Raw genomic sequence first — 57,025 nt, 5'->3', positions numbered from 1 at the left:
TGCGCCAGGTCGGACAGATAAATGAAGGTCCAGCCTTGCGGCGACTTGAGCTTGATTTGCGTCATGACGCTGGAGCTGGTCTTTGGCGGCGCATCGGCACGTTCCTGTTCGCGCACGCTGATCACGCGCGCGCCATTGCCCAGCTGGCGGTCGGAAACAAAGGGGATCGGTTCGAGCTGCTTCGAGTAATACTGGCGCGTGCGGTTGAGTTCCTCGACGATGGACGGCGACAGGGGCGCCAGGGTGCGGTATTTCCAGTCCGGCATGGAACTGAGGAAGATCACGCCGTGCTCGTCGGCCAGCATGACCTTGTCCGCGCCCTGCACCCAGCGTTTTTCCAGGTTTTCCAGGTTCACCTTGACCGTTGCCAGGCCCAGCATGCGACCATTCTGGTAGATGCCGTGGGCAAAGAAGTAGCCCGGTTCCAGCCGCGTCGTGCCGACGCCATAGAAGCGGCCCGGCGTGCCGCGCAGCGCATCCTGGGCATATGGGCGGAACGAAATGTTGTCGCCGATAAAACTGTCGGGCTGCTGCCAGTTGCTGGCGGCCCGCGTGTTGCCGTCCAGGTTGCTGATGAAGATGGTCGACGATTTCGCCTGGGCATTCATCTGCTCCAGGTAATGGTTGACCGTGTCGACCAGCACCGGGTCTTCCGGGTGCTGCAGCAGGCGGATGACGTCGCGGTTCAGTTCCAGTGTCTTGGGCAGGAAATCGTATTTTTCCAGCGCGTTTTCCAGGCTGCTGACATACACCTCGAGGCGCTGCGCGCCGCTGGCCTGCAGCTTGCCGATGGCGATGCGTTCGGTCCAGAAATACACGAGCCACACGGTGGCCAGGCAGGCGGCCAGCACCACGCCCCAGGCCAGCGCCTCGCGGCCCGACCGTTGCGACAGGCGCTGGCGCCAGGAAAGAGGTGGTTTGCTGCTGCTATTCATAATCAGGTGATGCTTGCAAGAGCCCACAGTATCGCATTTTAATATTGCGCAAAAAGAAAAAGCCGCCGGATATCTACCCGGCGGCCTGTGCATCTATTTCACGGACATCTCGACGTCCGGCAAAATCCTAGCGAACGGCAGCGATTTGCGGCCGAGAAGCGCAACCGTACGCTGGTACGGTGGGCATCGCCGGCCGCAAAGCGCGCCGCGCAGCAGATTTTAGAACGTGTGGCGCATGCCCAGGTTGAAACCGCTGTTGCCGGTGCCATTGTCCGTGGCGTTGCCGACAACGAAGGTGGCGCCATTCTTGTTGCTGATGTGGCCGTAACCCGTGTACAGGTCGCTGCGCTTGGACAGGGCGTAGAACGCGCCGATGGCCCACTGCTGGGCATCACGGTTCAGGTTGCTCTTGTCGTTGTGGCGGATGTACGAGGCAACCAGCTTGGTGGCGCCGAACGGGGCGCTGAAGCCCAGCAGGATGTCATTGCTCTTGCTGTCGTCGAGGGCGCGGTTGTCCGCGTAGCCGAAGTTGCCTTGCACTACGCCGAAGTCGTAGCGCGTGGCCAGCAGGGTATTGCGGGTCTGCTGGGTCGCCAGCGCATTTTCCTTGCGGTGGTGCGTCAGGGTCACGTTCAGCGGGCCGTCGATGTAGTGCACGGCGCCGCCCATGCTGCGGTTTTTCGAGTTATCGCCGGCCACTTCGCCGAAACCGTAGGCCAGGTCGGCCGACAGGTGGCTATACGTTGGCGTGGTGTATTGCACCATGTTGTCGACGCGGATATTCGTCGCCATCAGGTTCGATGCCGTGCCGGCCAGGCCGATGACGAACGGGTCGGCCACGTCGCGCAGGGCCAGGTAGTACGGCGAGTACTGGCGGCCCAGGGTGATGGCGCCGGCGCTGCCGGACAGGCCGACATATGCCTGGCGGCCGAACAGCAAGCCGCCCTGGCCCGAGGTGCCCGTGTCGATATTGAAACCGCTCTCCAGCACGAAATTGGCGTACATGCCGCCGCCCAGGTCTTCCTTGCCCTTGAAGCCGATGCGCGAGCCGGAAGCGACGCCGGAAGCGACCCGGTTGAGGCGGTCGCCCGCCGCATCCTTGTCGAATACCAGGCCGGCGTCGGCCACGCCGTAGATGGTGACGCTCGATTGGGCCAGCGCGCCGCCGGAAGCTGCGCCGAGGGCCAGCAGGGTAAACAGGACTTTTTTCATGAGAATCTCTCTAGTAAGGGGGATAACTACTGATCGCACTACCTGACTGCTTGTTAATCAACAATGAAAACAAATAAATGGCCCGCTTGTGGCGGGCCATGGTGCCTTAGGCTTTGCTAGCGTGGTCCGCTTCGCCCCAGTGGCTTTCCGTGTTCTGGTTGGCCGCGTTGGCGGCCGCCGCTTCTTCTTCGGTGGCCAGGCCACCTTCCCACTTGGCGACGACGGCCGTGGCGACGGCATTGCCGACCGCGTTGGTGGCCGAACGGCCCATGTCGAGGAACTGGTCGACACCCATCAGCAGCAGCAGGCCCGCTTCCGGAATATTGAACTGGTTCAGGGTGGCGGCGATCACCACCAGCGAGGCGCGCGGCACGCCGGCCATGCCTTTCGAGGTCAGCATCAGCAACAGCAGCATGGTGATCTGCGTGCCGATCGACAGGTCGATACCGTAGGCTTGCGCGATGAACAGCACGGCAAAGGTGCAGTACATCATCGAGCCGTCCAGGTTGAAGGAGTAGCCCATCGGCAGCACGAAGCTGGAAATCTTGCGGTCCACGCCGAACTGGTCAAGCGCCGTCAGCAGTTTTGGATAGGCCGCTTCCGAGCTGGCCGTCGAGAATGCCAGCAGGAATGGTTCGCGGATCAGGCTGACAAGCTTGAAGATGCGCGGACCGATGACGACGAAGCCGGCGCCGATCAGCAGTGCCCACAGGCACAGCAGGCCCACGTAGAAACCGCCCATGAACTTGGCAAACGTGACCAGCACGCCCAGGCCGTGGGTGGTGATGACGGAAGCCATGGCGGCAAACACGGCCAGCGGCGCCAGGTTCATGATGGTGCCGGTGATGCGCAGCATGACTTGCGCCAGTTGATCGACCACGGCCGTCAGGGTCTTGCCCGACTCGCCCAGGCCGGCCAGGGCGCCGCCAAAGAAGATGGAGAACACCAGCACTTGCAGGATTTCATTGTTGGCCATGGCCTCGATCGGCGATTTCGGCACCAGATGCGTGAAGAAATCCTTCAAGGTGAAGGCCGCCGTCTTCAGGTTGGTCGACGCATGCACGTCCGGCAATGGCAAGCCCAGGTTGGTACCCAGCTGCATCAGGTTCGACAGCACCATGCCCAGCGCCAGCGAGACCAGCGAGGCGAGCACGAACCAGCACATGGCTTTCAGGCCGATGCGCCCCGCCGTCTTGCCGTCGCCCATGTGGGCGATGCCGACCGTCAAGGTGGAGAACACCAGCAGCGCGATGATCATCTTGATCAGGCGCAGGAAGACGTCGGTGACGATGGAGATATTGCTCGCAATTTGCGCGCTGACTGCGGTATCCGGGAAGGCGGTGTTGCATCCATAACCGACGGCGATGCCGAGAATCATGGCAATCAGGATGTACAGGGTTAATGGCCGTTTCTTTTTCATTTTGACTCCTCCAAATGAAGCGCCGCTGTGAGCGGATTATTGATTGCTAGCAACTCAAGCTTGGAGTCAATATTTCTCAAAAACAAGCCCTTGCGTGCTGGCGATTATTTGCAGCAAAACCTGTACATAGCAAAGGATATGCCTGAAATGGTTTTTCAACAGACACTTTCTTAAGTTATTGATTTAAGAGACTTATTTAATTTCAAAAATGTTGTTGGATTGCCGCGCTGCGCGAAATATTGGACGGGGAAGGCGATCGCTGTATGACTTTTCATACGCTAGTCATGGCAGGCGCAGGCGCGTGAAAAAGGCAAGATTATCAGGACAATAAAAAAGCCCCTCCGAAGAGGGGCCCGATGTGGCGCAATGCGCGTACTTTTGATGTTAGAACTTGATATTTGCCGTCAGGCTGAACGAACGGGGCTGGCTAGGCGTGTAGCGGAAGCCGGACTTGTTGATGGCCGCCACATAGGTCTTGTCGGCCAGGTTGTAGGCGTTCAGCTGCAGGTCGAGGTTCTTGTTGACCGGATACGTTGCCATGGCGTCGAAGACCCAGTAGGCATCGACGCGGGCCGGGGTGCCGACGGCGCCGTCGGTGCCGCGCAGCATTTCGCCGACGTAGCGGGCGCCGCCGCCGATCTTCAGGCCGAACGGCAGCGTGTACGAGGTCCAGCTGGTGAACGCCTGTTTTGGCGTGTAGCTGAGGTTGTTGACGCCGCTGGCCGTGACGACCTTGCCCGATTCGACCTTGGTATTCATGCGGGTATAGCCGGCGCTGACCAGCCAGTTAGGCATGATCTCGCCCACCACGCCCAGTTCCAGGCCTTCCACGCGCTTCTTGCCGGTCTGGTAGTAGATGGTCGGGACAACCGGGTCTTGCTCCACTTCATTCTTGACGGTGGTCTGGTAGACGGCGGCCGAGAACGACAGTTTTTGTTTCAGGAAGTCCCACTTGGTGCCGATTTCCTTGGTCAGGGTTTCCTGCGGGTCGTAGTTCGGGTTTTGCGCGCTGCTGGCACCCGTGCTCAGGGCGAAGTTCACGCCCGGTGGCGCTTTCGAGGTGGCCAGCAAGGCATACACGCTGCTGTCCGGCGTCGGCTTGTACATGGCCGAGATCTTGCCGTTGGCCAAGGTGTCGCTCAAGGTCAGGTGGGTAGGAATCGGCGTGCCGACCGGCAGTTTTTGCACCTGGCCCTGGGCCACGGCCGTTTGCAGGGTGACGGCGTCATACGTGGTGTTGAAATGGTCGAAGCGCACGCCGCCATTGAACAGCCACTTGTCGCCGAACTTGACGGTATCGAAGACGTACAGGCTTTGCGTGTTGACTTCGCCTTCCGTGAAGGCGCCGCTGCGCACGGGGTTGTAGCCGGTGACGGGGTCGCGCGGGTTCGGGTTGTACAGGTTGGCAGGTGGCAAGGTGCCCAGGGTGGCTGGCACGTAGCTGTAGTTGGTCTGCTTTTCGCTGGTGAACTCGGCGCCGGCCACCAGGGAGTGCTTTAGCACGCCCGTGTCGAATTGCGCGCTGACCACGGTCTGGTTGGTCAGGATCGTGTTTTCCTGGTCCTTCACGGTGCGCAGCGAGCGCGCCAGGGTCCAGGTCGAAGGATCGCGTCTCACTCCGTCCGTTTCCGTATTCAGGTTGGCGGTGTTGCCCATGAAGGCTGTCAGCAGGTAGTCCTGCTTGGTCTTGCCGTAGCGCGTGGTATTCTGGATTTGTACATTCGGCGAGAAATCATGGTCGATGCGCAAGGTGCCCATGTCGGCCTTGACCTTGTTGTAGTCCGAAGTGGAGCCGTAGAAATTCTTCGGATCGACCTTGGCGGCGCTGTTCAAATAGCTGCGGATGATCGGTTTTTCCTTGGTGGCGACGTCCGGCGTCGAGTAGCCAGGCAAGCCGATGGTCGGCACGCCGCCGTCCGGCACGTTGTCCTGGTCCACGTGCAGGTAGCTGGCCGTGATGCGCGTCGGCTTGCCGATGCCGAAGGTGACGGTGGGGGCGAAGGCCCAGCGCTTGTTCTTGACTTCATCGCGCGCCGGATCGCCGCTATCCTGCGTCATCAGGTTCAGGCGCAGCGCCGTGCCGGAATCGCTGTCGAGGACGCGGTTCCAGTCGGCCGTGGCGCGCTTCTGCTTGCCGCTGCCGGCCGTCAGCAGGGAATTGAATTTGTTTTCCATGGTCGCCGTCTTGCTGACCAGATTGATCGAACCGGTGGGCGAACCGCGGCCGCTGTCCGTGCCCGCCGGGCCCTTCAGTACATCGATCTGTTCGATGTTGAAGACGTCGCGCGAGATGGAACCGACGTCGCGCACGCCATCGACATAGATGCTGCCGGACGAATCGAAACCGCGCATGTAGACGGCGTCGCCCGTATTGGTGTTGCCGTTTTCACCGAGAAAGAAGGTGCCGACGCCGGGCGTGTTGCGCAGCGCTTCCGTCAAGGTCAGCGCGCCTTGCTGTTCGATCAATTCCTTCTTGATCACGACGATGGTTTGCGGCGTGTTGACCAGTTCTTCCGTGTACTTCGGCGACGAGGCTTTTTCGGCCTTGAAATCATTTTCCTTGGAACCCACGACCTTGACTTCGTTCAGGGTTTGCTGCGACGCGGCGGCGCTCTGGCCTGCCGGGTCCGCCGCCTGGGCGGCGACGGGCAGCAGCATGACGGCCAGGGCGGCGCCGAGGTGCTGGTTGAAACGGGTGGGGGCGTGTTTGCGGCTCTTGATTGCCATCTTGCTCTTTCGATAGGGTCGTGGGTTGGCTCCTGGCTGGCGCTGCACGGCGGTGCAATCGCACGCGGGCAAGTGGCTGGCGGTGGAAACGGGTTGAGTGACATTGTAATAATTGGGCGCTTATTCGTAAATGAGAATCGTTATCAGTCTCGTTTACGCAACGCTTTTGCCGTGCCGGGAAAAAAACACTGTCACGCCGCATGAATGCTTGCTTTGCGGCCCAGCGGCTGGTATGCGCGCAAGCGTCGTGGAGCGGGAGTATGATGAGCAACCTTTACAAATTCCCGTCAAGCAATGCTCCAGACTCCCGACGCTTTCCTGCCCCTGATCGATGTGCCCACACCTGCGCCCGCCGCCGCCGACACCCTGACCTTTATCTTTCACCGCGGGCGCTTGCTGCTGCGAACGGCGGACCTGGCCCTGCCGGCGCCGGAGCAGGTGGCCGCTCTCGGTATCGACGTGAGCGACCCGGGCCGCGTCCAGCCCGTGGGCCTGTGGCAGGGCCGCTATTGCCAGACGGTCTGGAGCGATGACGAGGCCTTGCCTGCGGATGCGGGCCTGGCCTATCACAGCCTGCGTGCGCTCTTCAATGCCGTCGACGATGGCTTCCTGGGCCTGGCCAGCCGTGCCGTGCAACTGGCCGAATGGGCGCGCACGCACCGCTATTGCGGCGTGTGCGCCACGCCCATGCGGCGCGCACAGGGCGAGCGCTGCTTCAAGTGCGAGGCCTGCGGCATGCTGGCGTATCCGCGCATTTCGCCGGCCATGATGGTGCTGATCCGCAAGGGCGACCAGGTGTTGCTGGCCATGCACAAGCACTCGCCGTCGCAGCGTTTCAGTCCGCTGGCCGGTTTCCTGGAAGCGGGGGAATCCATCGAGGAAGCCGTGCACCGCGAAGTGATGGAAGAAGTGGGCTTGCGCGTGCACAATCTGCAGTATTTCATGAGCCAGTCGTGGCCGTTTCCCCATTCGCTGATGATCGCGTTTACGGCCGTTTATCTCGATGGCGAGATCCGCCTGGATGAGAACGAGATCGCCGAGGCGCGCTGGTTCGGCCCCAGCGACGACTGGCCGGAAGCGAGTTCCAGCGTGTCGATTTCGGCGCTGCTGGTGCGCGCGCACCGTCCGCCGCTGGCATAGGCAAAGCAAGGCCGGCCGGGGCAGCCTGTCACATTTTCTATATACTGGCGGCAATTGCAAATTTTAGGGTGGTGTAGCATGTCTCAAGAAGAATTCTCCGAAAACGACTGGCGCCGGCTGATCAGCAGCTTTGGCGAAGATCCGCAGCGCCCTGGCCTGCTGGAAACGCCGGCGCGCGTGGCGAAAGCCTGGAAACACTGGACTTCCGGCTATGGCCAGGACCCGGTCGACTTGCTGAAAGCTTTTGAGGACGGTGCGGAACAGTACAACGAGCTGATCGTCGTACGCGGCATCCCCGTCTACAGCCATTGCGAACACCACCTGGCGCCGTTCTTCGGCAAGGCTACCATCGGCTACGTGCCAAACGGCAAGATCGTCGGCCTGTCGAAACTGACGCGCCTGGTCGACTGCTTCTCCAAGCGCCTGCAAGTGCAGGAACGCATGACGATGCAGATCGCCAACGCGCTGATGGAAGTGCTGGAACCGAAATCGGTGGGCGTCGTCGTACGCTGCCGTCACCTGTGCATGGAAAGCCGCGGCATCCGCACGCCGGGCGAAGAGACCATCACCTCGGCCATGCTGGGCGAGATGCAGCCAAACCTGGCGCTGCGCACGGAATTCCTGGCGCTGGCACGCGAAGTCTGATTTTCGGCGAAAATGCAGGACGAAGGCGGCGCGATGCCGCCTTTTTTTATGTGCGCTTATATTTTCCTGGCTTCCCGTTCCGCCAGGTAGCGTGCCGGCGGCTTGCCCGTGGCCTTGCGGAACATGGTGACGAAACCGCTGGTGTTTTCATAACCGAGTTCCAGCGCCACGGCCTTCACGCTGTGGCCGATGGCCAGGCGCTGCAGGGCAAGGATGACGTGCAATTGCCGGCGCCAGCGGCCCACGCTCATGCCCAATTCTTCCAATGACTGGCGGGTCATGCTGCGTTCGCTCATGCCGATGCGGCTGGCCCATTCGGCCAAGGTGCTTTTATCGGCAGGCTGCGCCAGCAGCAGGGCCGCCAGGTGGCGCAGGCGCGCATCGCGCGGCATCGGCAAATGCAGGTCTTCCACGGGTGCGGCCGCCAATTCATCAAGCAGGGTGGCCACCAGGCGTTCCTGCGCGCCATGCAAGGCGGCCAGGGTGGGAAAGCCGGCCGCCTTGGCGATGAGTTCGCGCAGCAGGGGCGAGATGGCCAGGGTGCAGCAAACGGCAGGCAAGGCGGGCGCCATGGCTGGCTCGACAAACAGGCAATAACACTGCGCCTCGCCGACGCCCTGCGCCGCATGCATCAGGCCGCCCGGTATCCACACGGCGCACTGGGGCGGCACGATCCATACCCCGCTGTCCACCTCGCAATGCATCACGCCGCGCGTGGCATACAGCAGCTGCCCCTTGCGGTGCTGGTGCGGCGCCTGCTCCGCATCTTCGGGCACGCTGGCCAGGCCCACGGCCAGCAAGGGACGCAGCACGCCATCGACGTCGAAATCGAGGATGGAGGCGTCGTCGTCCAGGCCCAGGTGGACCGTCAGCAGGCTGGGAAAGAGGGCGTGGGGCATGACAATATTTTGGCTGGATTGAATAATATCGTGGCTATTTTATGCAATGACACGCAGCGCCGCCACCGGTATCGTGTGTGCATCCGCAGCCCCGCTTCAACGGCAACCGCCGCCGCCAGTGTTCTGATGAAGGTGAGGAGGAACGGCAACCCCCCGAAGGAGTCACCATCATGCAACTTGATCTATCCACTTTTCCCCTCGTCTGGATGCGCCGCGAGGCCGCGCCTGTCCAGTCCGATATTCTGTTTGCCCAGTTTGACGCGCTGCTGGCGCGCCGCCAGGCCTTTGTCATTCTCAGCGAGGAAGGTTTTGACGAGGAGGGACATGCTCACCCGCAGGAAGAGCGCAAGCGGGCTTCACTCTGGATGAAGCGCAACAAGGCAGCCATCCGTGCGTATATCCAGGGCATGGTGCTGGTCGAGCCGAGCGCCGCCAAGCGCCTGGCCGGCAAGGCCTTTGCCGTGATGTTTGGCAAGTTCTGGGGCTATCCCCTGCATTTTGGCAGCAGCCGCGACGACGCGCTCGACATCGCCCGGCATTTGCTGCACGCGTGGCTGCCGCCAAGGGAAGACTAACGACATGAAGAGCGCCTGACAAAACCGACGCGCAGCAGCTTTGGTCAGGTGTTCCTAATAGCGATAATCGTTGACGAAATGCTTGGTGAAGTTGTACTTGCTGCCGCCGTCGAGCAAGTCGACCAGGCGCTTCGGTGCCGAGGCCGACATGAAGGCGTCGGCGGCGCCGCCCGTGCTGCGGAACTTCATGCCGGGGCTGAGGATCTGGTTGGCGCCGATCTTCAGGTGCTGGAAGCTTTTCGTTTTCTCGTTGTTGAGGATGAAGTGCAATTCCTGCTTGAAAGTCAGGAAGGGGATCTTCAGCCACCAGCCTTCGTCCGTGCCATAGCTGGCGACGCTGGCAAAGTGCGTGTTCTTCTCCGTCAGGGTGGGTTTGCCCAGGCGGTCGTTGATGCGTTTCATGGCTTCATTCTTGGTCATGCTGTGCTTTCGTGATTCGTCGTGATTCTTCGTGTATCCGGAGCGCATTTTGACACACGCGCGCTGCCCCGCCTGCCTTCCCGGCCCCTATCTGCAGGCTTTTTTACTGCAATGCAGCATCAATTCTCATCAATTGTCGCAACGCATTAACAACACCGGGCAAAAATCATTGCTTCCCGGCATTGTAAATATCGGTCGTTCGAGCGTATGCTGGAGACGTCAGAACGGTGCCGCCAGAGCACCGTCGCCGCCGCATTACTGGCCGCAGAGCCGGATGCGGACTTGCCCCTTTGCCGCACACACAGTTGGAGACAGCCACATGAAGAAATTGACGTTCCAGCAGAAGTTATGGATACCCCTGATTTGCAGCTTGTTGTGCATCACCGTTATTTTTGTCTACAACGCCCTGGAAATTCGCAAAATCCGCATCGAGGAGCGCAGCGCCGACCTGAGCAATGCGGCCGACCTGGGCCTGGGCGCCGTCAAGATGTTCGGCGACCTGGCCGCCAGTGGTGCCCTGACGAAGGAAGAGGCGCAAAAGCAGGCCACCGCCGTCATCAAGAGCATGCGTTTTGGCGAGACCGGCTATCTGTCCATCATCAATCTTGACGCCGTTGTCGTGATGAATCCCGCCGCGCCGCAAACCAACGGCAAGAACATGTCGGATTTCAAGGATGCCAACGGCACTTATCTGTACCGCGACATCGTCGCCGTCGGCAAGAGCGACACGGGCAAGGGCTTCGTCCACTATTATTTCCCGCGCCCGGGCCAGAAGAATCCCGAACCGAAGATGAGCCGCGTGGTCGCCTACAAGCCGTGGGCCTGGACCCTCGTTGTGGGCGTGTACATGGACGATATCGACGCCGCTTTCCGCCAGTCGCTGATCACCTCGCTGGGCGTGCTGCTGCTGGTGTGCGCCTTGCTGGCGGCCGTCGTCGTGGCCATCAACCGCAGCCTGCGCCATGCGCTGGGCGGCGACCCCGAGTATGCGGCCGACGTGGCGGAAAAGATCGCCAATAACGACTTGAGCGGCGTCGTGCGCACGCATGCGAATGACCGCCACAGCGTGCTGTACGCGATGAAAACCATGCAGACGAACCTGGTCGATGCGATCAGCGAAATCCGCCATAGCGCCGAGACGATCGCCACGGCATCGAGCGAGATTGCCAGCGGCAATATGGACCTGTCGGCACGCACGGAAATGCAGGCCAGTTCGCTGGAAGAAACGGCCGCCTCGATGGAGGAACTGACCTCGACCGTGACGCAGAATGCGGGCAACGCCGTGCAAGCCAACGAGCTGGCACAATCGGCCTCGGCCGTGGCGCGCCAGGGCGGCGCCGTGGTGGCGCAAGTGATCGGCACCATGGATACCATCAACGCCTCGTCGCGCAAGATCGTCGACATCATCGGCGTGATCGACGGCATCGCCTTCCAGACGAACATCCTGGCCCTGAACGCGGCCGTGGAAGCGGCGCGCGCCGGCGAGCAGGGGCGCGGCTTCGCCGTGGTGGCATCGGAAGTGCGCAACCTGGCGCAACGTTCCGCGGGCGCGGCGAAGGAAATCAAGGAACTGATCGGCGCCTCCGTCGACAGCATCGCGGCCGGCAGCACCCTGGTGGCGCAGGCGGGCACGACTATGGACCAGGTGGTGGCCAGCGTTTCGCGCGTGACGGACATCATGGCCGACATCACGGCCGCTTCGCACGAGCAAAGCACGGGCATCGGCCACGTCAACCAGGCGATCACGGAGATGGACAGCGTGACGCAGCAAAATGCGGCACTGGTGGAGGAGGCGGCGGCAGCGGCGTCGAGCATGCAGGACCAGGCGGCCGTGCTGGCGCAGCTGGTGGCGCGCTTCAAACTGTCGGCGCAGGAGTCAGGCACGGCGCCGCGCTTGGCGGCCACATCGGCTGGCGCGCCGCGCGCCGTGGCGAAAAAGCCGGCGCGCAGCCTGGCGGCGCGCTAAGGTTCTGCTATTGGGCTGGCGCTGCCGCTGGCGGCGCCGGCTCGAATGTCAGCTTGTCATCGACGACGACGAATTGCCCGATTGGCTGGCCCAGGTCGGCTTTCGGGTCGTTTTCCATTTCCGTCAGCTCATTACAGGTATTCGTTTCCGCCTGCCACAACTGCTTGCCCATGCGAATATTCCAGATACCATCGCCTGCGGCAAACAGCTCGACCGTGATGTCGGCCGGCGCATCCGTCGACAGGCTGTGCAGGCGCTGGCATTGCGGCAGATTGGTGGCCATCAGCTGCACTTCCACGGTATCTTGCCAAAAATAACGTTGCTGGCGGCGCACGGTCAGGGAATGATCCTGGCCGTCGAACATATAGATGGCGAAGTCCTGGACACAGCCTGACAGCAGGACGGACAGCATGACGATCAGGAGTTTGCGCATGGTCGGCTTTCTTGGTTTGTGCTCTGGATTGTGCTTGGAAATGTCGGAATGCCTGCGTGACAGCGCTAGCGGGTGCTTACCCTGCCTGCGCGCCATCTTGTTTTTCGCTGACGTGGCATTATATCCATGCACACCAGTTGCGGCGCGACAATATCCACGCGCGCGCCGCCCGCCCTCCCTATTCAGCTGGAAAGACCACGATGATCGACCTGTATTACTGGACCACGCCCAACGGGCACAAAGTGACGATGTTCCTGGAAGAAGCGGGCATCCCCTACAACATCATTCCCGTGCATATCGGCAAGGGCGACCAGTTCAAGCCCGAGTTTCTCGCCATCGCGCCGAACAACCGTATCCCCGCCATCGTCGACCAGGCGCCGGCTGATGGCGGTGCACCCTTGCCCCTGTTCGAGTCGGGAGCGATTCTGCAGTACCTGGCCGAGAAAAGCGGGCAATTCCTGCCGGCCGATGTGCGCGGGCGCGCCGAAGTCATGCAATGGCTGTTCTGGCAAATGGGCGGCCTGGGCCCGATGGCCGGGCAAAACCACCATTTCGTGCAATACGCGCCCGAACCGATCGATTACGCCATCACGCGCTACGTCAACGAAACGAACCGCCTGTATGGCGTGCTGAACAAGCGCCTGGCCGACCGTCAATTCGTTGCCGGCGACACGTATTCCATCGCCGACATGGCGATCTATCCGTGGATCGTGCCGCACCAGCGCCAGCGCCAGAAGCTGGAAGATTTTCCGCATCTGGCGCGCTGGTTCGCGGCCGTCGCCGCGCGCCCCGCCACCGTGCGTGCGTATGCACGCGCAGCTGAGATCAATGTGCAGCCGACCGTCAGCGGCGACGCGAAAAGCGTGCTGTTCGGGCAGACGGCGAAGACGGTAGCCTGATCAACGGTCAGTTGCCGCGATATGTTGAAAAGCCGAAAGGGCTGAGCAGCAGCGGAATGTGGTAATGCTGGTCAGTCTTTTCCACGTGAAACTGCACGGGGATTTCCGGGAAAAACGTTTCCTGTTTCAGCCGTGCATAGTGTTCGCCTGTTTTAAACACGATGCGGTAGTCGCCCGCCTGCATGGGCGTATTCGCCGGATACATTTCCGTGATGCGCCCCTGCGCATTCGTCACGCCGCTGGCCAGTTGTTTCCAGTCATTGTCCTGCCCCTTGCCCTGCTTTTGCTCCAGGGTCACCGTCACGCCGGCCGTTGGCTGGCCACTTTGCAGGTCGAGGATATGCACGCTCAAGGGATTGGCGGCCAGGGCCAGGCTGGAGAGGCTGGCGAAGGCCAGGGCGGCGGTGATTTGTTTCAGTGTGGTCATTGTCGTGTCTTTCTTTACAGGGTAGGGGAATCGAGTTCAGGAATGGCGGCCAGGGCGGCCAGGGCGCAGGCGCGGTCTTGCTGCGCGCCGCCGCCGCCGGCCACGCCGATGGCGCCGACGATGTCTCCCTTGGCGCGCAAGGGCAGGCCGCCGCCCAGCAGCAGCAGTTCCGGCACGGTGGTCAAATTGGCCATGTCGGGATTGTCACGCGCGGCCACGGCCAGCGCCTGGGTATCGTTCTTCGTCGACAGGGCCGTGTAGGCCTTGCGCCGGCTCGCATCCGTGTTGTGCGGACCTACGCCATCGGCGCGCTGCACGGCCACGATATTGCCGCCTCGGTCGAGCACGGTGACGACGATATGCCGGCCTTGCGCCTGGCAGGCGGCCATGGCCGTATCAGCCAGTTTGCTGGCTGCCGCCAGCGAAATGTCATTGACCTTGCGCAACTGGGCTTGGGCCGGGCTGGCCAGCAGGCACAGCAGGGTAGTACCGAAAAGTAGGGCTTTCATGTGGCATCCAGAGAATCAAGTGACGCCAGTATGGCCAGTCTTGCCCTACGAGAAGATGATGGCCGCATGACATTTTTATCATCCGCGGCACCGTGCCTGCGGCGTAGAATGGTTTAACTTCCCACAAGAAAGCCCCCACCCATGCGCATCCTGGTAATCGAAGACGAACCGAAGACGGGTGACTACCTGTTGCGCGGCCTGGCCGAGTCCGGCTTTACGGTGAACCTGGCGCGCAATGGCCGCGACGGCCTGCACATGGCCAGCACGGACACGCCGGACTTGATCGTGCTTGACGTCATGCTGCCCATCATGGATGGCTGGCAAGTGCTGCGCGCCCTGCGCCTGTTGCCCGGCGGCGCCGACGTGCCCGTGATCTTTCTCACGGCGCGCGACGAGGTGCAGGACCGCGTCAAGGGCCTGGAGCTGGGCGCCGACGATTACCTGGTGAAACCTTTCGCCTTTGCCGAACTGGTGGCGCGCATCCGCACGCTGTTGCGGCGCGGGCCGCCGCGCGAGGACGACGTGATTCGCATCGGCGACATGGAAATCGACGTAATGAAGCGCAAGGTCAGCCGCCAAGGCCAGCGCATCACCTTGACGGCGAAGGAGTTCGGCTTGCTGCATTTATTGGCGCGGCGCCAGGGCGAAGTCTTGTCGCGCTCCATCATCGCCTCGCAAGTGTGGGACATCAATTTCGAGAGCGACACCAACGTCATCGACGCCGCCATCCGCCGCCTGCGCAGCAAGCTCGACGACCCTTTCGAGCCCAAGCTGATCCACACCTTGCGCGGCATGGGCTATGTCTGCGAATTGCGCGCGCCGGCCGCGCCTGTTGTGCCTGATACGGGGGCACCTGCATGAAGCTGGCGCAGCTTCGCCGTTCGCTGACCCTGCGCGTCACGCTCGTGTTCGTGCTGATCGTGGCCCTTGTCTCGGCCGGGCTGGGCATGCATTTGTACCGCTCGTTCGTGGCGGAAATCGAGCGCCGCGATGACATTTTGTTGCTGGGTAAGTTGCGGCAGATCCAGCAGTTGCTGGGTAATGCCGGCACCCTCGATATCATCCGCGAGCGGCCCCAGTATTTCCGCGACACCATGAGCGGCCAGGAGAATTCACTCGTGCGCATCGTGCGTGCCGATGGCACGCGCTTGATCGATGTCAATCCGAACGGCGAGATGGTGGCGCATCCTGTGCCCGTGGCCGTCGATGCGCCCGTGACAAACAGCGACATTGTCAGCTGGACCAGCCGCGACGGTTATCCGGCCAGGGTCGTGGCGGCCAGCGCGCGCATCGGCGACCCGGCGCAGATGGCCGATATTTCCGTGGCCCGCGTATATGGCGACCGCACGGCCATGTTTGCCGCCTACCGCTGGCAGATCGTCGTGTCTGTTGCTGTCAGTGCGCTGGTGGCGGCCCTGCTGGCGAGCTTGATGCTGCTGCGCGGCCTGCGGCCGCTGCGCAATATCGCCGCGCATGCTGCCCTGGTGCGGCCCGGCAAGCTGGGACAGCAGCTCGAGGCGCGCGATGCGCCGACGGAATTGCTGCCGCTGATACACGCCCTGAACGCCATGCTGGCGCGGCTGCAGGAAGGCTATGCGCGGCTGTCGCAATTTTCCGCCGACCTGGCGCATGAATTCCGCACGCCCGTCACCAATCTGCTGGGACAAAGCCAGGTCATGCTGGCCCGCCCGCGCAGCGCGCACGAGTATGAACAGCTGGTGTCGTCGAATGTGGAAGAGCTGGAACGGCTGTCGCGCATGATCGACAGCATGCTGTTTCTGGCGCGCGCCCAGCAGGAGGAAATGGTGCTCGTCAAGCAGGTCTTGCGGGTGCAGGACGAGTTTTTGCGGCTGGCCGATTTCTTTGAAGGCTTGGCCGAAGAGCGCGAGCTGGCGCTGGCTTGTCACGGCAGCGGCACGGTCACTGCCGAGCCGCAACTGCTGCGCCGCGCCTTGGGCAATTTGTTGTCGAACGCCATCCGCCACGCGGCGCCCGGCAGCACGATTTTGTTGCGTTCGCATGCGACGAATGAGGGCGTGGAATTGAGCGTGAGCAACCTCGGCCCCGCCATCCCCGCGCGCCATTTGCCGCACCTGTTCGAGCGCTTCTACCGCGCCGATCCTGCCCGCAGCGATTCGGCCGCCTCCACCGGCTTAGGCTTGGCCATCGTCACGGCCATCATGCAATTGCATGGCGGCAGCGCGACGGTGGCGTCGGACGCGGCCGCCACGACGTTTACCCTCGTTTTCCCGGCGTAATTGACTGGGGTGGTGTCGGATTACGCTACGCCTCGGCGGCCCCGCTAATCCGACAAGTGCCGCCAACAATGTTGTCGGATTACGCGTTTGCAGCCTCGGCGGCCCCCGCTAATCCGACCTACCCCATCTCCACCAAAAACTCATGCATGCCCGTATGCGCCAACTGCGCGCACGCGGGGGCGAAATGCGGCAACTGGCCCCACAGCAGCGGGTTGCCGACGATGTACACATAGTGTTGTGCGCGCGTCAGGGCAACGTTGAGCAGGTTCGGCGTAGTGGCTGCCCACTGCGCGGCGCCCGTCGTGCTCTCATCCGCGCCGAGGACCAGCATCACCACGCTTTGCTCCTTGCCCTGGAAGGTGTGCACGGTGCCCACCATCTGGCTGCTCCACTGGCGCAGTTCGCGTGCCGTGGGCGCCTTGCCGTAGCCGAGGCGGCGGTCCCAGTCCAGGTCCATGATGCGCGAACGCAATTCGTTGCGCACGGCCTTGAAGGGGGTAATCACATACATGTCGGGCAGCTTGCCGTCGCGGCGGTACAGCTTGAGCAGCACTTCCAGCACGAAATCGAGCTGCACCGGCACCACCTGCTTGTAGCTGACGGCACCGACGGCGTCGATCCAGCGGCTCGGGCCACGCGTCAGGCCCCGGGCGCTGGCCGGCGGCGTGCGGTCGGCGAGTCCGTAGACCATCTTGTCTTCGTAGGCGATGCTGTTGGCCAGCGAGAACATCGGTTCCACGCAGCGGCGGTGCACGCGCAGGGGGCTGCCGATCCACAGGGGCTGCGCGCTATTGGCGCCGACAGTTGCGCCATAGCGGTTGGCCTTGTCCGCCAGGGTCTGCACGGACACGGAGCTTGGCGCATAGCTGCCATCCTGCGTGTGCGGCGACAGGGCCGACAAGGTTTGCACCAGGCGTCCGGGCACGGTGAACACAGGTTCGATCTGCAGCGGGTCGCCGACGACGACAGCGCGCTTGGCGCGCCACAGGCTGCCCAGCGCCGCCTGCGGCACGGCCTGGCCCGCCTCATCGATGAACAGCCAGCCCAGCGATTCAGGACCCATGCCCTGGAACTGGCGCGCGAACGAGGCAAACGTGGTCGACACGACCGGCACGACCATGAACAGGCTGTGCCAGACCATGGCGATGTGCGACTGATCGTAGGCGCGCTTGTTCTTCAGTAATTTGGAGACGGCCAGCAAGTTGCCGCCAAAGCCGGGGCCGCCTTTCTTTGCCACTTCCGCCAGCCACGCTTCATGCAGGGCCAGGGCCTTGGCGAACAGGCGCGAGCGCAGGCGCGCCAGGGCCGGTTCATGCCACAGGCCGCCAATTTGCAGGGCGTCGCCGTCCAGCTCGTCCAGGGTGGCCGGCGCGATGATGGTGGGGAAGCGCATGCGCGCGCGGCGCAGCAGTTCCGTGCTGTCATCCCATTCGCGCTGGCGCGATTGCGCCGTGCGCAGGGCGATGTGCAGGCTGTTGCGGGCGCGTTCGCAGCGCGGCTCCAGCTCGCCTTTCAGCAGCAGCTTGATGGCGGACACGTCGCGCGCGGCCTGGCGTTGCGCTTCCGCATTGGCGACGACGGCGTCCTTGTAGGCACGCGCCGGTGCCGTGCGGAACAGGCGGGCAAAGAAGCCCGGTTGCGTCAGCGCCACCAGGCGTTCCTCTTCCAGCAATTCCTTCTTGCTGGCGAGCAGGGTGTCCTGCTGCGCCAGAGCGTCCGTCAGGGCGCCATTCGCAGCATCCATTTCCTGCTCGGCAGCAATCAGCGCCTGCTGGCTGGCCTGCATGAAGTCTCCTTCCGTGCAGGTGCCCACGGCTTGCCACAGGGCCGCGTACTGGGCGTGCTCGGCCAGGGCTTTTTCCACCACGTGCTCCGTTTCGCGGAATTCGCGCGCCGCCTGGGCGAAGCTGACGCCCTGGTAGCTGGCCAGCCACTGGCGGATATTCTGCGCGTTCGGCGTCTTGCGAGGCGTCGTTTTATCCCAGTCGTCGTCATAGAAATTGCTGACGAAGCGACGGCGGTTGGCGCTGTTGCCCAGCGCACAGGACATCAAGCCCCATGGCGCTTCCGTGTCGCCCAAGGCGCGGTTGGCGCCATTGCCATCGGCCACCACCCTGCGCGCCACGCTTTCAAAATAGCGCGTGCGCGCCCATTCCTTGCCCAGCTGCTTCGGTTTGGGCAGGTCGCCGGAAATATTTTCCACCGCCGCGTTATTCGACGAGGCGACGACCATTTCAAAGCCCGTCAGTTCCGGGCGCAGGCGCGCGATGGTAATCGGGTCGCGCACGCCTTCGAAGGCCACGGCCACCTTGCCGATGAAGGCGTCGCCGGCGCGATCCAGGCAGGACAGCACGCTGGCGCGGCGCACGATGTTGTCGGCGAACAATTCGCGCAGCAAGGTGGTCTTGCCCGTGCCCGGCGGGCCGTTGACGGAAAAAATGCCCCGCTCGTGCAAGCCCGTGCGTGCGCCGTGGATGGCGAACTGCTGCATCAGGCTCATGGCGTAGCTGGCGTCTTCCAGCCAGTGGCCGCGGTGCATGTTGGCCGGATTGAGCATGGCGGCCAGCGCCTGGCGTCCTGCCGGGCTGTACAGGTCGATGCGTTCATCCTGCGCCAGCGGCGTCAGGTAGGCGGCCACCGTCGCGGGCAACTTGCCGCCACGCAAGGCACGGATGATCTGTTCCAGGTCATCCAGGTAAAAACTGTTGAGAATATCGACAGCGGGTTCCACCGCATCGCCAAAATCCAGGCTGCGGTTCTGGCTGGACTCAGGCGTATCGGCGTCCGCCACGGCGGCGCGTTTCTTGCGCGTGCGCACTTCCAGCACGGCCAGCGGCTGCGCGCCGGACGGGCGGAAATTCGCCCAGTCCATCAGCAGGTCGGCCAGCGCGGCGATCTCCATGCCGGACAGGGGCGAAGACACATTGCCGGCCTCGTCCGTTATTTGCGGTGATACGCGACTTGCCGCGAAGTTGCGCAAACGGTCTTGCAGGGCCAGCTGGCTGTCGCTGAAAGCGTCCAGGCTCAGGCCGGACCAGTCCGGCGTGCGGGCGCGGCCCAGCGCCCACGGCAAGGTGGACACGGACACCGGGTCAAATTGCGGTTCGCCCAGCGCATTCAGATTGATGCGGGCAAAGCACGAGCGTCCCAGCAGCTCTGTTTTTTCCGCTTCGGCCAGGCTTTCCGGACCGCTGGGGGCAGGGCAAGCCTTGTTGATTTCCGCCTTGTCGAAGACGCCGAGGAATAATGCAAAGCCGTCGATTTCGCGGTCGGAGGGCACCTGCCACTGCGTGGCGAACTGCGGCGGCAATTGCGCCAGCTGTTCACGGTGCAGGAGGCGCACGCTGGACGGGTCTTCAACGTCCGTGATTTGATTCAGGTCAAACGGGATAAAGAATTCGATCTTGTGCCAATACTCCAGGATAGCCAGGAGGCGCTGCTGTTCTGCCTGATTCATGATGACCAATATTTTGTAAAGCGAGCGAGGATTGTAAAGGGTATGCGCGGCGCATGTTTTGCACTTTTGCCTATTGCGCGCGCTTTGCCGCAAAAAAAGGGCGGCGCATGGACGAAAAAAAAGCCAGGCAGCAACTTCCTGCCTGGCTTTCCCATGGGAAGGATGTTGCTATTCGTTAAAACTCTTCCCATTCGCTTTCGGCGGCGGCATTGTCGCGGCGTGCCGGCGCGGCTGCCACGGCCTTGCGCGCTGGCGCCGGGCGGGCTGCGGGGCGCGCGATGGTTGCCGCCGCTGCCGGTGCCTTGCGCACGGGGCTCAGCTTTGAAACGCTGGCCACATGGTTGCCGGTTTTAAAGAAACCCACCACATGGGCCAGTTCGCCCGCCTGCTCCTGCATGCTTTGCGAGGCGGCCGCCGCTTCTTCCACCAGGGCCGCGTTTTGTTGCGTCACTTCATCCATCTGGGCAATGGCCATGTTGATCTGTTCGATGCCGATGGTTTGCTCATGCGTGGCGGACGTGATCTCGCCCATGATGTCGGTCACGCGCACGATGCTGTCGACGATGTCGCCCATGGTCTGGCCCGCTTCATTGACGAGGCGCGAACCCGTGTCCACGTTGGCGACGGAAGCGGCGATCAGTTCCTTGATTTCTTTCGCTGCGCCAGCCGATCGTTGCGCAAGATTGCGCACTTCCGTGGCGACGACGGCGAAGCCACGGCCCTGTTCGCCCGCGCGTGCCGCTTCCACGGCCGCGTTCAAGGCCAGGATATTCGTCTGGAAGGCGATGCCGTCGATGACGCCGATGATGTCGACTATCTTCTTCGACGATGCGTTGATGGTGCCCATGGTGTCGACCACTTGCGAGACGATGCTGCCGCCGCGCACGGCCACTTCGGACGCGCTTTTCGCCAGCTGGTTGGCCTGGCGCGCATTGTCCGCATTCTGTTTCACGGTCGAGGTCAGCTCTTCCATGGCCGACGCTGTTTCTTCCAGCGAGCTGGCTTGCTCTTCCGTGCGTGACGACAGGTCGAGGTTGCCGGCGGCAATTTCGCTCGATGCTGTGGAGATCGCATCCGTGCCGTGGCGCACTTGCGCCACCACGCCCAGCAGGCTGGTGTTCATGGCTTTCAATGCACCCAGCAGGCGGCCCGTTTCATCACTGGAATCGACCACGATGTGCGAGGACAAATCGCCCGATGCGACGGTTTCGGCCACGCCGACGGCGGCATTGATGGGACGGGTGATCGAGCGCGTGATGATCCACGCCACGAAGGCGCCCAGCAGCACGGCCAGGCTGCCCAGGATGATCATGGAGGTGCGCGCGCTGCTGCTCAGCGCCTCGGCATCGCTGGCCGCCTGCGCCGCCAGTTCGCCTTCCAGCGCGACCAGGCTGTCGAGCGCCGTCAGCACGCGCTTCAGGCTCGGTGCCGCCTGCTGTGTCAGCGCGGCGATCGCTTCTTCCGTCTGGCCGGCATTGCGCAGCTCGATGACCTTGTTGTTCAGCGGCGCACCCGCCTTCAGGGCGGCGTCCAGCTCGGCCATCAAGGCCGTTTCCTTGTCCGTCGCAATTTTCTTTTGCAAGGTTTCCTTGGCGGCGCCGTATTTTTTGCGCGCTTCGACGATCTTCGCCAGCTCCGCCTGCACCAGCGCTTCCGTCGGCGCCACGACCACGCTGGTAATGGCCAGGGTAATGGTGCGCACGTTGTCGCTCATGGTATTGGCGGCCGCCATTTTGACGTTCTTATCGGCCACGATGTCGTGCGTGCGCGCGCTCAGCTGTGCCATGGAATACAGGCCAACGAGCAAGACAGCGACCAGCAGGCCGAGGACGACAGCAAACCCGATCCCGAGCCGGGTGCCGATTTTGAATTGTGTGAGTGACATGATTGCTTTCGTGTTGCGGAAGTGAAGGAAAACGTCGACAGGCCAGGGCTACGGGTTTATACGTAGAGGCGGCCAGACTGTAATTGTTCCTCAAAATTCCGCACTGCAATACAAAAACTTGTATCAAGTCCGAGAAAAGTTAAAAATTTGGTAGCAACTTAACTAAGTTGTCGTGTGGAAACAACGAGCGCGACGTTGGATGCGGACTCAGTGTTCCGGAAACACGTGGGTAGCCAGGAAATCGATGAAGGCGCGCAGTTTTGGCGTCAGGTGGCGGCTGCTGGGCCACAGGATGCGAAAGGCGCCCTGGTGCTGGCGGTGGGTTTCCAGTATCGGTTGCAAATGGTTCGCGGCCAGTGCCGCGCGCACGGCAAAGTCGGGCAGGGCTGCAATGCCCAGGCCGCTTCCGGCGAAGTGCAGCAAGGTGTCGACATTATTGCAGTTCAGCATGGACGGCAAGCCGAGGGGCTGGCCTGCGGCGCGCTGCTGGGGGCGCTGGCCGTCATCGCGCTCAAGGCGTGGCTGTACCGCCAGCCCTCAGTGCTCGATATGGTTGGGGATGCGAAACAGTAGATCCGTGTCGCCGAGGTCCACGCCCGCTTGCGACAGCAGGGTGCTGGCCTGGCCACGATGATGCGTCTGGTGGTTGAAGAAATGCATGAGCAGGCTGAAAAATGCGCGCCGGTTCGGGCCCTTGCTGTTGCGGTAGTCGAGCAGGTGATCGAGGTCGGCTTCCGTGATGGCGGCGGCCCAGTCGATGATGAGCTGGTCCAGCCATTGCCGGTGCGCATGCATGGCGGCAAAGTCTTCGGCCGCGAACAGCGGGTGGGTGAGCGAGGCGGGCGGCGTGATGGCGCGGATGGGATCGAGCAAGGGAAAGCCGGCCGGATGCTTCGCATAGCGCTGCAGCCACAAGGTATCGCCCACCATCACGTGGTTCAGGGTGCCCAGCAGGGAGCCGAAAAAAGCGCCCTGCTCGCGTTGCAGTTCTTCCGGCGGCAGGCTGGCGGCCGCCGCGTACACCTTCGCATTCATCCACTGGTTGTAATCGGCCATCAGGCAAATGTGGGCGCAACGGCTCATGGTGATTCCTCCAGTGTATGAGTGTTCTATATTAAACGGACTTCAGGAACGCGCGTATGCCGGCCAGCAGCATTTCGATGGCCATTGCCGTCAGGATCAAGCCCATCAGGCGTTCGAAGGCCGTCATGACCCGCGGCCCCAGCGCCCGCTGCAAGCGTTCGGCGCACAGGAAGACCGCCAGCCAGACGACTGCCACGGCCGTCAAGCCTGCCACGTGGGCAATGACTTCGTTCATTTCATGCGAGGAAAACAGCAGCACGGTCGCCAGCGCCGACGGGCCGGCCAGCGCGGGGATGGCCAGCGGCACGATGAACGGCTCGCCGCCCATCTCATGGTCGCTATTGCCGGCGTTTGGTTGCGGAAACACCATGCGCATGGCGATCAGGAACAGGATCACGCCGCCGCCGATGCGCAGGGCGATTTCCGACAGATGCAAGGCGTTCAGGAAATGCCGGCCAAAGAACATGAATATGAGCAAGATGCCGAAGGCGATCAGGCACTCGCGCACCACGACTTTCCAGCGCCGCTCGATGGGGACACGCTTCAGGGCATTGACGAACAGGGAAACGTTGCCAAATGGATCAGTGACGAGCAAGAGCAGGATAAAAGTCTGGAAGAAATTCTGTGTCATGGTGGTGTGGAGATGAGGTCAACACCGCCGCCAGGATGGGCGCGGTGCGATAAGGCTTGCGATGATAACAAGAGCGGCGACTATCGCCCATGATTATTGATGCATAGCAGCATTTTTTTTACGCCGCGATGACTTTTGCCTGGTAAAACGCCGTCGGTGTGGTGCCGAAGTGTTTCCTGAACATGGCGGTGAAGGCGCTCTGGCTCGTGTAGCCGTTGTCCATGGCCACGTCGATGACCTTGCCGCCGCGCGCCAATTGCTCCAGCGCCCGCAGCAGTCGCGCCTGCTGGCGCCAATGGCCAAAGCGCATGCCCGTCTGTTTCTGGAACAGGCGGTGCAGGCTGCGCTCGGTGATCGCCAGTTCCTGCGCCCAGTGCGCCACCGTCAGCTGTTCTCCCGGTTGCGCCATCAGCTGGGCGCAGATGCCGCGCAGGCGCTTGTCCGCAGGCAAGGGCAGATACAAGGGCAGCACGGGCAGGCTGTCGAGTTCATGCAGCAGCAGTTGCAGCAGATGCCAGTCGCGGCTGCCTTCTGTAAAGTCGGGCGCGATATCCACGGCCGCGACGATCAGCTGGCGCAGCAGGGGACTGATGTCGAGCACGCAACTGTGGCTTGGCAGCAAGGGCGAGTTGGCGCAGTTGACGAACACCGTGCGCATTTTCACGGCGCCGCTCATGCGCACCTGGTGCGCCACGCCCGCCTGCAGCCACACGCCGCGCGTGGGCGGCACCACCCAGCGCCCGCCCTGCGTCTCGATGGTCATCACGCCCTCGATGGCATACAGCAACTGGGCATGCGTGTGGCAGTGCGCGGAAATCACGTGGCCATGCGCATAGTCAACGGCCAGCGCCATGGCGCGCGCCGTGACGGGCAACAGTTGCTGGAAGGCGGGGCTGGAGCAATCCATGTGAATAAGCGTCAGTTTTGGAATAGGTTTGGACATCTTAGCGCGAGAAGGCGCGGCGTGCCTGCGGCATGATGGTTTCCCGCAATAATCTATGGAGTTACGCATGCCTGTGCGCGCTTATCTGTATCCGTTTCTGGCCATGCTGCTGTGGGCCGGCAACGTTGTCGTATCCAAGCTGGCCGCGTCTAGCATCGCCCCCACGGCCATCACTTTTTACCGCCTGGTGCTGGTGCTGCTGGTGATGACGCCGTTTATCGCCCGGCCCCTGTGGCGCAATCGCGCGGCGCTGCGACGCCAGTGGTGGCAGCTGGCGCTGTGCGGCCTGATGTCCATGGCGCTGTTCCAGAGCCTGTCCTACCGCGCCGCGGAATCGACCACCGCAACCAACATGGCCATCGTCACGGCGCTGGCGCCCCTGATGACGGCGATCCTCAGCGTGCTGCTGCTGGGCGAACGCCTGACGGTGGGCATGGCGGCCGGCGGCGTGCTGTCGTTTGGCGGCTTGCTGTACCTGGTGGGGCGCGGCGACGTGCTGGCCCTGCTGCACCAGGGCGTGCATGCGGGCGACGCGCTGATGCTGCTGGCCTGCCTGAGCTTTGCCCTGTATGGCGTGCTGCTGCGCCGCTGGCGTCTGTCCATTCCCGCCTGGCAAGCCATCTATTGCCAGGCCCTGGCGGCGCTGGCCTGCATGCTGCCGTTTTTCCTGCTGCTGCCGCCCGGCAGCGCCCGGCTCGATGCCACGACCTTGCCCCTGATCGGCTATGCGGGCATCGGTTCGTCCATCGTCCTGTCCTACCTGTGGATCGAAGGGGTAAAGCTGCTGGGGCCGAACCGCTGCAGCATCTATGTCAACTTGCTGCCGATATTGACGGCCTTGCTGGCTATCGTCTGGCTGCACGAAAGCATGCATGCGTATCACCTGATCGGCGGCGGCATCTCACTGCTGGGCGTGCTGCTGGCGCAGACGGTGCAGCGGCCCTTGTTTGGCCGGCGCGCAAGCGTATCCGGGCTTGCCTGAATGGCCATGCATAATGGCGGTTTTGGGCAGTGGAGTTGGCATGCGGCACTCAATTTTAAAGAACACGCTGGCAGTGCTGCTGGCGCTGGGAAGTGTGGCGCCAGCGCAGGCGGCAGCGCGCTTTTATGAAGGCAAGGCCATGGCCTATGCCAGCGCCGTCGAGCGCCGCGATGGCGGCGTGGTGCTGGCCTTCTTGCGGGAAAACGGCGAAGTCAACGGTTACTATTGCCAGTGCAACGGGGACAGCGGCAAGCGCATGAACCTGGACAAGTATGGCAAGGCCAGCATTGCCGCCGTATTTCATGCGGACCTCGACAGCGAAGGAGAAACCACCTTCGTGCTCAGCCGCAATGGGACGGCCTATGGCTTGCATGCCTACCGCTACGAGCGCGGCGGCGGCCGCATGTTCAAGGTCGCCGCCCTGCAGCCGACCCTGGACGCCATCGTGCGCGGCGCAGGCAGCATGGACGAGGCAAAGGTGCGCGCCGCGCTGGCGTCGCTGCAACTGATCGATTACAGCATCGATTATGCGCGCACGGGCATCGCCGACTTTGATGCCATTGAGCATGGCCATGGCAGCCTAGTCGGCTATTTCAACATCGACGGTGACTTACTGCCTGGCAAGCCGGCGGATGCGCCGGCATTTGCCTATAAAAAAACTTTCCAGGAAAACGATGGCCATTTCCTTACGGTGACTTATTTGCTGGGCAAGGGTTGGGAAGGCGGTCGTGTGCCCAGTTATCACATCAAGTGGATCACCTGGGAAACGCAACCGCAGCGCTTTGCCGCCGGCCAGGACGGGCTATTCATCGAGTACGACGTGAATTGCTGCAGGGGCAGCGTGTTTGCCCGCGGCCAGTATGCACAGGGCAAGCGCACGGGACAGTGGCACTATGAAGAGCCGCTCACCATCCGCTCGGTTGGCGCGTTTGTCGACGACAAGGCCGAAGGGCCATGGACGTATGCAAGCGGCGAGGAAACGACGACGGGCATGATGCAGCGGGGCCAGCGCACGGGCCGCTGGGAAGTGAACCCGGGCGTGGACGAATGGCGCGACGAAGGCAAGGGCAACTACCAGGGCTTCGATACCTACCTCAAGGACAGGCTGGATGGACCCAGCGAGCGCCGCGTCGGCGACGTCGTGCATTGGCGGGGACAGTATGTGAATGGCAAGAAGCAGGGCCAGTGGCTTGAACCCGGCGGTGGCGGCAACTACGTCAATGATGTGAAGCAGGGGCCGTGGAAGAAGGCGACACCGGACGGCGGCTGGCAAGTGTTGACGATGGTTGACGGCAAGCCCGATGGTAGGCTGGAACAATATGCAGGCAATGGCCAGCTGGAACTCATCGAGCACTACCGCCTGGGCGAGCTTGATGGGCCGATGGAAAGCTTCTATCCGGATGGCAAGCGACGTTACCAGGGGACGTTTGCGAATGGCAAGCGCGACGGGGAGGAGATCCTGTTTTATCCGGATGGCGACGTACCGCAATTTCACCGCAACTGGCGCAAGGGCGTGCCACACGGCGTCAATATCGAGCATTTTCAGAATGGCATGCTGAAGCACATCAGCAGTTATGACATGGGCAAGAAAACGGGCCGTTTTCAATCTTTCCGCGACGATGGCCAACTGATCGAAGAAACCGTTTATTAACACGGCTGGCATTCCGGCGCGTGCGCGTGCGGCAAGGGAATGCCAGTTCTGCGCAAAAAACATCACTTGTTTGTGACAAAGCGTGAAAATCCATGCTGGATATTGCCACTAGGAATCTTTCCCTGTATCTTGCAGTCAGGAAATTAAAAATACCGGAAACCTCAACCCTGTTGACCTGTATTTTACTCCTGACGATATGCGCGGGCCGCCATCCCCCCAGCCGCTGTTAACGCGCCATCGACCGAACTTTGTCCTGAACAATTCAGAATTGACCCGCCCATCTGGCATTTGTCGCGATTTCCGTCGGCAAGCGCAGGCATGGTTGCGCCCTACCAAGGAAATTGCATGCTATCGAACATAACAATAAGAATGCGCCTGATCGCCACCATGAGTGTGCTGGGCTTGCTGATCGCCGTCTTGGGCGCCATGAGCATGATCGGGCTGAAATCAGCCAACAACAGTCTCAACGAGGTCTACAGCAACCAGCTGGCTTCGACGCAAGCCATCGGCGAGTCGCAGATTTTCCTGGGCCGCGCCCGCTTCACCATGGATCGCGTGATGGTCCATCCCGATGCGGCCGACGCCAAGGATACCTTGGCGCGTGCCGAGCAATTCCTGGAGTCATCGAGCAAGGCCTGGAAAGTGTATTTGGGCTTGCCGCAAAGCGTGGAAGAAAAACGCCTGTCCGACGACATGGACAAGAAGCGCAGCGATTACATCAACAACGGCGTGCTGCTCATGAGCAAGGCCTTACGAGAAGGAAATGTCGAGCAAGCCGATAGCTTGATGATGAAGGGACTGACGCCGCTGTATCGCTCGCTCGACCAGGCAGCGGAAACCTTGACGCAGTTTCAGGTGAGCGGCGCGGCCAAGATGTATGCCGACAGCCAGGCCAGCTACCGCACGCAAGTGACGATGGCCATCACCGGCATCGTGGTGGGGGGCTTGCTGATCATCATTTCCAGCATTTTGCTGCTGCGCGCCATCTTCGGCCCGCTGGACCAGGCCCTGCGTCATTTCGGCGCCATTTCCGACGGCAACCTGGCCAACGACATCGTCATCACGCGCAACGATGAAATGGGTGCCTTGCTGACGGGCTTGCAGAAAATGCAGGAGCGCCTGTCGACCACCGTGCGTGGCGTGCGCGACGGCAGCGGCGCCATCGCCACGGCCAGCAATGAAATTGCCTCCGGCAACCTGGACCTGTCGAGCCGCACGGAACAGCAGGCGTCGAGCCTGGAAGAAACCGCCTCGTCGCTGGAAGAACTGACTTCGACCGTCAAGCAGAATTCCGACAATGCGCGCCAGGCCAACCAGCTGGCCGTCTCCGCTTCGGACGTGGCCGTCAAGGGCGGCGCGCTGGTGGCGCAAGTGGTCGATACCATGGGCACCATCAGCGAATCGTCGAAAAAGATTGCCGACATCATCGGCGTCATCGATGGCATCGCATTCCAGACGAATATCCTGGCCTTGAACGCGGCCGTGGAAGCGGCGCGCGCGGGCGAGCAGGGCCGTGGCTTTGCCGTCGTTGCCACGGAAGTGCGCAACCTGGCGCACCGCTCGGCCAGCGCCGCCAAGGATATCAAGGTGCTCATCGAAGCGTCGGTGCGAAACGTGGGCGCCGGTAGCGAACTGGTCAGCCAGACGGGGACGACGATGGACGAGATCGTTTCCAGCATCCGCCGCGTCACCGACATCATGGGTGAAATCAGCGCCGCCGGCCGCGAGCAGGAACTGGGTATCGGCCAGATCAATCAAGCCGTGGCGGAAATGGATACCGTGACGCAGCAAAACGCGGCACTGGTGGAAGAAGCGGCAGCCGCCTCGGAATCGATGCAGGAACAGGCGGCGGCGCTGGCCGAAATGGTCAGCATCTTCAAGCTCGATGCCGCCCACAGCGGCCCGGCACCGGCCAAGCCTGCCTTGCGCAAGCCTGTCGTCGCCGCCGCTACCAGCGCCTTGAAACGCCCGGCGCCGCGCCTGGCGACGGCCCGTGTTGCCGCTGCACCGGCCGCCGCCAAGCCGCGCCCAGCCAAACCGATGGCTGACAATAGCGGCGAGTGGGAAGAGTTTTAAGTTACGGCGCTTCCAGGGCCACCTTGCTGCCCTCTTCCTGTAAGCGCGCCGCCTCGGCCAGGGCCTGGGCGCGCGCTTCTTCCGCCGCCTGTTCCGCTTTCTCCAAAGCATCGTGACGCGCCTGCAATGCTGCGCGGGCGCGCACGAAGACGATCTTGATGGCAGCCATCACGGGCACGGACAGGAAGATGCCCACCACGCCGCCGAGCTGGTCGCCGGCCAGCAAGCCGACGATCACCATCAGCGGACTCACTTCCACGCCTTCGCTCATCAAGTACGGGTTGACCACGTAATCCTGGAACAAGCGGTAGGCGGCGATAAAGCCGATCAGCCAGAAGACGTGGTCGAAGCCGCTGAAGCCGGCCACCACCACGGCGATGATGGCGGCTGCCAGCGGGCCGGCAAACGGGATGAACTCCAGCAGGGCGGCGGCACCGGCCAGCAGCAGGCCGTAGGGCACGCCCATCAGGGAAAAGGCGATGCTGTAGGACACAAAGGTGGCGATCGACAACAGCAGCAGGGCGCGCACATAGCGCGACAGCAGGATGTCGAGGTCGTCGATGATGGCGCCCCAGAGTTTCTTGTTCGGACGGTTCAGCAGGGATAGCAAGCCGTCGCGCATGTCCGGACCTTCCTTGATCAGCAAAAAGCTCAGCACCGGCACCAGCACCAGATAGATCAGGTTGCTGGCCGCGTGCATCACGCCCAGGCTGATTTCCTTCGCCAGCGGCATGGCTTGGCCCGTGCCGCTGCTCAGCTGTTCCTGCATGAAAGACAAAATACGCGCGCGCAATGGCTCCATGAACTCGGGCAGCGGAATGCGCTCGGCAAAATTATTGCCTTTTAGCAGGGTCGGCAATTGCGCGCTGAGCTTGGTGGCTTCCTCTTCGATGCGCGCGCCAAAGATCGAACCCAGGATGGCAACCAGCAGCACCACCACCAGAAACACGATGCCGATGGCGGCCGTGCGCGGCAAGCGCTTCGGGCCATGGCGTTCCAGCAGCTCGATCAGGGGATACACGAGGTAGCTGAAGAAAATCGCAAACACCACCACGATCAGGGTCGACGAGACTTGATATGTGAGGAACAGCAGGAAGACGATCAGGAAGGCCGTCCACACCATCTTGGCGACGCGCAAGTTAAAACCGAACATAGGAGTTCCTTAGGACAGAATGCTAGTCAAGCGTGGTTTTGCTTGAGGGAAGGGGTGGGCAAGGCAGGGACCGGGCAGCGCCGCACGATCGGAAATCATACCGCAAAATGCCAAAATGCCATGTTCCTGTGCGCGATGGCAATGCTTTCCCCTGTCCGCGCCGTCTGTTGCCTACTTATCCAGCCAGCTGGCCACGGTGATGAACACGCCATTTTCCTTGTCCGGCTCGCGCAAGGTAACTGTGTAGCGTCCGCTGGTGTCGCGCCCGCTGAAGACCACTTTGTCGTCGTGCCCCTTCACTTGCGCGTCCTTGGCCAGCTTGGCGTAGGTATTGAGCACCCAGTGAAAATCGGCATAGCTACGCAGGGTGACGGCAGCGTCGGGCAGAGGCTCGCCGCCGGCCTCGGCCGCTTGCGCTGGCGTGTACATCGGCAACCCCGCCAGGCGCGCGGGGTGGATGATCTTGCCATCGCTGGCACTGCCGTTCAACTCGGCCGCTGGCAGCAGCAGGTGCAGCAGGCTGACGGGAAAGCCGGGCGGTACGTCGCGCGGCTGCCAGCCGGGCTGGCCGGGGCGGGTCGTGACGTATTCCACAGCGGCAATGCTTTGCCGCTGTTCCTGCGCAGCCTGTGCCAGCATGGCCGGCAACTGCCGCGCCCAGACGAGCAGCGGCGCGGCCGTCTCATCTTCCGCGTCCGGTGGCTGGAACAGGGTCAGCACGGCGTGTGTGGACGGCAGGCAGGCTGGAGCGGTGTCGCTGGTGACGGCCTGGCAATGGCCGTTGACGAGGCCCAGTGCCAACAGCTTGCGTTGCGGGTCGAACAGCATGGCGGCGCGCCATGCACCGTGCGTGCCGGCATCGATGGAGGCCAGCACCGAGCGTCCGTCGGGCAGCATGGTGCGCGTGATGTGATCGGGTGAACGCATGCTGTCGAGCACCTGGCGCGCGATCAGGGCATTGCCCTGCGTATAGCTGCCGTGCGCATAGCCGAGCAGCTTGAAGATGTCGGCGCGGATCTCCGGATGCGCGCTCAGGGCCAGCGGTGGCGAGGGCACGGGCACGGTGGCAGCCGCGAAGGCGGCGTCATCGAGCGTTTGCGCATGCAGGGGCGCGCCCAGGACAGCGCATAGCGACAGCAGGGACAATATGGAACGGATGGGGGTATGCAATGGCGATCCTTGTCGAGGCGCCATGCCGGTCCGGATGCCGGCATGCGCGGGCCGCGATCTTAGCATTCTGTGAAGAAATGGCGTTTTCTCAAGCAGCGTTGAGCACGTAACGGTTCTTGCCGTTCTTCTTGGCCAGGTACAGCGATTCATCGGCGCGCCGGTAGCTGTGTGACAAATCCGCTTCCTTGACCAGTTCCGCGATGCCGATGCTGACGGACACTTTGCGTTCTGGCACGAAGGCTGCCTCGACAGCATCGACCAGTTGGGCGGCAAAGGCGCAGGCCGCGGTTTTTTCGCCCTGATAGATGACGGCGAACTCTTCACCACCCAGCCGGCCGCACAGGTGCTCACCGGCCAGTGCCGCGATCACGCCGGCGATTTTTTTCAATACTTCATCACCCACATCGTGGCCATGCACGTCGTTGATTTTCTTGAAGTCATCGATATCGATCATCAGGAAATACGCGGTTGCCAGCCCGGGCCGCTGCAGGGCGCGCGCGCTTTGCGTGAACATGCGGCGATTGTTGAGCCCGGTCAAGCCATCCTTGTAGGCCATCGTCGCCAGGTCGCGCTGGGCCCGATAATTGTGAATGCGCAAGACGAGAAAATAGATATTCAGCGCCAGGCCGATGATCACGCTGATGGTGACGGCCAGCACGGGCCAGTGCTGGTCGGCCTGGCCTGCATGCACGGGAAACTGCCCCAATCCCAGGATGGCCCACACGCCCAGCGACACGCCCAGGTAATACGCGATGCCGCTGAAGATGGGCGCCGTCGTCAGGGTGATCATCACGCCCAGCGGCAACACCCAGAAAGCGGGGTCTTGCGTGCCCAGCATCAGCACGCGAAAGCTGAATGCAATGAACAGCACGCTGATGGTGCCGCTGGCGATGATCGCCTGCAGCGACCTGGCATACACGGTCAGCACCAGCCCGACCAGCATGCCCGTCACGCCCAGCGCTGCCTGTGCATGGTCGAGCGAAGCGCGCGGTACCGTCAGGCTGAACGTGACCAGCCAGCAAGCCAGGCCAAACGTCAGGATCGCTATCGAAATGAAATGCAGTTCCTTGAAAAAGCGCTGCTGCTGCGCCGGTTCTCCTGAAAAGAACAGGTAATACAAGGCAGGAGACAGGTTGCGCGAAGTGAACATTGCATTCGTCCAGACAGACAACAGGCCTTGCGGCAGGGGGGCCTGCCGGCGGCAAGCGTCGGCATGGCATGCGCGCGAATTAGTTGCGCTCAGGAACTAGTGTAATACTTTCCTGGTGGAAATGGTGACTTGCGTGTGGAAAGGCGTGGCCGCTGTCCTGCCGCCGCCACAGCGGCTCGCCAAAACCGCTGGCAAGCAGGGCGATTAGGCGCGGCATCACGGCTGCGTCAGCACCAACACCTCGCTGATCAAGTGCTTGCCAAAGCCATCATGCGCTGCTTCCTCCACAAGCCGGTGACCGGCCTGGTCGTCAATGCGCGACTCGTCTGCCCCGGCAACGATGACAAGGCGGTCTGGCGCAGCGGCGATCGCCAGCTGTCGCCCTGAGGCACATAAAAAAGCGGCCCTGCAAGGGGGCCGCCTGGGGACTTGCTGTCAGCAATGACGCTGGTTTACACGTCGATATTGCCCGCGCGCAGTGCGTTCGCTTCGATGAAGTTGCGGCGTGGTTCCACGTCGTCGCCCATCAGTGTCGTGAAGATCTGATCCGCCGCAATCGCGTCTTCGATCTGCACCTTCAGCAAGCGGCGCACGGTCGGGTCCATCGTGGTTTCCCACAGCTGATCCGGGTTCATTTCGCCCAGCCCTTTATAGCGCTGTTTCGAGACGGTGCGTTCGGCTTCGTCGCGCAGCCATTGCATGGCCTGGTGGAAGTCGACCACGGCGATTTCCTTCATGCGTTCGCCTTCGCCGCGGCGCACGAAGGCGCCTTCGCCGATCAAGCCTTCGAAAGTGGCGGCGCCGTTGCTCAGCACGGCGTAATCCGGGCCTTGCACGAAGTCGGCGTCGATGGCGCTGACTTTCACGTTGCCGTGGTACATGCGTTCAATGCGCAGCATGTGTTTTTCCGACAGGTCGTCGGAACGCACGTGCACTTTCACGGCGCTGTCGTTGATGGCCGTTTGCAGGGCCAGCGCCGATTTTTCCGCCAGTTCCAGGGTCGACAGGTCGAGCTGCACGCCCGTCATGATGGCCGTCAGGGCGGCGCGGTCGATGACGCGCGTCAGACGCGTCATGATGCTGTTCGACAGGTTGAACTTGCGCACCAGTTCGGCCAGGGTGTCGCCGGAAATGCCTTCCGCGCCTTCCTTTGGCACCAGTACGGCCGTGTTCAGGGCCACCGTCATCATGTAGCTGGCTTCTTCGGCGTCATCTTTCAGATAGCGCTCGTCGCGGCCGGCCTTGACCTTGTACAGCGGCGGTTGCGCGATGTAGATGTGGCCGCGCTCGACCAGTTGCGGCATCTGGCGGTAGAACAGGGTCAGCAGCAGGGTACGGATGTGGGCGCCGTCGACGTCCGCATCGGTCATGATGATGATGCGGTGGTAGCGCAGTTTTTCGACGTTGAATTCGTCCGGTCCGATCGAGGTGCCCAGGGTGGCGATCAGCGTGGTGATCTGCTCCGACGACAGCATTTTCTCGAAACGGGCTTTTTCCACGTTCAGCACTTTACCGCGCAGCGGCAAGATGGCCTGGAACTTGCGGTCGCGTCCTTGCTTGGCCGAGCCACCCGCCGAGTCACCCTCGACGATGTACAGTTCGCACAGGGCGGGGTCTTTTTCCTGGCAGTCGGCCAGCTTGGCCGACAGGCCCAGGCCGTCCATGATGCCTTTGCGGCGGGTCAGGTCGCGGGCCTTGCGGGCCGCTTCGCGCGCGCGCGCCGCTTCGACGATCTTGCCGCAAATGATCTTGGCGTCGTTCGGTTTTTCTTGCAGGTAATCAGCCAGGGTCTTGGCGACGATCTCTTCGACCGGGCCGCGCACTTCCGACGACACCAGCTTGTCTTTCGTCTGCGACGAGAATTTCGGTTCCGGCACTTTCACGGACAGCACGCAGGTCAGGCCTTCGCGCATGTCGTCGCCGTTGATTTCCACTTTCGCCTTTTTGGCGAACTCGTGTTCATCGATGTACTTGTTGATGACGCGCGTCATCGCCGCGCGCAAGCCCGTCAGGTGGGTGCCGCCATCGCGTTGCGGGATGTTGTTCGTGAAGCACAGCACCTGTTCATTGTAGGCATCGTTCCACTGCATCGACACGTCGACGGAGATATTGGTGCCCTGGTCCGACATACGCTCGCCGGTGGCCTGGAAAATGGTCGGGTGCAAGACCGACTTGGCCTTGTTGATGTACTCGACGAAGCCGCGCGTGCCGCCTTCGAAGGCAAACACTTCTTCCTTGCCCGTGCGCTGGTCCGACAGCTTGATGTTGACGCCATTGTTCAGGAAGGACAGTTCGCGGATGCGCTTGGCCAGGATTTCATAGTGGAATTCCACGTGCGTGAAAATCTCTTCGTCAGCCCAGAAATGCACGTCGGTACCGCGTTTGTCGGTTTCGCCGATGACCTTGATCGGCGAGGTGGCGATGTCGCCGACCATGACGATCTGGCGGTCCTGCGGCACGCCGCGTACGAATTCCATGTGATGCACTTTGCCGTCGCGGCGGATGGTCAGTTTCAGCAGTTTCGACAGGCCATTGACGCAGGACACGCCCACGCCGTGCAGGCCGCCCGAGACTTTATACGAGTTCTGGTCGAACTTGCCGCCCGCGTGCAATTCGGTCATGACGATTTCCGCCGCCGAACGCTTCGGATCGTGCTTGTCGTCCATTTTCAGGCCGGTCGGCACGCCGCGGCCATTGTCGGTGATCGAGATCGAATTGTCGCTGTGGATGGTGACGTGGATTTCCGTGCAATGGCCGGCCAGCGACTCATCGATCGAATTGTCCAGCACTTCGAACACCAGATGGTGCAAACCGGTGCCGTCCGAGGTGTCGCCAATGTACATGCCCGGGCGTTTGCGTACGGCTTCCAGGCCTTCCAGGATCTGGATGGAGGAGGCGCCGTATTCTTCCGTTTTGGCCTGGATCGGGGTGTCTTGTGGATTCTCGGACATGGACTGCTTTCTCAAATAACGATTGCTGATTGATTCGGGGCTGCTGGCTGATGACCGTAGGTCGGGTTAGCCGGAACGGCGTAACCCGACAGACGGCAATTCAGCATGTCGGATTACGCTGCGCTAATCGACCTACGTCACTGCTGTGGTCTTTAGATCCGCATCGGCATGACGACATACTTGAAGTCGGCATTGTCAGGGATGGAGATCAGGGCGGACGAGTTCGAATCGCCCAGGGCGATGTTGACGTATTCGCACTTCAGGTTATTCAGCACGTCGAGCAGATACGTCACGTTGAAGCCGATGTCGACCGAGTCGCCGCCGTAGTCGATTTCCAGCTCTTCGACGGCTTCTTCCTGGTCGGCGTTGGTCGAGCTGATCTTCATGCTGCCCGGGGTGATGATGCAGCGCACGCCCTTGAACTTGTCGCTGGTCATGATGGCGGCACGTTGCAGCGAGCGCAGCAGTTCATCGCGGCCGATCGTGAAGTCGTTTTTGTAGCCTTTTGGAATCACGCGCGTGTAGTCGGGAAACTTGCCTTCCACCAGCTTCGAGATCAGCTCGATGTCGGCAAAGGTCAGTTTCACCTGGTTGGCGGCGATGTCCAGCTGCACCGGCTCATCGTTCTCTTCCAGCAGGCGCTGCAGTTCGATGATGGTCTTGCGCGGAATAATCACTTCCTGGCGCGCGAAAGTCTGCTCGGTGGCCACCTGGCAAAACGCCAGACGGTGGCCGTCGGTGGCCACGGCGATGACATTATTGCCATCCAGCACCAGCAGCAAGCCGTTCAGGTAATAGCGGATGTCTTGCTGCGCCATCGAGAAATGCACCATGTTGAACAGGTGCTTCAGGGTTTTCTGGGGCAGGGTGACGCTGGCGTTGTAGCTTTCCGCCTGTTGCACGGTTGGAAACTCTTCCGCCGCCAGGGTTTGCAGGGCGAAGCGCGACTTGCCCGTTTGCACGGTCAGGCGCTTGTTCAGCAGGGTCATCGTGACGTCGCCCGATTCGGGCAGCGCGCGCAAAATGTCCAGCAGCTTGCGCGCGGCCACGGTGGTGCCGGTGACGTCCGCGCCGGAGCCGATTTCCGCGTGCGTGGTGATCTGCACTTCGGTGTCGGTCGACAGGAAGGAGACATTTTCACCGTCTTTGCGGATGAGGATATTGGCCAGAATCGGCATAGTGTGCCGACGCTCGACAATACCGCTCACGATCTGCAGTGGCCGGAGAAGGGTATCTCGGGTGGTTTTGACCAATTGCATATTTATCCTCAATGTATAGGTTGAACAGTACGACGTTTAACGTATTAATTTAACAATTGTTGCCATAGGGAGCCCCGACAGACCGGCTGCGGTGCCCTCCCAGATAATAAGGGTAAAGCACGTTTTGAGCCAGTCTTGCCACAGGTGTGCTTAGCCCTTCAACGTTTGCTCCAGTACATGCAACTCATGGTTGCATTCCGGGTTCTTGGTGCGGTCCAGCGCGATCTTGCGCACGGCATGCAGCACCGTGGTGTGGTCGCGGCCGCCAAACAGCTCGCCGATCTCCGGTAGACTCTTCTGTGTCAGTTCCTTGGCCAGGTACATGGCGATCTGGCGCGGCCGGGCGATATTCGCGGGCCGGCGCTTCGAATACATGTCGGCAACCTTGATATTGAAGAAGTCGGCCACTGTTTTCTGGATGTTTTCCACGGAAATCTGGCGGTTCTGCACCGACAGCAAGTCCTTCAGCGCTTCCTTGACGATATCGATGGTGATGTCTTTGCCATGGAAACGCGAGTACGCGAGGATCTTGCGCAGCGCGCCTTCGAGCTCGCGCACGTTCGAGCGCAAGTGCTTGGCGACAAAGAAGGCCACGTCGTCGGAGAAGGTGACGCCTTCCTGTTTGGCTTTTTTCAGCAGAATCGCCACGCGCATTTCCAGTTCCGGCGGTTCGATGGCCACCGTCAGGCCCGAGTCAAAACGCGAGATCAGGCGGTCGTCCATGCCCGTGATTTCCTTCGGATAGGTATCCGAGGTGATGATGATCTGTTTCTTAGCGGCAATCAATGCCTCGAATGCATAGAAAAACTCTTCCTGCGTGCGGCTCTTGCCGCCAAAGAACTGGATATCATCGATCAGCAGCATGTCGAGCGAGTGATAGTAATGCTTGAAGTCGTCGAAACCCTTGCGCTGGTAAGCGGTCACTACGTCGCGGACGTACTGTTCCGCGTGGATGTAGCGAATCTTCGCGCCCGGGTTGTCGGCCATCACCTGGTTGCCGATGGCGTGGATCAAGTGGGTTTTACCGAGGCCGACGCCGCCGTAGAAGAACAGCGGGTTATATGACACGCCCGGGTTGTTGGCCACCTGGATGGCGGCGGCGCGCGCCAATTGGTTGGCTTTACCCGTCACGAAACTGTCGAAGGTCAGGTCGGTGTTGATGCGGCTCTGCTCGCGGCGCGGCGCCGCGCCGATGCTCAGTTCCGGCACGCTCGGTTGCGGCTCCGCGGCGGTACGCGCGCTGGGCGCGCCGCCATTCGGGTCGCTGGCCGGGGTGCTGGTGGTCACGGGCTTCTTCGGCAGGGCCAGACGCGGGTCGAGCACGAACTGCACTTCCGTGGGCGCTTCGAAATATTGTATGGCCAGCGCGGTGATGCGGCTGGCGAACTGGGTCTTGACCCAATCGAGCTTGAAGCGATTGGGCGCAGCAATGCGCAGCTTGCCCTCTTCGTAGTCGAGAGGGATAAGCGGTTTGATCCACGCACTGAATTGTTGCGGTGTCAGCTCCAGTTCCAATTGCGCGGAACAGGCCTGCCAGAAATTATCCATGAATGTCTATGTGAAAAGGTGTGGGAGGGCGTATCGATTCTGCCCTGCGTTCACCGTGTTGCAAGGCCGGCGTCGCGCGAGGGCTCGCCACACGTAACGCGCTATTCTACTCCCGACTGGCAAAGTTATCCACAGGCACGACGCTTATTTTTCTGTGGCGGGGTGGGGCGCCATGTGCATAAGAGGCGACTTATCCCCCGGTTATCCCGTTGCAGGCAGTGCTGGCGCGGCTTGTGGCGGGGCCTTGCAGGCAGATGGGGCGCGCTGCGCAAATTTCCAGGCGATCACGGCAATCCTTGACAAGAGGGGGGCATATGCTGAATAATTCAGGGTTCCCCGCCCGTATTCCGTGTTTATTCATTTGGAACGACAATATGGACTAAGCGTGGATTAACGACGCAGTACCAAATCGTAGCGAGCGGTGACGAGTTGTGGCTGAGGCGCGCAACTGTGCGAATGCACAGTGAGCACCGTAGGCCGCAAATCGCTCCGCGTAGTAGATTTGGTACGCGTTCAAGCGGGCGATGAGATTGGCCAGCTTGTGCCTTGGCATAAGTGCGCGATTGTCATTGGCACCAAAAACTGACGGGACGTCAGACCCGATTTTGCATTTTTTTTGTTTTTAGCGAGACCAACATGAAACGTACTTACCAACCTTCCGTCGTTCGCCGCAAGCGTACGCACGGCTTCCGCGCTCGTATGGCTACCCGTGGTGGCCGTGATGTGCTCAACGCACGTCGCGCAAAAGGCCGCAAACGTCTGGCCGTCTAGGCTTGTCGTTGACAGCTGATCGCGTGGCTAGCTGTACTCCAGTCGGCAATCAACGCGAAGGTTCACACGACTTCGCGCGCTTTCGGCGTATCGTTAAAACGGATGAATTTTCATCCGTTTTTCGTTTGCGCCCTTCGCAAAAAACAGCGCATTTTGTGCTGTACACCCGACACAATCAATTGCCGCATGCGCGGCTGGGCGTCGTTGTGGCCAAGCGTTTCGCGCCGCGCGCGGCGACCCGCAACACGATCAAGCGCGTGACGCGCGAGCTGTTTCGCAACAGCGCGCTGCCGCCGGTCGACTGTGTGGTGCGCCTGTCGCGCGCCGTCAACAGCAAGGATGGTCCGGCCACCACGAGCAGGCTCAAAGCCGAGCTGCGTGAAGAATTGAGCCGCCTGTTCGCGGGGCAAATCGCCGCGCAGGCCCGTTCTGTTGCTCCACAGCCACCATCTGCGCCATGAAAACCCTGCTGCTGTTACTGTTGCGTGCTTATCAGTTGCTGATCAGCCCCGTGCTGGGACAGAATTGCCGCTTCTATCCGAGCTGTTCGCATTACGCGATGGAAGCGTTGCGCGTGCACGGCGCCGCCAAGGGCAGCCTGCTGGCTGCCAAGCGCGTGTGCCGCTGCCACCCCTGGAATGAAGGGGGCGTCGACCCGGTACCGCCGGCCGATGCTAAACAATCTTCAACGACCGCTTGCGGTTGCAACCACTCCTGACAAATACCCTAATGGATATCAATAAACGTACCATCCTGTGGATCGTGTTTTCCGTCTCGCTGGTAATTCTCTGGAACGAATGGATGATCTCGAACGGCAAGCCGTCGATGTTCTCCGCGAACACGGAACAAACCGCCAAGGCGCCTGCGACCCCGGCCAAGACGGCTGCCCTGGCGGCGAATGGCGCAGCGGGCGTGCCTGCCGTGCCCGGTGATGCTGCCGATCCCGCCGCCTTCAAGCGCGAAGTGATCACCATCACCACCGACGTCATCAAGGTCGATATCGACACCCTGGGCGGCCAGGTCAAGCGTCTGGAATTGCTGAAATTCAAGGGTGCTGGCAATCCGGGCTGGTTTGGCGGCTGCTTCGGCCTGTTCAAATGGTGCCAGCCCGATGACGGCAAGCAAAATGAAGTGCTGTTCGACGAAGGCGCGAACCACACCTACCTGGCGCAGTCTGGGCTGGTCGGCGGTCCTTTCCCGACGCACGCAAGCGGCTTCACGGTACAGCCTGGCGTACGCACCCTGGGCGACGGCAAGCAAGTGCAACTGGTAATGGAAGCGGTCGAAGGCGGCGTCAAGCTGACCAAGACGTTTACCTTCAAGCGCGGCGACTATGTGATCGACGTGCGCCATGACGTGGCCAACGTGGGCGCGGCCCCTGTCACGCCGCAGCTGTATCTGCAGCTGACGCATGACGGCAACAAGCCGGTCGGCGATTCCTTCTTCAACAGCAGCTTCACCGGTCCGACCCTGTACACGCCACAGGACAAGTACCAGAAGCTGACGTTCGAGAAAATCGAAAAAGCCGCCGTGGAAGACGAGAAGAAGGGCAACGACAATGCCATGAAGGCGCTGCATCCGCAGACGGCCAATGGCGGCTGGTTCGCCATCTCGCAACACTTCTTCGTCTCGGCTTTCGTTCCGCCTGAAAACGCCAAGCGCGACATCTTCACGAAGAAGGTCGGCACCAATCTGTACGCCATCGGCAACGTGCTGCCATTGCCTACCCTGGCGCCAGGCGCTTCGGCCAGCATGGACAGCAAGCTGTACTCGGGTCCGCAAATCGCGCACCTGCTGGAAAACGTCTCGCCTGGCCTGGAACTGGTGAAGGATTACGGCTGGCTGACCATCATCGCCAAGCCGATGTTCTGGGTCATGGAACAGATCCACAGCGTACTGGGCAACTGGGGCTGGACCATCATCGCCTTCACGATCCTGATCAAGCTGCTGTTCTTCCCGCTGTCGGCCGCCGGCTACCGCAGCATGGCCAAGATGAAGCTGGTCACGCCGAAGATGCAAGCCATCCGCGAACGCTTCAAGGGCGATCCGCAAAAGATGAACCAGGCCACGATGGAGCTGTACAAGACGGAAAAAATCAATCCGCTGGGCGGCTGTCTGCCGATCCTGATCCAGATGCCGGTCTTTATCGCCCTGTACTGGGTGCTGAACGCCTCCGTGGAAATCCGCGGCGCGCCATGGATTGGCTGGATCACCGACCTGGCCCAGCATGACCCATGGTGCATCCTGCCCGTGCTGTACGCGATCTCGATGTACATCACGACCAAGCTGAACCCGGCCCCGGCCGATCCGATGCAAGCGAAGATGATGCTGTTCATGCCACTGGCATTTTCGGTGATGTTCTTCTTCTTCCCGTCGGGCTTGGTACTCTACTGGGTCGTCAACAACGTCCTGTCGATCGGCCAGCAATGGGTGATCACCAAGAAATACGCGCCTGCCGTCAAGTAAGTCCGGCCAGCGACCAGAAAGCCCGCCTCGCGCGGGCTTTTTAATTCTTGTAGGTCGCATTAGCGTGGCAAGGCCACGCCTCACCTGGCACTATCGCCAGCGTGTGCTGCGTCGGCTTACGCGCTGCGCGCTAAGCCGACGTACGTTGCTGCACCTTCCCTTGCCGTACCTATTACAATATCTCCATGAAACTCGACTCTTCCCCTATCGCCGCCATCGCCACCGCACCAGGACGCGGCGGCATCGGCGTGGTACGCGCCTCCGGCAAAAATCTCGCTCCGCTGATGACGGCCCTGTTCGGCGCGCAGCAACTGAAACCGCGCCACGCCACCTACCTGCCATTTACGGAAGCCGATGGCGCCATCATCGACCAGGGCATCGCCATCCATTTCAAGGGTCCGCACTCGTACACGGGCGAGGACGTGCTGGAACTGCAGGGCCATGGCGGCCCCGTGGTGCTGCAACTGCTGCTGGCGCGCGTGCTCGAAGCGGGCCGTGACAGCGGCTTGCGCCTGGCCGAGCCGGGCGAATTCACGCGCCGCGCCTTCTTGAACGACAAGCTGGACCTGGCGCAAGCGGAAGCCGTGGCCGACCTGATCGACGCCTCGACGGAAGCGGCGGCCAAGTCCGCCTCGCAGTCGCTGTCGGGCGCGTTTTCCAATACCATCCACGCGCTGGTGGAGCAGGTGACGGGGCTGCGCATGCTGGTCGAAGCGACCCTGGATTTCCCGGAAGAAGAAATCGATTTCCTGGAAAAATCGAATGCGCGCGGTCAGTTAAAAGCCGTCATCGAAGCGTTAAACAAAGTGTTTGCGCAGGCGGCGCAGGGCGCGCTGCTGCGCGAAGGCCTCAATGTCGTGCTGGCAGGCCAGCCGAACGTGGGTAAATCGTCGCTGCTGAACGCGCTGGCCGGCGCCGACGTGGCCATCGTCACGCCGATCGCCGGTACCACGCGTGACAAGGTCAGCGAAACCATCCAGATCGAAGGCATTCCGCTCAACATCATCGACACGGCCGGCATCCGCAGCGCGGGCGACACCATCGATGCCGTCGAGCGCATCGGCATCGAACGCACCTGGGGCGAAATCGGCAAGGCCGACGTGATCCTGCACCTGCTCGACGCCGACCACGGCCCGACCCTGGCCGACGAAACCATCGTCGCCGCCTTCCCCGAGGGCGTGCCGGTGGTGCGCGTGTGGAACAAGATTGACTTGTCCGGCCACAAGCCCAGTGTTGACAGCTTGCCGGACGCGACCCACGTCTACCTGTCGGCCCACGAGCATATCGGCATCGACTTGCTGCGCGCCGAACTGTTGCGCATCGCCGGCTGGCAGCAGACGGGTGAATCGCTGTACCTGGCGCGCGAACGCCATTTGATCGCCTTGAAATCGGCCGGCAAGCACCTTGACATCGCCGCCCAGCATGCGGCCCAGGACGACCAGTCGCTGGACCTGTTCGCCGAAGAGCTGCGCCTGGCGCAAGTGCAACTGTCGAGCATCACGGGGGAATTCTCGCCCGATGATCTGCTGGGCGTGATCTTCAGCCGTTTCTGCATCGGCAAATAAGGAGGTTCGATGAAGCTGCTGCTTGCTCTGCTGTTCAGTGGCCTTCCCCTGCTGGCTCCGGCCCAGGAAAAGCTGCCGCCCGACGTGGCAAAGTTCATTGAGCATGCGCAAATGTGCGAGCATTTCGCGGGCGAATGGGATGACAACGACAAGGCGCGCCAGCGCGAGATCATCGCCGCCGTGGACGATTCCTGCGGCCAGGCGCAGCGGCAATGGAAGCGCCTGGCCGCCAGGTATGCCAAGCAGCCGCGGCTGCAAAAAATCATCGATGAGCACGCCAACGATGCGGTGCGCAGCTACCGCAAGTCCCGCTAGCCTCCGCGTGGTTGAGAAATGTCATGGAGTCCAAACTGCGCTGACGTAATCTTGCTGAGCGGCCTTGAAGTGCCGCTTGGAAAGGAAGCGCCATGGACAGCAAACAGCCGGATGTCGTGGAGGGCGGGACAGAGGTGGTGGCGCGGCCATTGCCGGCCATGCCGGAATTGATCGCCTCCTTGCCGCCCAAGGGTGCGTGTTGGTATTGCGATAAGCCCCTCGACGCCGTGCGCCGCTTTTGCGGCAAGAGTTGCGGCATGGCCTATGCGGAAGAGGCGCACTACAACTCCTGAGCTTGGTATCAGCGGCGCCGCAGCAGTGCTGCCAGGGCGCCGTCGAAATCGAATTCATGCGCGGCGGCCGCTACTTCCTGGTAGACATTCACGCCCAGGCTGGCGGCCAGCAGGCTGGCCGAATTTTCCAGGATGTCGATGGCGGCACCGTCGCCTTCGCGCAAATGGCTGGCCAGGCGCGCCAGCAGCAGCTGGATGGCGGGAGCGGCCGGATCGGGCGCCATGTCCTGCGCGGCGGTATGGGTTTCTTCCGGCGTGCCCAGCATGCTGCTGACCGCGCCGAGCAATTGATCCTGGGCCAGTTCCAGCTGAAGCATTTGCTGCGCCAGGTCGGACGCTTGCGCGCGCAGTGCCGCTTCCAGGGTTGCCGACAAGTGATGCACATGGCGCGCGCCGATCATGCCGGCCGCGCCTTTCAGGGTGTGCGCCTTCAGGCGCGCGGATGCATAGTTGCCGGTGTCGAACTCGGCGCGGATCTGGCACGGCGTGGTGCCGTGGTCGTGCAGGAAACGGCGCAGGATTTTCAGGTACAGGATGCGGTCGCCCATGATGCGGCCCAGTCCGTTCTCGACGTCGAGAATACGGACCATGTCGGATGCCGCGACGGCGGCGTCATCATCGCAAGTGGCGTGTGGTTTCATCATGCCTGGTATCGCGAGGTCCTAAAACGTGTCAATGGCAGTCAAGCAGGAACAGTTATTTTACATCCAGTCTTCTTCGATGCCGCGCCCGCTTGCCATGCCTTGCCCGTCTAGCGCGTCGTGAATGACCAGGTGCGCGTGACGTCGGCGCCATTGACTTTGCCGATGAAACTCACGTCATAGGTGGTGCCCGGGTTCAAGGTCGCCAGCGGAATGATCGATGCGGCAGACACGGGCGTGTGCACATCGTTGTCGCTTTTGAGCAGGCGTACCGTCAGGTCCGTGCCGGCGCCGCGCTGGCGCACGCTGAAGGCCGTCACGCTGATGGTCGTGCCGTAATTGGCATGCACGCTGATCGGGTAGCCGACCACGTCCTGGTTCGGCACGGGATCGGGCGATTCGTTGTTGCTGGAAAAGCTGGTGGCGACCTTGACCTGCCCGCTGAAGGGATAGGTGACGAGTTGTCCGGCAGGCAATGCGGGGCCATAGCTGCTGTTGCCGGCCAGGTCGGTGGTGAAATAGGCATAGCCGCTGCCATTGACGGCCGCGCCCGCGCCGCCCTCCTTGAACAGCGGCTCGAAAATGACGAAGCGGTGGTAGATGGCCGTGATCAGCTCTTCGGCCAGATAGAAGCCCGAGGTGTTCGCCGCGCCGGCGATGACTTCGCCCTGCAGCGAGGTGACGACATAGCCGGCCTTGGCCATGCGGTCGCCCAGCTTGACGCCCGTAAAGCCGGGCTTGCCCAGCACTTGCTCGTGCGCCACCGTATTATTGCTGTTCAGATAGTTGGAATGGCCGAGCGCCGCGTTATCGATCAGGCTATTGCGCGCCATGGCCGACAGGCCGATCTGGCTGCGCCGGTAATTGAACCAGTTGAAGCCATCCGTGGCGATATTGTTGCTGAGGACGGGTGCGCCCGGTTCCTGGGTCAGTTGCCCGGCGGGTGTCGAGGTATTGGACGCATTGCTGTTGCCGTTATCACTGCCGCCACCGCCGCAGGCGCTCAGCAATGCAGTGATCAGAAGGGCGGGGAGGTAGTGTTTCCAACGCAAGGACGAGGCAATCAAGCTGACTCCTGTATAAAGTTGTTGGGGCCGCCATACCGCCCTGTCAGCGATTCTAAGGCATTTTTATATGCTGTAGAGCATCATTGAAAAGATAAGTGCTGCGCTCGTGCGTGGACGGTGCCGCCGCCGTACAGGGTAGAATGAGGATAGTGCATCGTTTGCCGCCGCGCTGTTTTATTCCCGATTTCTTTGATTGCCGATAATTTGAACACCTTGCCCAAGTCGCGCCTGCAGCGCGCCAAATACGCCTTGCCCAGCATGGTGACCTTGATGTCGATCGCTTGCGGCTTTGCCAGCATCGTCATTGCTGTCGATAACGCCACGGTTGGCGACGCCGACGCGTACCGCCTGGCCGCCGCGCTGCTGGTCCTGGCCGGCGTGTTTGACGCGCTGGACGGCTATGTGGCGCGGCTGACGGGCACCAGCTCGCAGTTCGGCGTGCAGCTTGACTCCATCGCCGACGTGATGAATTTCGGCTGCGCGCCGGCGGTATTGTTGTATTGCTATGGTTTCGTGCAGATGGGCGTACACGATCCGCTGTTGCTGCGCTTTGGCGGCATGGCCAGCTTCTTCTTTGTTGCCTGCGGCGCCATGCGCCTGGCCCGTTTCAATGTGAATGTCGGGCGCACCGACCCGCTGTACTTCGTCGGCATGCCGATCACGGCCGGGGCCGCCTGCGTGGCGGCCGTGGTGGTGGCCTGGCCGGCACCCATCGACTCGATGCTGCACAGCTATCTGCTGATGCTGCTGCTCGTCGGCGTGGGCAGCCTGATGGTGTCGACTTTGCGCTTCCCCAGCTCCAAGCAAAAGAAAAGCCTGGCCGCGCTGCTGGTGCTGATCGTCGCCATCGCCTTGCTGGTATGGCTGAAGACCAGTTTCTTTGCGCTGTTCTTCGCCGTCTACATCGCCGTCACCCTGCTGCTCAACCTGGCGTGGTACCTGGGCTGGCGTGGAATTGCCTTGCCACAGGTATTCAACGATCCGGACGAGATCGACTAAGCCACCTCGTGCCCGCGCGCGGCGCGCAGGATGGCGAACCAGTCGCTGCGGCTGAGCGAAAATTGCGTGCCTTCCACGGCCACGCCCACGGCTTCGATGCGGCCCGTGCCCGTTAGCGGCAGGGGCCGGCAAGGCAATTGCATGATCCACGCAAATACCACGCTGGCGAACGGACGCTGCAGCTGGTCGGCGATCTGCTTGATGACATTGCGCAAATTCTCCACATTCGCATCGCCGCCCTGGAACAGCCGGCCGCCGGCCAGCGGCGACCAGATCATTGGCGCCACCCCCACGTCCTGCAAGCCGTCGAAGGTTTCGTCGAACAGGGGCGCCACGTGCAGCGGAGAAAACTCGACCTGGTTCGTCACCAGCGGGAAGCGGCGGTGCAGGCACTCGAACTGGTGGCGGCTAAAGTTCGACACGCCGAAGTGCAGCACCTTGCCCGCCGCTTTCAATTGCGTGAAGGCGCCGGCGATCTCGTCGAAATCCATCAGCGGATCGGGACGGTGGATCAGCAGCAAGTCCAGGCGGTCCGTCTGCAGCTGGCGCAAGGTGTGTTCCACGGAACTGGTGATGTGCGCCGCGCTCGTGTCGTAATGCTGGATGGCGTGGCCGGGACGGTGCGGCGAGAGCAGCTTGATGCCGCACTTGCTGACCAGCTCCATCTTGTCGCGCAAGCCTGGCTGCAGGGCCAGCGCTTCGCCGAACAAGCCTTCCGCGCTGTAGTCGCCATAGATATCGGCGTGGTCAAAGCTCGACACGCCCAGCGCCAGGCACTGCTCGATGAACGCCAGGCGCTGCTGCGCCGACATATTCCATTCGCCGATGCGCCACATGCCGGCGACGATGCGCGACAGTTCGGGACCGTTGGCGCTTAAACGGCTGCGCGGCGCTTGCAGGCTGGCGGGAAACACATGGCTCATGGGCTGGCTTTCTGGTGGTATGTGGAGGAAGACGCCACGATTATAGCCAGTGCCGGAGCATGCTGCGGAGAAAGCGGCGGCGGGACTTCTGCGGCATGCGCCAGCGCGGTAAAGCGGCAGGCGAAAAAAATGCCCGCAGCAACTGCGGGCATTTTTTACAGGTACGCTGACTGCTTATTTCATCCACAGGCGCATGGAATCCCACGCGCGGCCGAAGATGGTGGCCTGGTTGATGGTTTCCAGGGCCACGACCGGCAGTTCCAGCAGGGTCTTGCCGTCGACAACCATTTTCAGTTTGCCAACAGGTGCGTTTTCAGCCAGCGGTGCGACCAGCGGGTCCTTGCGTTCCAGCACAGGTTTCATTTTCGCGGCCGTGCCTTTTGGTACGGTGACGAGCACATCGCGGGCGAAACCGATTTTCACGGTGCCTTTCGAGCCTTTCCACACTTCCGGCGTGGCCACGGCCTGGCCTTTCGAGTACAGCTTGACCGTATCGAAGTTCTGGAAGCCCCAGTTCAGCAGCTTCTGGCTTTCCTGCGTACGTGCCTGGTCGGACGAGGTGCCCAGCACCACGGAGATCAGGCGGCGCTCGCCGGAGCCGCCCGGACGGCGGGCCGAGGCGATCATGCAATAGCCGGCCGCTTCCGTGTGGCCCGTTTTCATGCCGTCCACGGTTGGGTCCAGCCACAGCAGGCGGTTGCGGTTAGGCTGGGTAATCTTGTTGTACGTAAAACTCTTGATGGAATCGATTTTGTAGAATTCCGGATAGTCGGCGATCACGCGCTGCGCCAGCACGGACAAATCTTGCGCCGTGGAATAGTTATCCGGGCTAGGCAAGCCATGCGGATTGCCAAAACGCGTGTTTTTCAGACCCATGCGCTGGGCTTCGCGGTTCATCAGCACGACAAACGTGCCTTCATCGCCGGCAACGGCTTCTGCCAGTGCCACGGCCGCGTCGTTACCCGACTGAATCATCAAGCCATGCAGCAAGTCGTCGATCGAGACGGGCGTGGCCGGGTCGATGAACATTTTCGAGCTGCTCGAATCGACTTTCCATGCGCGCACGGAGACATTCACTTTTTGATCCAGCGCCAGTTTCTTTTCACGGATGGCGGCAAACGTCAGGTAAGCCGTCATGATTTTGGTCAACGATGCCGGTTCGATGCGTGCGTCCGGATCTTGCGAAGCAATGATCTGGCCACTGGTGGCGTCAAGCAGCAGCCAGGATTTGGCGGCGATGGTTGGTGCTGGAACGCTCTGGGCGAAGGCGGCGGAAAAGAAAAATACACTGGAGGCCAGTGCCGCTAAAAGTTTTTTCATGGAGGCTGGTCTGCGAGAAAAAGATGAAGGCTGAGGGCCATGCCGTTGCTGCATGCATGGCCGCGTGGAAAAAACGGATCAATTATAGCCGTGGAGGCGCTAGTAAGCCCACACTTCAATGATCATCTGCTGCAATTGCGGGTTTGTCACCATGCCACAGCGCAATCACGAGGTTCTTGATGTGATTGAGCTTGCGGTGGAAAAAGTGGTCGGCGCCGGGGATGACGATCACGGGAATGTCTTGTGGACGGGCCCAGTCAAAGACGGCGGACAGGGGAATGGTGTCGTCCAGTTCGCCGTGGATCAAGATGGTGTCGGCCGGAATGTCGGCCATGGCCCATTTGCCCGCCGCGCTGCCGATCAGCGCCAGGCGCTCGACGGGCGTGCCGGCGGCAGCCAGGCGCTCCTGCAATTTCGATTGGACAAAGGTGCCGAACGAGAAACCGGACAAGGCGACGGGCAAGCCCGGGTACAGGCTGCGCATGTGTTCGTACAGCAGCTGCATGTCATCCGTCTCGCCCACGCCATGGTCGTGTACGCCTTCCGAGGCGCCGACGCCGCGGAAGTTGATGCGCGCCACCACATAACCGAGCGCGACAAATGCGCGCGCCAGGGTTTGCGTGACCTTGTTGTCCATCGTGCCGCCATACAGCGGATGCGGATGGGCAACGAGGGCGATGCCGCGCGGGGTGTCTGCCGGGAAATCGAGCAAGCCTTCCATGCTGCCTGCATGGCCGGCGAGGGTAAATTTTTCCGAGTTTCTGTTCATGATGCTCATACTGGTGGCTTAGGCTTAATTTGAGGTTAAAGCGTTGAGATTAACGATGCGGCTTAAATCTTGAGGCGTTCGACCACCTTGCCGCCGACCAGGTGCGTATCGATGATTTCGTCGATATCGCTGGTGTCGACATAGGTGTACCAAGTCGCTTCCGGGTAGATCACCAGCAGCGGGCCTTCGTCGCAGCGGTCCATGCAGCCGGCCTGGTTGATGCGGATCTTGCCCGCGCCATTCATGTCGAGTTCCTTGATGCGGCGCTTGCAATGCTTTTGCGCCGCTTCCGCGCCATGGTCGCCGCAGCTGTTGCGGCCGTCTTCACGTTTATTCATGCAGAAAAAAACGTGGCGTTCAAAATAGGGTGCGTCGCTCATGCTGCTCTCCTGCTGTTCAAGACATTAATGCGCCATGATAGCGCTTATGGATGGTCTTCGCGACGCTGGCGCGGCACATCATCCTGCCGGTTCAGGCGGTGCGATGGCAGGCACAGGAACCACAGGGCCATGAAGGGCCACAGCAGTGCCAAAAATTGCGCCGCGCCATTAAAATTCAGGAACTTGCCTTGTACCCAGCCTTGCAGGGTCGACATGAAATAGGGATTGATCGGCGTCGTATTCACCATCACCAGGCTCAGCAGCAAAGTGGCGGCGGCGATGCGCCGCTGCGCCACGTGTGGCGCGAACGCCAGGCCGCCGAGCATGATCAGGCCGATCAGGAAGCCGCCCTGGGCGCCCGGCGTGATCCAGACGAAGGCATTTTGCGGCGAGAACAGCAGTGCGCTGGCCATCGAGCGCACGATCAGGGCGGCCGCGACCAGGGCCAGCATCAGCACGGCGCGGGGCGCGGCGCGGCGCAGCAGGCACAGCAAGGTGAGGACGGCGCCTGTCATGCCGCAGGCCGTGATGATGGTTTCCGATAGCCAGTATTGTTCGACCGTCAATATGGCATCGGGCCGCAGATAGGCGGCCAGGTCGATTTCCATGCCCATCAGGGTGGAAGCCCAGTCCGACAGGATGGGCAGCAGCTGGCCCAGGCCGAACAGATAGCCTTGCGGATAGATTTGCGCCAGCGGCCACAGGGCCACCAGTACCAGGCCCTGGCTGGCATGCTGGGCAAACCAGCGCTGGCGCAAGCGGTACAGATGGCTATGGTCGAGCAGCTTGCGCGCAGTCAGGGCGCCGATGATGGCGCCGATGCAGCCGCCGGCCGAATTCGTGTAAAAGTCGAGATTGGATGAAACCCGGCTGGGCAGATAGGTTTGCACGGCTTCCATGCTGCCGGAAATCAACATGCCGCACACGCTGGCAACAATGACGGCAAAGAAACCCGTGATGCGTGGGAACAGCGAATACACGATCAGCGCGCCCAGCGGGATGTAGCCGACGACGTTGATGCCGACGTCAAAGCCCGTCCAGTAGCGGGGCATGCGCGTGTTTTCCAGGAAGGTCAGCGGCGACAGCCCATTGCTGTGCCAGCCTGTGAACGGAAACCAGCTGGCATACACGATCAGGAAAACGTAGGCGAGCAGGGTCGCGCGCGAGACGGGGGAAGAACGCGGCGGCGGCAGCGGTGCTGGCGGGCTGGCGGGGGCTACGGGGTCGCTCATCGTGCTGCGGTCACTCTTTCGGCAGATTCAGCGTGCCCAGCCAGGTGAGCAGGTCGGCGGCGATGGCATCCGAGGCGGCCGCCAGCGCCTGCGCGCCGCCTTGCGCATCGGCGCTGCCGGCCGGTCCGCTGCGGCTGAAGGTTTTCTGGTCGATCAGGCGGTGGCCGTGGAACAGCGAGGCGCGCAGCGACACATGGCCGCTGCTGCGGCTCTGCGTATCGAAATTTTGCGAGAAATCATCGACGTCGATGCGCAGCAGGGGCACGCCGGCGGCCGCGTCCGTGGTCGAGAGTACCTTCACGCCGCTTTGCGCCACGCGCGTCTTCAGGCGTTGGCTCAGCAGTTGCAGCGGTGGCGTGTTCCAGCGGTTGTAGGCGTAGGGCCGCGATTGCTGCGCATCGGCGTACAGCAAACGGTAATACATGCGCTGGCTGTCCAGCCAGGACGGGCCATTCGCCTCGGCGATCACCAGCACGGGCACGGCCGGCGTGGCCGCCGGTGCAGCCGCCATGGGCGCCGCCGGGCCAAAATCATAAAAGGTGGGCACGGGGCCGCGGCTGGCGCAGCCGCCCAGCAGGAAAGCGCTGGCCAGCATGAGTACGGTGAGATTGCGTGGGATAGGCATGCGGTGTTCTCCTTATTTGCCTGGCGCCGAAAAACCGGGCTCGCCCGGGCCGGGCGGGATGTCTGGGGCGCCGAACAAGATGCTCTGCGGCTGTTCATTGAGCGTGCTCATGGTGGTTTTCAGGGCGCGCATCGAGGAACGCGCTTCGCCGCTCAGCTCGATTACCTGTGGCAAGACTTCCAGCGAGACGCCATTGGCGACCGTTTCCACCGAGCTACCCACTTTGTCGACCGTGCCATTGACCTTGTCGAGCACGCCACCGGGCGCCTGGATATCGTTGCCCAGCTTTTTCCAGGTTTGCGATAGTTGCGTCACGTTGTTGCTCGCTTCCTTGACGGCGGCCAGGCTCTTGCGTGTTTCATCGGTCAGCTGCGGCAATTGCGCCAGGGTCGGTTCCAGCTGTTTCGGAATCTCGCCAAAGGCCTTGGCGGCCTTGCCCACTTCGTTGAAGGCGCCCAGCATGGCTGCCTGGTTGTCGGGGCTGAGCAGGTTATTCACCTTGTTGGTGATCTGCTCGGCCTGGTCGAGGATGCGCTTGCCGCGCTTTTCCAGCTGGTCCAGCAAGCCGGCGCGCAGGGGGATCAGGGCCGGCCTGTCCTTGCTGGTGCCCAGCAGCTTCGAGCCTACGTGCTCGTCATCGAGCTGGATGTAGGCGATGCCCGTCACGCCCTGGTAGCCGAGAGTGGCAAAGGTGGTGTTGGTGACGGGCGTATCGGGCGCAACACTGATATGCACGAGGATTTGCCCCGCTTTCTGCGTATCGAAATCGATGGCGTCGACCTTGCCCACTTCCAGGCCACGGTAGCGCACGGTGGCTTGCGGGTTCAGGCCCGGCACGGAAAGGGTGGTGGCCAGCAGGTATGGCACCCGTTCCACGCGGTCGCGGTTGAACCAGACGCCGAACAGAATGGCCGCCACCAGCAGGGTAAGGGTAAAGAATCCCGTCATCAGGGCATGTGATCTGTTTTCCATTACTTCTCCGCTTTCTTGTCTGTGCCGGCGCTGTCGCCTGGCTGTGCGGCCGCGTCTGCCGCCTGTTTTTCGTCCAGCACGGCCAGTGCGCGCTTGCCGCGGTCGCCGAGGAAAAATTGCTTGATGAACGGGTGGTCGACTTCGATCACCTCGCGCGTGGGACCGATGGCGATCACGTGCTTGGCCGCCAGCACGGCGATGCGCGTGGACAGGGCGAACAGCGTGTCGAGGTCATGCGTGACCATGACCACCGTCAAGCCCAGCTCGCGGTGCAGCGACTGGATCAGGGCGACAAAGCTTTCCGATAAATCCGGGTCCAGGCCCGCCGTCGGCTCGTCGAGGAAAAGCAGCTTCGGTTCCAGCGCCAGGGCGCGCGCCAGGGCCACGCGCTTGATCATGCCGCCGGACAAGTCCGATGGCATCTTCAGCGCATGTTCCGGGCCCAGCCCCACCATGTTCATCTTTAATAATACCGCGTCGTGTATCAGCGCTTCGGGCAGCACGCGCAATTCGCGCATCGGTTGCGCTACATTGTCGAACACGGTCAGGGCGGAATACAGCGCGCCCTGCTGGAACAGCATGCCCCAGTGGTTGCGCAATTGCTGCAGCTGGTCGGAACTTGCCTGGTTGATATCTTCGCCAAAGACTTTAACGCAGCCGCGCGCCGGATGTTCCAGGCCCAGCATCTGGCGCAGCAGCACGGTCTTGCCGGTGCCGGAGCCGCCGACGATGGAGAGAATCTCGCCCCGTTCGATTTCCAGGTTCAAGTCCTGGTGCACGACAGTGCGGCCGAACTTGGTCCACAGATTGGTGATTTCCACCACGGGCGCGCTGCCATGCAGGTTGAACTGGCCTTCCTGGCTGGTGCTGCAAGCGATATCGTTGTCCGCCATCAGTAGCCCACTCCATTAAAGACGATGGCGAACACGGCGTCGGCCAGGATCACCACGGTGATGGCCGTGACGACGGCCGTGGTGGTGCCGCGCCCCAGGCTTTCCGTGTTGGCCTTGATGCGCAGGCCGAAGTGGCAGGAGACGAGGGCGATCAGCATGCCGAAGATCACGCCCTTGCCCAGGCCGATCATGTAGTTGGCCAGCGGCACGGCGTCGGGCAGCTTCTGGATGAAGTAGCGTGCCGACAGATTCAGTTCCACCTTGGCCGCCACCATGCCGCCGATCAGCGCGGCCGTGTCCGTCCAGATGACGAGCAGGGGCATGGAAATGGCCAGGGCCAGCACTTTCGGCATGATCAGGCGGAAACCGTGTGAAATACCCATCACCAGCATGGCGTCGAGCTCTTCCGTGACGCGCATGACGCCCAGCTGCGCCGTGATGGACGAGCCGGAGCGGCCGGCCACCAGGATGGCCGCCAGCAGGGGGCCGAGTTCGCGGATGATGCTCATGCCCAGCAGGTTGACCAGATAAATGTCGCCGCCAAAGGCGCGCAGTTGCTGCGCGGACAAATATGACAGCACCACGCCGATCAAAAAGCCGACCAGGGCCGTAATGCCCAGCGCCTGGAAGCCCGCATGGAAGATATTGGCGGAAATTTCACGCCACGGTCCGCGCATGGGATGGCGCGCGAAGCGGCCGATATCCTGCGTCACCTGGCCCACCAGGGCGATAAAACCTTTTAAATGCTCGAAAAACAGCAGGATGGCCATGCCCAGTTTCATCACGGGCGTGAGGCGGTTGGCGCGCGAGGGCGGCGTTTCCAAAGGCCCCGTTTCTTCGATACGCCGGAAAAACTCTTCCAGCGATGGTGCCAGGGTCAGCTGCGCGGGGCGCTGCTTGCCCCAGGCATTCCAGAACAACTGGGCGCCGATATGGTCCATGCTGTCGATCTGCGACAGGTCCCAGTGCGTGCCGGCATCGCCCTGCAGCGGCTTGAGCTGGGCCTCGATGGCCTTGATCGCATTGTCATGCGCTAGGGCGTGCACTTGCCAGGTGCCGCTGGCGGTCACGGTGGCTCCCTGTTGGGAGCTGGTCTGGGAGAGGGTCAGTTTCGGCGATTGTACAGTCGGCATCGTGTCAGTTTAAGGGAGAATGGCGCAGACCGCCACCGATGTTCAATCGCCGGCCCGTCAGGAGGCCAGGTGGCGCGCCTGCCGCTGCGGCAGGGCGACGTCCGGGCGCACCTTGGCGTTGCCAGTGCTCACTTCGGCAGGCTTGGCATGGGCCGCCGCCTGCGCGCCGCCTGCATAGTCGCTGGCCACGAGAGCGTTTGCTTCCGCAGCGCTCATGCCGCGCGTCTGCAGCCATTGCGCCACCAGCTTGGCCAGGCGTTCCATGGCGATGCGGTGGGTGGCGTCCGTGTGCGCGTACAGCCAGTTCGAAAAATCCATGAAGTTTTCAAACGGCGCGTCGCCCAGCATCCATTGCACCGTGTTGGCAAAGCGGCCCGAGTTGGCGACAAGATCCCAGTAGCGGGCAAAGCGCACCAGGCGCTGCATGCTCATGAAATCGAGCTGCTTGTTCGCCAGGATGGTGTAGGGCGGGTGCGGATCGAACACCATGCCGAAGTTCTCCGTGTGGCGGATGATGGGCGTGCCGCGCAGCCGTTTTAAGATGCCGAACTGGATTTCATGCGGTTTCAAGGCCACCAGCTTGTTAAAGCCGACTGCAAAGCTGGCTTCATCCTCGCCCGGCAAGCCGGCGATCAAGTCCACGTGCAAGTGGGCGTTCGACTCCTCGCACAGCCAGCGGATGTTATCTGCCGCCTTTTGATTGTCCTGCTTGCGGCTGACCAGCGCTTGCACGTGCGGATTGAAACTCTGGATGCCGATCTCGAACTGCAGCGCGCCGGGCGGGAACTTGCTGATGCCTTCCTTCAAGGCGTCGGGAAGGTGGTCGGGCACCAGCTCGAAGTGGGCGTAGATCGGATCATCGGGATTTGCCTCGATCTTGTCGAGGAAGAACTGCATGATTTTCAAACTGGTCTTGATATTCAGGTTGAAAGTGCGGTCGACGAACTTGAACAGGCGCGCGCCGCGCGCATGCAGCGATTCCATTTCTGCCAGGAAGTTCTCCAGCGCAAAGGGCCAGGCCGTCTTGTCCAGCGCCGACAGGCAGAATTCGCATTTGAACGGGCAGCCGCGCGACGCTTCCACGTAAATCGTGCGGTGGCGGATATCGTCGTCTGTATAGAGAGAGTAGGGCAGCTGCAATTCGGCCAGCGGCGCTTGCACGCCCGCGTGGATCTTCATCAGCGGTTTCGGGCCGTTGAGAATCTCGCCGCACAGTTTGGGGAAGGTGACGTCGCCCCAGCCGGTAATCAGATAGTCGGCCAGCCTGACGATTTCCTGCTCGCCCGCCTCATGCGACACTTCCGGCCCGCCCAGCACGATGATCACCTCGGGCGCCACGCGCTTGAGCATTGCCACCAATTTCGTGGTTTCCTCGACGTTCCATATATATACGCCAAAACCGATGATGCGCGGCTTGTTCGCCAGGATGCGCTCGACCAGTTCCGTGGTCTTGGTGCCGATGACGAATTCCTGCAACCGCGTTTGCGCCTGCAGCGGGCCCATATTGGCCAGCAGATAGCGCAATCCCAGCGAAGCGTGGGTGTAGCGGGCGTTCAAGGTGGAGAGCAGGATGGTCATGACGGCAGAGATCGAGGGAAAACAGCCATTTTACGCTGCACATGAGGATTTCTCAGGATAAAGCTTGCTTCCTGGCCAGGACTTGGCTATAGTTCGCCTCCCCGATGAGGCGCACTAGTTTGCGGCACAAACGGGACAGCCTTCAGGGGCTGGGTAGTAAAAAGAAGGTGTTGACGGATTTAGCGAAATGCTTCATACTCTTCCTTCTTCGCAGCTGACAAACACAACGCTTTGTCGATAGCGCGAAAGCAGTAACCGAATACAGTTCTTTAACAATTAACAGTCGATAAGTGTGGGCATTTGATGTAAGTGCAGCGTCAATCTTCGGATTGGCGTCTAACTTAAAATATCAAATGTTCACAAGAAATAATGAATAGGATACTTCTTCGGAAGTAGCCTGTCAGTTTTTTGAGTGAGCGACCCGTCAGCAATGACGGTGCCAATAAAATGGCAAAGTAACAGAGATTAAACTGAAGAGTTTGATCCTGGCTCAGATTGAACGCTGGCGGCATGCCTTACACATGCAAGTCGAACGGCAGCACGGAGCTTGCTCTGGTGGCGAGTGGCGAACGGGTGAGTAATATATCGGAACGTACCCTGGAGTGGGGGATAACGTAGCGAAAGTTACGCTAATACCGCATACGATCTAAGGATGAAAGTGGGGGATCGCAAGACCTCA

General features: G+C 61.7%; 52 protein-coding genes and 1 rRNA gene (1 of these 53 cut by a window edge). 20 read left to right on the top strand and 33 right to left on the bottom strand.

The window, feature by feature from the left end:
• The 4 genes from JaAD80_RS08575 to JaAD80_RS08560 form a co-directional block, all read right to left on the bottom strand.
• Positions 1-935, bottom strand: partial view of an ATP-binding protein gene (locus tag JaAD80_RS08575; protein WP_102293798.1) — the start only. 973 nt of this gene lie to the left of the window's left edge; 935 of the gene's 1,908 nt are visible here — the first part of the coding sequence; the start codon lies at positions 933-935; the stop codon falls past the left edge of the window.
• A 219-nt stretch (positions 936-1,154) separates the two neighbouring features.
• Complete coding sequence (locus tag JaAD80_RS08570; protein WP_102293797.1) at positions 1,155-2,147, bottom strand: porin; 993 nt, start codon at positions 2,145-2,147, stop codon at positions 1,155-1,157.
• 106 nt (positions 2,148-2,253) lie between these two features.
• Positions 2,254-3,567: a dicarboxylate/amino acid:cation symporter gene (locus JaAD80_RS08565; RefSeq protein ID WP_102293796.1), complete on the bottom strand. Its 1,314-nt coding sequence runs from the start codon at positions 3,565-3,567 to the stop codon at positions 2,254-2,256.
• Positions 3,568-3,951: 384 nt separating this feature from the next.
• On the bottom strand, positions 3,952-6,294 hold the full coding sequence (locus tag JaAD80_RS08560) for a catecholate siderophore receptor Fiu (RefSeq protein ID WP_102293795.1): 2,343 nt from the start codon (positions 6,292-6,294) through the stop codon (positions 3,952-3,954).
• A 294-nt stretch (positions 6,295-6,588) separates the two neighbouring features.
• Here JaAD80_RS08560 and nudC point away from each other — a divergent pair, with 294 nt between their 5' ends.
• Both nudC and folE read left to right on the top strand, forming a co-directional pair.
• Entirely contained in the window at positions 6,589-7,434 is an 846-nt protein-coding gene (nudC, locus tag JaAD80_RS08555) for an NAD(+) diphosphatase (protein ID WP_102293794.1), read from the top strand.
• Between the two features lie 78 nt (positions 7,435-7,512).
• Positions 7,513-8,079: a GTP cyclohydrolase I FolE gene (folE, locus tag JaAD80_RS08550; RefSeq protein ID WP_035822985.1), complete on the top strand. Its 567-nt coding sequence runs from the start codon at positions 7,513-7,515 to the stop codon at positions 8,077-8,079.
• A gap of 56 nt (positions 8,080-8,135) precedes the next feature.
• Here folE and JaAD80_RS08545 read toward each other — a convergent pair whose 3' ends face one another.
• Positions 8,136-8,978: a helix-turn-helix domain-containing protein gene (locus JaAD80_RS08545; RefSeq protein ID WP_102293793.1), complete on the bottom strand. Its 843-nt coding sequence runs from the start codon at positions 8,976-8,978 to the stop codon at positions 8,136-8,138.
• Between the two features lie 170 nt (positions 8,979-9,148).
• On the opposite strand from JaAD80_RS08545, the gene JaAD80_RS08540 reads away from it, so the two are divergent.
• Positions 9,149-9,553 (top strand): hypothetical protein, encoded by a 405-nt coding sequence (locus tag JaAD80_RS08540; protein ID WP_102293792.1) that lies wholly within the window; start codon positions 9,149-9,151, stop codon positions 9,551-9,553.
• 54 nt (positions 9,554-9,607) lie between these two features.
• On the opposite strand, the gene JaAD80_RS08535 is transcribed toward JaAD80_RS08540, so the two are convergent.
• Positions 9,608-9,973 (bottom strand): hypothetical protein, encoded by a 366-nt coding sequence (locus JaAD80_RS08535; RefSeq protein ID WP_102293791.1) that lies wholly within the window; start codon positions 9,971-9,973, stop codon positions 9,608-9,610.
• A 319-nt stretch (positions 9,974-10,292) separates the two neighbouring features.
• Here JaAD80_RS08535 and JaAD80_RS08530 point away from each other — a divergent pair, with 319 nt between their 5' ends.
• Positions 10,293-11,939 carry a methyl-accepting chemotaxis protein gene (locus JaAD80_RS08530; protein ID WP_102293790.1) on the top strand — a complete coding sequence of 549 codons (1,647 nt, stop codon included), beginning with the start codon at positions 10,293-10,295 and terminating at the stop codon, positions 11,937-11,939.
• 7 nt (positions 11,940-11,946) lie between these two features.
• On the opposite strand, the gene JaAD80_RS08525 is transcribed toward JaAD80_RS08530, so the two are convergent.
• Positions 11,947-12,372: a hypothetical protein gene (locus tag JaAD80_RS08525; protein WP_102293789.1), complete on the bottom strand. Its 426-nt coding sequence runs from the start codon at positions 12,370-12,372 to the stop codon at positions 11,947-11,949.
• Between the two features lie 200 nt (positions 12,373-12,572).
• On the opposite strand from JaAD80_RS08525, the gene JaAD80_RS08520 reads away from it, so the two are divergent.
• Entirely contained in the window at positions 12,573-13,271 is a 699-nt protein-coding gene (locus JaAD80_RS08520; RefSeq protein WP_102293788.1) for a glutathione binding-like protein, read from the top strand.
• Positions 13,272-13,278: 7 nt separating this feature from the next.
• On the opposite strand, the gene uraH is transcribed toward JaAD80_RS08520, so the two are convergent.
• Together uraH and JaAD80_RS08510 are read right to left on the bottom strand one after the other, a co-directional pair.
• Positions 13,279-13,698, bottom strand: a complete 420-nt coding sequence (uraH, locus tag JaAD80_RS08515) for a hydroxyisourate hydrolase (protein WP_102293787.1) — start codon at positions 13,696-13,698, stop codon at positions 13,279-13,281.
• 14 nt (positions 13,699-13,712) lie between these two features.
• Positions 13,713-14,207, bottom strand: a complete 495-nt coding sequence (locus JaAD80_RS08510) for a heme-binding protein (protein ID WP_046683249.1) — start codon at positions 14,205-14,207, stop codon at positions 13,713-13,715.
• Between the two features lie 141 nt (positions 14,208-14,348).
• Here JaAD80_RS08510 and JaAD80_RS08505 point away from each other — a divergent pair, with 141 nt between their 5' ends.
• Together JaAD80_RS08505 and JaAD80_RS08500 are read left to right on the top strand one after the other, a co-directional pair.
• Complete coding sequence (locus JaAD80_RS08505; RefSeq protein ID WP_102293786.1) at positions 14,349-15,068, top strand: heavy metal response regulator transcription factor; 720 nt, start codon at positions 14,349-14,351, stop codon at positions 15,066-15,068.
• Positions 15,065-16,465, top strand: coding sequence for a heavy metal sensor histidine kinase (locus JaAD80_RS08500; protein WP_102293785.1), 1,401 nt, complete (start codon positions 15,065-15,067; stop codon positions 16,463-16,465). Before JaAD80_RS08505 ends, JaAD80_RS08500 begins: the two co-directional genes overlap by 4 nt.
• Before the next feature lie 118 nt (positions 16,466-16,583).
• Here the strand turns inward: JaAD80_RS08500 and JaAD80_RS08495 are convergent, their stop codons facing one another.
• From JaAD80_RS08495 to JaAD80_RS08470, 6 genes are all read right to left on the bottom strand, one after another.
• Complete coding sequence (locus JaAD80_RS08495) at positions 16,584-19,922, bottom strand: DEAD/DEAH box helicase (RefSeq protein WP_258002876.1); 3,339 nt, start codon at positions 19,920-19,922, stop codon at positions 16,584-16,586.
• A gap of 175 nt (positions 19,923-20,097) precedes the next feature.
• Entirely contained in the window at positions 20,098-21,807 is a 1,710-nt protein-coding gene (locus JaAD80_RS08490; RefSeq protein ID WP_102293783.1) for a methyl-accepting chemotaxis protein, read from the bottom strand.
• Between the two features lie 207 nt (positions 21,808-22,014).
• A complete protein-coding gene (locus tag JaAD80_RS08485) occupies positions 22,015-22,341 on the bottom strand; it encodes a LysR substrate-binding domain-containing protein (RefSeq protein ID WP_258002878.1) in 327 nt (108 codons plus the stop codon).
• A gap of 3 nt (positions 22,342-22,344) precedes the next feature.
• Complete coding sequence (locus JaAD80_RS08480) at positions 22,345-22,890, bottom strand: DinB family protein (protein ID WP_102293781.1); 546 nt, start codon at positions 22,888-22,890, stop codon at positions 22,345-22,347.
• A gap of 31 nt (positions 22,891-22,921) precedes the next feature.
• The gene (locus JaAD80_RS08475; RefSeq protein WP_102293780.1) at positions 22,922-23,521 is read right to left on the bottom strand and encodes a MarC family protein; all 600 of its coding nucleotides are present in this window, start codon (positions 23,519-23,521) and stop codon (positions 22,922-22,924) included.
• Positions 23,522-23,639: 118 nt separating this feature from the next.
• On the bottom strand, positions 23,640-24,428 hold the full coding sequence (locus JaAD80_RS08470) for a helix-turn-helix transcriptional regulator (protein WP_102293779.1): 789 nt from the start codon (positions 24,426-24,428) through the stop codon (positions 23,640-23,642).
• 103 nt (positions 24,429-24,531) lie between these two features.
• Between JaAD80_RS08470 and JaAD80_RS08465 the strand changes: the two genes are divergently transcribed.
• The 3 genes from JaAD80_RS08465 to JaAD80_RS08455 all read left to right on the top strand — a co-directional run bounded on the left by JaAD80_RS08465 (position 24,532) and on the right by JaAD80_RS08455 (position 29,173).
• Entirely contained in the window at positions 24,532-25,446 is a 915-nt protein-coding gene (locus JaAD80_RS08465) for a DMT family transporter (protein ID WP_102293778.1), read from the top strand.
• Between the two features lie 40 nt (positions 25,447-25,486).
• Positions 25,487-27,097, top strand: a complete 1,611-nt coding sequence (locus JaAD80_RS08460) for a toxin-antitoxin system YwqK family antitoxin (RefSeq protein WP_102293777.1) — start codon at positions 25,487-25,489, stop codon at positions 27,095-27,097.
• Between the two features lie 345 nt (positions 27,098-27,442).
• Entirely contained in the window at positions 27,443-29,173 is a 1,731-nt protein-coding gene (locus tag JaAD80_RS08455) for a methyl-accepting chemotaxis protein (RefSeq protein WP_102293776.1), read from the top strand.
• Between the two features lies 1 nt (position 29,174).
• Here JaAD80_RS08455 and JaAD80_RS08450 read toward each other — a convergent pair whose 3' ends face one another.
• The 3 genes from JaAD80_RS08450 to JaAD80_RS08440 form a co-directional block, all read right to left on the bottom strand.
• Positions 29,175-30,326: an AI-2E family transporter gene (locus tag JaAD80_RS08450; protein WP_102293775.1), complete on the bottom strand. Its 1,152-nt coding sequence runs from the start codon at positions 30,324-30,326 to the stop codon at positions 29,175-29,177.
• A 171-nt stretch (positions 30,327-30,497) separates the two neighbouring features.
• On the bottom strand, positions 30,498-31,496 hold the full coding sequence (locus tag JaAD80_RS08445) for a hypothetical protein (RefSeq protein ID WP_146012319.1): 999 nt from the start codon (positions 31,494-31,496) through the stop codon (positions 30,498-30,500).
• 88 nt (positions 31,497-31,584) lie between these two features.
• Positions 31,585-32,646, bottom strand: coding sequence for a diguanylate cyclase (locus JaAD80_RS08440; protein WP_102293773.1), 1,062 nt, complete (start codon positions 32,644-32,646; stop codon positions 31,585-31,587).
• 252 nt (positions 32,647-32,898) lie between these two features.
• Here JaAD80_RS08440 and JaAD80_RS31415 point away from each other — a divergent pair, with 252 nt between their 5' ends.
• The gene (locus JaAD80_RS31415) at positions 32,899-33,033 is read left to right on the top strand and encodes a hypothetical protein (RefSeq protein WP_258002875.1); all 135 of its coding nucleotides are present in this window, start codon (positions 32,899-32,901) and stop codon (positions 33,031-33,033) included.
• A gap of 65 nt (positions 33,034-33,098) precedes the next feature.
• Here the strand turns inward: JaAD80_RS31415 and gyrB are convergent, their stop codons facing one another.
• The 3 genes from gyrB to dnaA form a co-directional block, all read right to left on the bottom strand.
• Positions 33,099-35,597 (bottom strand): DNA topoisomerase (ATP-hydrolyzing) subunit B, encoded by a 2,499-nt coding sequence (gene gyrB / locus JaAD80_RS08435; protein ID WP_102293772.1) that lies wholly within the window; start codon positions 35,595-35,597, stop codon positions 33,099-33,101.
• Positions 35,598-35,749: 152 nt separating this feature from the next.
• Positions 35,750-36,856: a DNA polymerase III subunit beta gene (gene dnaN / locus JaAD80_RS08430; RefSeq protein ID WP_034754341.1), complete on the bottom strand. Its 1,107-nt coding sequence runs from the start codon at positions 36,854-36,856 to the stop codon at positions 35,750-35,752.
• 150 nt (positions 36,857-37,006) lie between these two features.
• Entirely contained in the window at positions 37,007-38,404 is a 1,398-nt protein-coding gene (gene dnaA, locus JaAD80_RS08425) for a chromosomal replication initiator protein DnaA (protein WP_102293771.1), read from the bottom strand.
• A 636-nt stretch (positions 38,405-39,040) separates the two neighbouring features.
• On the opposite strand from dnaA, the gene rpmH reads away from it, so the two are divergent.
• The 7 genes from rpmH (at position 39,041) to JaAD80_RS08390 (ending at position 43,814) form a co-directional block, all read left to right on the top strand.
• Entirely contained in the window at positions 39,041-39,175 is a 135-nt protein-coding gene (gene rpmH, locus JaAD80_RS08420; protein ID WP_010401996.1) for a 50S ribosomal protein L34, read from the top strand.
• 8 nt (positions 39,176-39,183) lie between these two features.
• Complete coding sequence (gene rnpA / locus JaAD80_RS08415) at positions 39,184-39,636, top strand: ribonuclease P protein component (protein ID WP_258002874.1); 453 nt, start codon at positions 39,184-39,186, stop codon at positions 39,634-39,636.
• Positions 39,633-39,893: a membrane protein insertion efficiency factor YidD gene (gene yidD, locus JaAD80_RS08410; protein WP_102293770.1), complete on the top strand. Its 261-nt coding sequence runs from the start codon at positions 39,633-39,635 to the stop codon at positions 39,891-39,893. The genes rnpA and yidD overlap by 4 nt, the downstream gene beginning before the upstream one ends.
• Positions 39,894-39,904: 11 nt before the next feature.
• Positions 39,905-41,641, top strand: a complete 1,737-nt coding sequence (yidC, locus tag JaAD80_RS08405; protein WP_102293769.1) for a membrane protein insertase YidC — start codon at positions 39,905-39,907, stop codon at positions 41,639-41,641.
• A gap of 185 nt (positions 41,642-41,826) precedes the next feature.
• Positions 41,827-43,206 carry a tRNA uridine-5-carboxymethylaminomethyl(34) synthesis GTPase MnmE gene (mnmE, locus tag JaAD80_RS08400; protein ID WP_102293768.1) on the top strand — a complete coding sequence of 460 codons (1,380 nt, stop codon included), beginning with the start codon at positions 41,827-41,829 and terminating at the stop codon, positions 43,204-43,206.
• Between the two features lie 9 nt (positions 43,207-43,215).
• Positions 43,216-43,521 carry a hypothetical protein gene (locus JaAD80_RS08395; RefSeq protein ID WP_102293767.1) on the top strand — a complete coding sequence of 102 codons (306 nt, stop codon included), beginning with the start codon at positions 43,216-43,218 and terminating at the stop codon, positions 43,519-43,521.
• 92 nt (positions 43,522-43,613) lie between these two features.
• Positions 43,614-43,814, top strand: a complete 201-nt coding sequence (locus JaAD80_RS08390) for a hypothetical protein (protein ID WP_102293766.1) — start codon at positions 43,614-43,616, stop codon at positions 43,812-43,814.
• Between the two features lie 8 nt (positions 43,815-43,822).
• Here the strand turns inward: JaAD80_RS08390 and JaAD80_RS08385 are convergent, their stop codons facing one another.
• The gene (locus tag JaAD80_RS08385) at positions 43,823-44,458 is read right to left on the bottom strand and encodes an Hpt domain-containing protein (protein ID WP_102293765.1); all 636 of its coding nucleotides are present in this window, start codon (positions 44,456-44,458) and stop codon (positions 43,823-43,825) included.
• Between the two features lie 107 nt (positions 44,459-44,565).
• Positions 44,566-45,522: a CAP domain-containing protein gene (locus JaAD80_RS08380; protein ID WP_308410571.1), complete on the bottom strand. Its 957-nt coding sequence runs from the start codon at positions 45,520-45,522 to the stop codon at positions 44,566-44,568.
• A 213-nt stretch (positions 45,523-45,735) separates the two neighbouring features.
• On the opposite strand from JaAD80_RS08380, the gene pssA reads away from it, so the two are divergent.
• A complete protein-coding gene (pssA, locus tag JaAD80_RS08375) occupies positions 45,736-46,521 on the top strand; it encodes a CDP-diacylglycerol--serine O-phosphatidyltransferase (RefSeq protein WP_102293820.1) in 786 nt (261 codons plus the stop codon).
• Here the strand turns inward: pssA and JaAD80_RS08370 are convergent.
• The 10 genes from JaAD80_RS08370 to JaAD80_RS08325 form a co-directional block, all read right to left on the bottom strand.
• Entirely contained in the window at positions 46,518-47,444 is a 927-nt protein-coding gene (locus JaAD80_RS08370; protein ID WP_102293764.1) for an aldo/keto reductase family oxidoreductase, read from the bottom strand. The genes pssA and JaAD80_RS08370 overlap by 4 nt on opposite strands.
• A gap of 174 nt (positions 47,445-47,618) precedes the next feature.
• Positions 47,619-48,764: a D-alanyl-D-alanine carboxypeptidase family protein gene (locus JaAD80_RS08365; RefSeq protein ID WP_102293763.1), complete on the bottom strand. Its 1,146-nt coding sequence runs from the start codon at positions 48,762-48,764 to the stop codon at positions 47,619-47,621.
• A gap of 115 nt (positions 48,765-48,879) precedes the next feature.
• Entirely contained in the window at positions 48,880-49,533 is a 654-nt protein-coding gene (locus JaAD80_RS08360; RefSeq protein ID WP_102293819.1) for an alpha/beta hydrolase, read from the bottom strand.
• 62 nt (positions 49,534-49,595) lie between these two features.
• A complete protein-coding gene (locus JaAD80_RS08355; protein ID WP_102293762.1) occupies positions 49,596-49,913 on the bottom strand; it encodes a ferredoxin in 318 nt (105 codons plus the stop codon).
• Between the two features lie 44 nt (positions 49,914-49,957).
• Complete coding sequence (locus tag JaAD80_RS08350) at positions 49,958-51,145, bottom strand: VanZ family protein (RefSeq protein WP_102293761.1); 1,188 nt, start codon at positions 51,143-51,145, stop codon at positions 49,958-49,960.
• A 10-nt stretch (positions 51,146-51,155) separates the two neighbouring features.
• On the bottom strand, positions 51,156-51,770 hold the full coding sequence (locus JaAD80_RS08345; protein ID WP_102293760.1) for an ABC-type transport auxiliary lipoprotein family protein: 615 nt from the start codon (positions 51,768-51,770) through the stop codon (positions 51,156-51,158).
• Positions 51,771-51,782: 12 nt separating this feature from the next.
• A complete protein-coding gene (locus JaAD80_RS08340; RefSeq protein ID WP_102293759.1) occupies positions 51,783-52,742 on the bottom strand; it encodes an MlaD family protein in 960 nt (319 codons plus the stop codon).
• Positions 52,742-53,635: an ABC transporter ATP-binding protein gene (locus JaAD80_RS08335; protein WP_102293758.1), complete on the bottom strand. Its 894-nt coding sequence runs from the start codon at positions 53,633-53,635 to the stop codon at positions 52,742-52,744. The genes JaAD80_RS08340 and JaAD80_RS08335 overlap by 1 nt, the downstream gene beginning before the upstream one ends.
• Positions 53,635-54,768 (bottom strand): ABC transporter permease, encoded by a 1,134-nt coding sequence (locus tag JaAD80_RS08330; RefSeq protein ID WP_102293757.1) that lies wholly within the window; start codon positions 54,766-54,768, stop codon positions 53,635-53,637. The genes JaAD80_RS08335 and JaAD80_RS08330 overlap by 1 nt, the downstream gene beginning before the upstream one ends.
• 57 nt (positions 54,769-54,825) lie before the next feature.
• Positions 54,826-56,346 carry a B12-binding domain-containing radical SAM protein gene (locus JaAD80_RS08325; protein WP_102293756.1) on the bottom strand — a complete coding sequence of 507 codons (1,521 nt, stop codon included), beginning with the start codon at positions 56,344-56,346 and terminating at the stop codon, positions 54,826-54,828.
• Positions 56,347-56,813: 467 nt separating this feature from the next.
• Here JaAD80_RS08325 and JaAD80_RS08320 point away from each other — a divergent pair.
• Positions 56,814-57,025: ribosomal RNA gene (locus JaAD80_RS08320) — 16S ribosomal RNA — on the top strand; the annotation flags it as partial.

Origin of the sequence: Janthinobacterium sp. AD80 (assembly GCF_002878455.1) — a bacterium.
GTDB lineage: Bacteria > Pseudomonadota > Gammaproteobacteria > Burkholderiales > Burkholderiaceae_D > Janthinobacterium.
This window is presented reverse-complemented; position numbering and strand designations above follow the sequence as displayed.

Bases quoted from the DNA above. Each gene is read 5' to 3' on its own strand.
- JaAD80_RS08570 (WP_102293797.1), bottom strand. From the start codon at position 2,147: ATGAAAAAAGTCCTGTTTACCCTGCTGGCCCTCGGCGCAGCTTCCGGC.
- JaAD80_RS08565 (WP_102293796.1), bottom strand. From the start codon at position 3,567: ATGAAAAAGAAACGGCCATTAACCCTGTACATCCTGATTGCCATGATT.
- JaAD80_RS08560 (WP_102293795.1), bottom strand. From the start codon at position 6,294: ATGGCAATCAAGAGCCGCAAACACGCCCCCACCCGTTTCAACCAGCAC.
- nudC (WP_102293794.1), top strand. From the start codon at position 6,589: ATGCTCCAGACTCCCGACGCTTTCCTGCCCCTGATCGATGTGCCCACA.
- folE (WP_035822985.1), top strand. From the start codon at position 7,513: ATGTCTCAAGAAGAATTCTCCGAAAACGACTGGCGCCGGCTGATCAGC.
- JaAD80_RS08545 (WP_102293793.1), bottom strand. From the start codon at position 8,978: ATGCCCCACGCCCTCTTTCCCAGCCTGCTGACGGTCCACCTGGGCCTG.
- JaAD80_RS08540 (WP_102293792.1), top strand. From the start codon at position 9,149: ATGCAACTTGATCTATCCACTTTTCCCCTCGTCTGGATGCGCCGCGAG.
- JaAD80_RS08535 (WP_102293791.1), bottom strand. From the start codon at position 9,973: ATGACCAAGAATGAAGCCATGAAACGCATCAACGACCGCCTGGGCAAA.
- JaAD80_RS08530 (WP_102293790.1), top strand. From the start codon at position 10,293: ATGAAGAAATTGACGTTCCAGCAGAAGTTATGGATACCCCTGATTTGC.
- JaAD80_RS08525 (WP_102293789.1), bottom strand. From the start codon at position 12,372: ATGCGCAAACTCCTGATCGTCATGCTGTCCGTCCTGCTGTCAGGCTGT.
- JaAD80_RS08520 (WP_102293788.1), top strand. From the start codon at position 12,573: ATGATCGACCTGTATTACTGGACCACGCCCAACGGGCACAAAGTGACG.
- uraH (WP_102293787.1), bottom strand. From the start codon at position 13,698: ATGACCACACTGAAACAAATCACCGCCGCCCTGGCCTTCGCCAGCCTC.
- JaAD80_RS08510 (WP_046683249.1), bottom strand. From the start codon at position 14,207: ATGAAAGCCCTACTTTTCGGTACTACCCTGCTGTGCCTGCTGGCCAGC.
- JaAD80_RS08505 (WP_102293786.1), top strand. From the start codon at position 14,349: ATGCGCATCCTGGTAATCGAAGACGAACCGAAGACGGGTGACTACCTG.
- JaAD80_RS08500 (WP_102293785.1), top strand. From the start codon at position 15,065: ATGAAGCTGGCGCAGCTTCGCCGTTCGCTGACCCTGCGCGTCACGCTC.
- JaAD80_RS08495 (WP_258002876.1), bottom strand. From the start codon at position 19,922: ATGAATCAGGCAGAACAGCAGCGCCTCCTGGCTATCCTGGAGTATTGG.
- JaAD80_RS08490 (WP_102293783.1), bottom strand. From the start codon at position 21,807: ATGTCACTCACACAATTCAAAATCGGCACCCGGCTCGGGATCGGGTTT.
- JaAD80_RS08480 (WP_102293781.1), bottom strand. From the start codon at position 22,890: ATGAGCCGTTGCGCCCACATTTGCCTGATGGCCGATTACAACCAGTGG.
- JaAD80_RS08475 (WP_102293780.1), bottom strand. From the start codon at position 23,521: ATGACACAGAATTTCTTCCAGACTTTTATCCTGCTCTTGCTCGTCACT.
- JaAD80_RS08470 (WP_102293779.1), bottom strand. From the start codon at position 24,428: ATGGATTGCTCCAGCCCCGCCTTCCAGCAACTGTTGCCCGTCACGGCG.
- JaAD80_RS08465 (WP_102293778.1), top strand. From the start codon at position 24,532: ATGCCTGTGCGCGCTTATCTGTATCCGTTTCTGGCCATGCTGCTGTGG.
- JaAD80_RS08460 (WP_102293777.1), top strand. From the start codon at position 25,487: ATGCGGCACTCAATTTTAAAGAACACGCTGGCAGTGCTGCTGGCGCTG.
- JaAD80_RS08455 (WP_102293776.1), top strand. From the start codon at position 27,443: ATGCTATCGAACATAACAATAAGAATGCGCCTGATCGCCACCATGAGT.
- JaAD80_RS08450 (WP_102293775.1), bottom strand. From the start codon at position 30,326: ATGTTCGGTTTTAACTTGCGCGTCGCCAAGATGGTGTGGACGGCCTTC.
- JaAD80_RS08440 (WP_102293773.1), bottom strand. From the start codon at position 32,646: ATGTTCACTTCGCGCAACCTGTCTCCTGCCTTGTATTACCTGTTCTTT.
- gyrB (WP_102293772.1), bottom strand. From the start codon at position 35,597: ATGTCCGAGAATCCACAAGACACCCCGATCCAGGCCAAAACGGAAGAA.
- dnaN (WP_034754341.1), bottom strand. From the start codon at position 36,856: ATGCAATTGGTCAAAACCACCCGAGATACCCTTCTCCGGCCACTGCAG.
- dnaA (WP_102293771.1), bottom strand. From the start codon at position 38,404: ATGGATAATTTCTGGCAGGCCTGTTCCGCGCAATTGGAACTGGAGCTG.
- rpmH (WP_010401996.1), top strand. From the start codon at position 39,041: ATGAAACGTACTTACCAACCTTCCGTCGTTCGCCGCAAGCGTACGCAC.
- yidD (WP_102293770.1), top strand. From the start codon at position 39,633: ATGAAAACCCTGCTGCTGTTACTGTTGCGTGCTTATCAGTTGCTGATC.
- yidC (WP_102293769.1), top strand. From the start codon at position 39,905: ATGGATATCAATAAACGTACCATCCTGTGGATCGTGTTTTCCGTCTCG.
- mnmE (WP_102293768.1), top strand. From the start codon at position 41,827: ATGAAACTCGACTCTTCCCCTATCGCCGCCATCGCCACCGCACCAGGA.
- JaAD80_RS08395 (WP_102293767.1), top strand. From the start codon at position 43,216: ATGAAGCTGCTGCTTGCTCTGCTGTTCAGTGGCCTTCCCCTGCTGGCT.
- JaAD80_RS08390 (WP_102293766.1), top strand. From the start codon at position 43,614: ATGGACAGCAAACAGCCGGATGTCGTGGAGGGCGGGACAGAGGTGGTG.
- JaAD80_RS08385 (WP_102293765.1), bottom strand. From the start codon at position 44,458: ATGATGAAACCACACGCCACTTGCGATGATGACGCCGCCGTCGCGGCA.
- JaAD80_RS08370 (WP_102293764.1), bottom strand. From the start codon at position 47,444: ATGAGCCATGTGTTTCCCGCCAGCCTGCAAGCGCCGCGCAGCCGTTTA.
- JaAD80_RS08365 (WP_102293763.1), bottom strand. From the start codon at position 48,764: ATGAAAAAACTTTTAGCGGCACTGGCCTCCAGTGTATTTTTCTTTTCC.
- JaAD80_RS08360 (WP_102293819.1), bottom strand. From the start codon at position 49,533: ATGAACAGAAACTCGGAAAAATTTACCCTCGCCGGCCATGCAGGCAGC.
- JaAD80_RS08355 (WP_102293762.1), bottom strand. From the start codon at position 49,913: ATGAGCGACGCACCCTATTTTGAACGCCACGTTTTTTTCTGCATGAAT.
- JaAD80_RS08350 (WP_102293761.1), bottom strand. From the start codon at position 51,145: ATGAGCGACCCCGTAGCCCCCGCCAGCCCGCCAGCACCGCTGCCGCCG.
- JaAD80_RS08345 (WP_102293760.1), bottom strand. From the start codon at position 51,770: ATGCCTATCCCACGCAATCTCACCGTACTCATGCTGGCCAGCGCTTTC.
- JaAD80_RS08340 (WP_102293759.1), bottom strand. From the start codon at position 52,742: ATGGAAAACAGATCACATGCCCTGATGACGGGATTCTTTACCCTTACC.
- JaAD80_RS08335 (WP_102293758.1), bottom strand. From the start codon at position 53,635: ATGGCGGACAACGATATCGCTTGCAGCACCAGCCAGGAAGGCCAGTTC.
- JaAD80_RS08330 (WP_102293757.1), bottom strand. From the start codon at position 54,768: ATGCCGACTGTACAATCGCCGAAACTGACCCTCTCCCAGACCAGCTCC.
- JaAD80_RS08325 (WP_102293756.1), bottom strand. From the start codon at position 56,346: ATGACCATCCTGCTCTCCACCTTGAACGCCCGCTACACCCACGCTTCG.